The sequence below is a fragment of the Hymenobacter cavernae genome, assembly GCF_014641455.1.
In the GTDB taxonomy this organism is placed as follows: Bacteria; Bacteroidota; Bacteroidia; order Cytophagales; family Hymenobacteraceae; genus Hymenobacter; species Hymenobacter cavernae.
In genome coordinates, this window is record NZ_BMHT01000004.1 from 423,894 (window position 1) to 481,564 (window position 57,671).

The 57,671-nt window shown below is 57.7% G+C and carries 42 protein-coding genes and 1 other RNA gene (2 of these 43 cut by a window edge); 22 read left to right on the forward strand and 21 right to left on the reverse strand.

Annotated features, from left to right (window positions below; all coding sequences use genetic code 11):
• The 6 genes from IEX74_RS12780 to IEX74_RS12805 form a co-directional block, all read left to right on the forward strand.
• Positions 1-531 carry the end of a beta-N-acetylhexosaminidase gene (locus IEX74_RS12780; RefSeq protein WP_188814377.1) on the forward strand. Its footprint begins 1,341 nt before the window's first position, so the window shows 531 of its 1,872 coding nt (coding positions 1,342-1,872); its start codon lies beyond the left edge, outside the window; the stop codon is at positions 529-531.
• Between the two features lie 339 nt (positions 532-870).
• The gene (locus tag IEX74_RS12785) at positions 871-2,037 is read left to right on the forward strand and encodes a serine hydrolase domain-containing protein (protein ID WP_188814378.1); all 1,167 of its coding nucleotides are present in this window, start codon (positions 871-873) and stop codon (positions 2,035-2,037) included.
• A gap of 19 nt (positions 2,038-2,056) precedes the next feature.
• The gene (locus tag IEX74_RS12790; RefSeq protein WP_188814379.1) at positions 2,057-2,581 is read left to right on the forward strand and encodes a peptide deformylase; all 525 of its coding nucleotides are present in this window, start codon (positions 2,057-2,059) and stop codon (positions 2,579-2,581) included.
• Between the two features lie 143 nt (positions 2,582-2,724).
• Positions 2,725-3,435 (forward strand): hypothetical protein, encoded by a 711-nt coding sequence (locus tag IEX74_RS12795; RefSeq protein ID WP_188814380.1) that lies wholly within the window; start codon positions 2,725-2,727, stop codon positions 3,433-3,435.
• Between the two features lie 140 nt (positions 3,436-3,575).
• Positions 3,576-3,740: a chryseobasin-related MNIO class RiPP peptide gene (locus tag IEX74_RS12800; protein WP_188814381.1), complete on the forward strand. Its 165-nt coding sequence runs from the start codon at positions 3,576-3,578 to the stop codon at positions 3,738-3,740.
• A 23-nt stretch (positions 3,741-3,763) separates the two neighbouring features.
• A complete protein-coding gene (locus IEX74_RS12805; protein ID WP_229755264.1) occupies positions 3,764-4,900 on the forward strand; it encodes a multinuclear nonheme iron-dependent oxidase in 1,137 nt (378 codons plus the stop codon).
• A 145-nt stretch (positions 4,901-5,045) separates the two neighbouring features.
• Here the strand turns inward: IEX74_RS12805 and IEX74_RS12810 are convergent, their stop codons facing one another.
• From IEX74_RS12810 to rnpB, 3 genes are all read right to left on the reverse strand, one after another.
• On the reverse strand, positions 5,046-6,656 hold the full coding sequence (locus tag IEX74_RS12810) for a glycoside hydrolase family 30 protein (protein ID WP_229755265.1): 1,611 nt from the start codon (positions 6,654-6,656) through the stop codon (positions 5,046-5,048).
• A gap of 321 nt (positions 6,657-6,977) precedes the next feature.
• Positions 6,978-8,411 carry a carbohydrate-binding protein gene (locus IEX74_RS12815; protein WP_188814382.1) on the reverse strand — a complete coding sequence of 478 codons (1,434 nt, stop codon included), beginning with the start codon at positions 8,409-8,411 and terminating at the stop codon, positions 6,978-6,980.
• A 452-nt stretch (positions 8,412-8,863) separates the two neighbouring features.
• Positions 8,864-9,326: RNase P RNA component class A (gene rnpB / locus IEX74_RS12820), an RNA gene on the reverse strand.
• A gap of 255 nt (positions 9,327-9,581) precedes the next feature.
• On the opposite strand from rnpB, the gene IEX74_RS12825 reads away from it, so the two are divergent.
• The gene (locus IEX74_RS12825) at positions 9,582-11,702 is read left to right on the forward strand and encodes a glycoside hydrolase family 3 protein (RefSeq protein ID WP_188814383.1); all 2,121 of its coding nucleotides are present in this window, start codon (positions 9,582-9,584) and stop codon (positions 11,700-11,702) included.
• A 640-nt stretch (positions 11,703-12,342) separates the two neighbouring features.
• On the opposite strand, the gene IEX74_RS12830 is transcribed toward IEX74_RS12825, so the two are convergent.
• The 4 genes from IEX74_RS12830 to IEX74_RS12845 form a co-directional block, all read right to left on the reverse strand.
• Positions 12,343-14,211 (reverse strand): M1 family metallopeptidase, encoded by a 1,869-nt coding sequence (locus IEX74_RS12830; RefSeq protein ID WP_188814384.1) that lies wholly within the window; start codon positions 14,209-14,211, stop codon positions 12,343-12,345.
• A gap of 257 nt (positions 14,212-14,468) precedes the next feature.
• Positions 14,469-17,351: a T9SS type B sorting domain-containing protein gene (locus IEX74_RS12835; protein WP_188814385.1), complete on the reverse strand. Its 2,883-nt coding sequence runs from the start codon at positions 17,349-17,351 to the stop codon at positions 14,469-14,471.
• 384 nt (positions 17,352-17,735) lie between these two features.
• The gene (locus IEX74_RS12840; protein ID WP_188814386.1) at positions 17,736-18,833 is read right to left on the reverse strand and encodes a Smr/MutS family protein; all 1,098 of its coding nucleotides are present in this window, start codon (positions 18,831-18,833) and stop codon (positions 17,736-17,738) included.
• 130 nt (positions 18,834-18,963) lie between these two features.
• Positions 18,964-19,971: a DUF2279 domain-containing protein gene (locus IEX74_RS12845; protein WP_229755266.1), complete on the reverse strand. Its 1,008-nt coding sequence runs from the start codon at positions 19,969-19,971 to the stop codon at positions 18,964-18,966.
• A gap of 181 nt (positions 19,972-20,152) precedes the next feature.
• Between IEX74_RS12845 and IEX74_RS12850 the strand changes: the two genes are divergently transcribed.
• A complete protein-coding gene (locus IEX74_RS12850) occupies positions 20,153-22,996 on the forward strand; it encodes an alpha-amylase family glycosyl hydrolase (RefSeq protein WP_229755267.1) in 2,844 nt (947 codons plus the stop codon).
• Positions 22,997-23,097: 101 nt separating this feature from the next.
• Here the strand turns inward: IEX74_RS12850 and IEX74_RS12855 are convergent, their stop codons facing one another.
• Complete coding sequence (locus tag IEX74_RS12855; protein ID WP_188814387.1) at positions 23,098-23,625, reverse strand: GNAT family N-acetyltransferase; 528 nt, start codon at positions 23,623-23,625, stop codon at positions 23,098-23,100.
• 129 nt (positions 23,626-23,754) lie between these two features.
• Between IEX74_RS12855 and IEX74_RS12860 the strand changes: the two genes are divergently transcribed.
• Positions 23,755-24,318 carry a Crp/Fnr family transcriptional regulator gene (locus IEX74_RS12860; RefSeq protein ID WP_188814388.1) on the forward strand — a complete coding sequence of 188 codons (564 nt, stop codon included), beginning with the start codon at positions 23,755-23,757 and terminating at the stop codon, positions 24,316-24,318.
• Positions 24,319-24,329: 11 nt separating this feature from the next.
• Here the strand turns inward: IEX74_RS12860 and IEX74_RS12865 are convergent, their stop codons facing one another.
• From IEX74_RS12865 to IEX74_RS12875, 3 genes are all read right to left on the reverse strand, one after another.
• Entirely contained in the window at positions 24,330-24,656 is a 327-nt protein-coding gene (locus IEX74_RS12865; protein WP_188814389.1) for a DMT family transporter, read from the reverse strand.
• A 140-nt stretch (positions 24,657-24,796) separates the two neighbouring features.
• Positions 24,797-25,342: a GNAT family N-acetyltransferase gene (locus tag IEX74_RS12870; RefSeq protein ID WP_188814390.1), complete on the reverse strand. Its 546-nt coding sequence runs from the start codon at positions 25,340-25,342 to the stop codon at positions 24,797-24,799.
• Between the two features lie 259 nt (positions 25,343-25,601).
• Positions 25,602-26,450, reverse strand: coding sequence for an N-acetylglucosamine kinase (locus IEX74_RS12875; RefSeq protein ID WP_188814391.1), 849 nt, complete (start codon positions 26,448-26,450; stop codon positions 25,602-25,604).
• Positions 26,451-26,763: 313 nt separating this feature from the next.
• Here IEX74_RS12875 and IEX74_RS12880 point away from each other — a divergent pair, with 313 nt between their 5' ends.
• Positions 26,764-29,355: a cellulase family glycosylhydrolase gene (locus IEX74_RS12880; protein ID WP_188814392.1), complete on the forward strand. Its 2,592-nt coding sequence runs from the start codon at positions 26,764-26,766 to the stop codon at positions 29,353-29,355.
• 173 nt (positions 29,356-29,528) lie between these two features.
• Positions 29,529-31,283: a glycosyl hydrolase 53 family protein gene (locus tag IEX74_RS12885; protein ID WP_188814393.1), complete on the forward strand. Its 1,755-nt coding sequence runs from the start codon at positions 29,529-29,531 to the stop codon at positions 31,281-31,283.
• Between the two features lie 114 nt (positions 31,284-31,397).
• Here IEX74_RS12885 and IEX74_RS12890 read toward each other — a convergent pair whose 3' ends face one another.
• From IEX74_RS12890 to IEX74_RS12910, 5 genes are all read right to left on the reverse strand, one after another.
• Complete coding sequence (locus IEX74_RS12890) at positions 31,398-32,183, reverse strand: SusE domain-containing protein (RefSeq protein ID WP_188814394.1); 786 nt, start codon at positions 32,181-32,183, stop codon at positions 31,398-31,400.
• Positions 32,184-32,265: 82 nt separating this feature from the next.
• A complete protein-coding gene (locus IEX74_RS12895) occupies positions 32,266-33,837 on the reverse strand; it encodes a RagB/SusD family nutrient uptake outer membrane protein (protein WP_188814555.1) in 1,572 nt (523 codons plus the stop codon).
• A gap of 43 nt (positions 33,838-33,880) precedes the next feature.
• Positions 33,881-37,174, reverse strand: a complete 3,294-nt coding sequence (locus IEX74_RS12900; protein WP_188814395.1) for a SusC/RagA family TonB-linked outer membrane protein — start codon at positions 37,172-37,174, stop codon at positions 33,881-33,883.
• Between the two features lie 192 nt (positions 37,175-37,366).
• A complete protein-coding gene (locus IEX74_RS12905) occupies positions 37,367-38,425 on the reverse strand; it encodes a FecR family protein (protein ID WP_188814396.1) in 1,059 nt (352 codons plus the stop codon).
• Positions 38,426-38,690: 265 nt separating this feature from the next.
• Positions 38,691-39,290: an RNA polymerase sigma factor gene (locus tag IEX74_RS12910; RefSeq protein WP_188814397.1), complete on the reverse strand. Its 600-nt coding sequence runs from the start codon at positions 39,288-39,290 to the stop codon at positions 38,691-38,693.
• A 328-nt stretch (positions 39,291-39,618) separates the two neighbouring features.
• Here IEX74_RS12910 and IEX74_RS12915 point away from each other — a divergent pair, with 328 nt between their 5' ends.
• The 11 genes from IEX74_RS12915 to IEX74_RS12965 all read left to right on the forward strand — a co-directional run bounded on the left by IEX74_RS12915 (position 39,619) and on the right by IEX74_RS12965 (position 52,845).
• Positions 39,619-42,075: a glycoside hydrolase family 31 protein gene (locus IEX74_RS12915; RefSeq protein ID WP_229755268.1), complete on the forward strand. Its 2,457-nt coding sequence runs from the start codon at positions 39,619-39,621 to the stop codon at positions 42,073-42,075.
• A 50-nt stretch (positions 42,076-42,125) separates the two neighbouring features.
• Positions 42,126-42,980, forward strand: a complete 855-nt coding sequence (locus IEX74_RS12920) for an alpha/beta hydrolase (protein ID WP_188814398.1) — start codon at positions 42,126-42,128, stop codon at positions 42,978-42,980.
• Between the two features lie 314 nt (positions 42,981-43,294).
• Complete coding sequence (locus IEX74_RS12925) at positions 43,295-44,734, forward strand: anthranilate synthase component I family protein (RefSeq protein WP_188814399.1); 1,440 nt, start codon at positions 43,295-43,297, stop codon at positions 44,732-44,734.
• 227 nt (positions 44,735-44,961) lie between these two features.
• Positions 44,962-45,540 (forward strand): anthranilate synthase component II, encoded by a 579-nt coding sequence (locus tag IEX74_RS12930; RefSeq protein WP_188814400.1) that lies wholly within the window; start codon positions 44,962-44,964, stop codon positions 45,538-45,540.
• Positions 45,541-45,682: 142 nt separating this feature from the next.
• A complete protein-coding gene (trpD, locus tag IEX74_RS12935; protein WP_188814401.1) occupies positions 45,683-46,672 on the forward strand; it encodes an anthranilate phosphoribosyltransferase in 990 nt (329 codons plus the stop codon).
• Between the two features lie 79 nt (positions 46,673-46,751).
• The gene (gene trpC / locus IEX74_RS12940) at positions 46,752-47,576 is read left to right on the forward strand and encodes an indole-3-glycerol phosphate synthase TrpC (protein ID WP_188814402.1); all 825 of its coding nucleotides are present in this window, start codon (positions 46,752-46,754) and stop codon (positions 47,574-47,576) included.
• Positions 47,577-47,597: 21 nt separating this feature from the next.
• On the forward strand, positions 47,598-48,281 hold the full coding sequence (locus IEX74_RS12945) for a phosphoribosylanthranilate isomerase (RefSeq protein WP_188814403.1): 684 nt from the start codon (positions 47,598-47,600) through the stop codon (positions 48,279-48,281).
• 126 nt (positions 48,282-48,407) lie between these two features.
• The gene (gene trpB / locus IEX74_RS12950) at positions 48,408-49,607 is read left to right on the forward strand and encodes a tryptophan synthase subunit beta (protein ID WP_188814404.1); all 1,200 of its coding nucleotides are present in this window, start codon (positions 48,408-48,410) and stop codon (positions 49,605-49,607) included.
• A gap of 11 nt (positions 49,608-49,618) precedes the next feature.
• A complete protein-coding gene (gene trpA, locus IEX74_RS12955) occupies positions 49,619-50,401 on the forward strand; it encodes a tryptophan synthase subunit alpha (protein WP_188814405.1) in 783 nt (260 codons plus the stop codon).
• A gap of 203 nt (positions 50,402-50,604) precedes the next feature.
• Positions 50,605-51,618 carry a bifunctional 3-deoxy-7-phosphoheptulonate synthase/chorismate mutase gene (locus IEX74_RS12960; protein WP_188814406.1) on the forward strand — a complete coding sequence of 338 codons (1,014 nt, stop codon included), beginning with the start codon at positions 50,605-50,607 and terminating at the stop codon, positions 51,616-51,618.
• Positions 51,619-52,083: 465 nt separating this feature from the next.
• On the forward strand, positions 52,084-52,845 hold the full coding sequence (locus IEX74_RS12965; RefSeq protein WP_188814557.1) for a phenylalanine 4-monooxygenase: 762 nt from the start codon (positions 52,084-52,086) through the stop codon (positions 52,843-52,845).
• 121 nt (positions 52,846-52,966) lie between these two features.
• On the opposite strand, the gene IEX74_RS12970 is transcribed toward IEX74_RS12965, so the two are convergent.
• The 5 genes from IEX74_RS12970 to IEX74_RS12990 form a co-directional block, all read right to left on the reverse strand.
• Positions 52,967-53,437 (reverse strand): Mpo1 family 2-hydroxy fatty acid dioxygenase, encoded by a 471-nt coding sequence (locus tag IEX74_RS12970; RefSeq protein ID WP_188814407.1) that lies wholly within the window; start codon positions 53,435-53,437, stop codon positions 52,967-52,969.
• Between the two features lie 174 nt (positions 53,438-53,611).
• Entirely contained in the window at positions 53,612-54,466 is an 855-nt protein-coding gene (locus tag IEX74_RS12975) for a dienelactone hydrolase family protein (protein WP_188814408.1), read from the reverse strand.
• Between the two features lie 168 nt (positions 54,467-54,634).
• Entirely contained in the window at positions 54,635-55,996 is a 1,362-nt protein-coding gene (locus IEX74_RS12980; protein ID WP_188814409.1) for an ABC1 kinase family protein, read from the reverse strand.
• 126 nt (positions 55,997-56,122) lie between these two features.
• Complete coding sequence (locus IEX74_RS12985; protein ID WP_188814410.1) at positions 56,123-56,755, reverse strand: TetR/AcrR family transcriptional regulator; 633 nt, start codon at positions 56,753-56,755, stop codon at positions 56,123-56,125.
• 128 nt (positions 56,756-56,883) lie between these two features.
• Positions 56,884-57,671 carry the 3' portion of a cryptochrome/photolyase family protein gene (locus tag IEX74_RS12990; RefSeq protein WP_188814411.1) on the reverse strand. Its footprint extends 538 nt past the window's final position, so the window shows 788 of its 1,326 coding nt (coding positions 539-1,326); its start codon lies beyond the right edge, outside the window; the stop codon is at positions 56,884-56,886.

The following is a 57,671-nucleotide window of genomic DNA, read 5'->3' on the forward strand; positions in this document are numbered from 1 at the left end:
TTGATGATCTGCTGCTACTTGCCGCTGGATAAAATCTATAACTACAATCCGCTGCCTAAAGAGCTGACGGCGGAGGAGCAAAAGCACATCCTAGGTCCGCAGGCCAACATGTGGACCGAGTACATTACCACGCCGGAAAAAGTGGAATACATGCTGTTTCCTAGGTTGCTGGCTGTTTCGGAAGTGGCTTGGATGCCTGCCGCCCGTAAAAGCTACGCCGATTTTCTGCCGCGTATGAGCAAGCAGTTTGCCCGCCTGGATGCGCAGAAAATTAAGTACCGCGTGCCCGAACCTGTAGGCCTCGACAGCACCAGCCTGGTGAAGCAAGACGGCCGCGCCGTATTTACGCTCCGCTCGCTGGTGCCCGGCGCCCAAATCCGCTATACTCTCGACGGCAAGATGCCCGACGAAACCACAGAGCTGTATACCAAGCCTTTAGCTGTGCCACTCGACAATCGCCTCACCGTGCGCGCCATCACTATTGCCCCGAACGGCCGGAAAAGTCCGCCCGCCGAGCTGCTGGTGAAATAGAAAAGCTAGGTTCTTCAGCTATCCAGAACGTCATTTCGCGACCAGCGGGAGAAATCTCGCGTGTTTTTCTAGAACGTCATTCCGACGAGAGGAGGAATCTCGCCTGCTGATGTTGTGGTGCTATATTCCCTATAATTTAAGGTTTGCCATGGCACGCGAGATGTCTCCCGCTGGTCGACATGACGTGCTAACGATTCACGCGGCGTTCTAACAAAGCACGCGAGATGCTTAGTTGCATCGCAACTTCCGCCGTCTAACTTCGCTCTTCATTGGTGCTAGATTAGCGCTGAATACTACCATCCCGACGGCTACTTTGTCGGCACTTTTCTGTGCTTCTTCATGCTTCGCAAAACGTTCTTCCTACTCGTGCTTCCGGCGCTGAGCGCCTGCACCCGACCTGCCACTCCGCCGGCCGGCACTACCACCCGCTCGGAAGCCTACTTTCCTGCGCCCGGTAATGCCTGGAAGCATCAAGCACCTAGCATCGCAGGGTTCGACTCCGCTCGCCTGGCCGACGCGGTAGCTTTTGCCAAAACGCAGGAGACCACTCAGATGACGCCCAACTTCTCCACGCAGGAGGAGATCTTTGGCAAGCTGCTCGGGCCCATGCCGACGAGTCGGGCCACTACGAACGGACTGGTTCTGCGGCACGGCTACATTGTGGCCGAGTGGGGCGACACCCAGCACGCCGACCCGACCTACAGCGCGGCCAAAAGCTTTCTGTCGACCATCCTAGGTCTGACGATTGATCGGGGAATGATTAAAGATATTCACGACCCAGTAGCGAATTACATCAAGGACGGCGGCTACGATTCTGAGCAAAACCGCAAGGTTACCTGGGAGCATCATGCCCTCCAAACTAGCGAGTGGGAGGGGGAGTTGTGGGGTAAAAATGCCAACTTCATCGGCCATGAAGCCTTTGGCAAAGGCGAGCGGAAGCCTCGTACGCTGCAAGCGCCCGGCACCTACTACGAGTACAATGATGTGCGTATTAACCGCTTGGCTTTGTCGCTGCTGCGCATCTGGAAGCGGGCGTTGCCCGAGGTGTTGAAAACTGAAATCATGGACCCAATTGGCGCTTCTACTACCTGGCGCTGGGTGCCGTACCCGAACGCAACAGCTACTGTCGATGGCAAACAGATGCCTTCGGTAAGTGGTGGTACGCGCTGGGGCGGCGGCTTATGGATCAATGCCCGCGACGAAGCTAGGTTTGGCTACCTAATGCTGCGGCAGGGCCGCTGGGGCAAGAAGCAACTTGTTTCGGCCGATTGGGTCAAGCAGGCCACGACGCCCGGCCCCGTCGGCCCCGATTACGGCTACCTCTGGTGGCTGAACACCACCCAAAAAGCCTGGCCCGATGCGCCCGCCAACAGCTTTGCCGCCTTGGGGGCTGGCTCAAACACCATCTGGGTCGACCCCACCCACGACATCGTGATTGTGTGGCGCTGGCACAACGGCAGTCCTAACGAGCTGGCGAAACGGGTGCTGGCCGCTCTGAAATCCTAGGTCCGCGCTCCTTTGACGCATGAAAACGCTGGCCGATCTGCTGCTGCTGGGTGATCCGCGGCTCTACGAAACGTGCGCTCCGGTGCTGGAATCCGACTTGCCGCTGGTGGCAGATTGGGTAGCCGATTTGCACCAGGTCATGAATGAAATCAGGGCGGTTTATCACTTCGGACGCGGTATTGCCGCCCCGCAGCTGGGCATCATGAAGCGGCTGGTGTACGTGAACATCGACCGGCCGCTGGTACTGCTCAATCCGGAGCTGGTGGCGCTCAGTGAGGCTACTTTTGAGCTGTGGGACGATTGCATGAGTTTCCCCAACCTGCTGGTGCGCGTACGGCGGCACGCGGCCGTGACCGTGCGCTACCGCGACGAGCACTGGCAGGAACAGACGTGGACAATTGAAGAGCCTGCTTTGGCGGAGCTGCTTCAGCACGAGTGCGACCACCTCGACGGCATTCTGTGCACCATGCGGGCCATCGATGCGCAGTCGTTTCAGTGGCGCCCCACGCCAGGTTCCGCAACTTTCGGCGAGCCCGCGAGCTAGATACCGGCACTCCGGTTCTTAAGGAAGGTAGACCTAGGTTCTGCCTGTTAAACCTCAGTGTATTATCATTTTATGATTGCCTACGTTATCTGCTCTTGTTATGCTATATTTAGCTGTTGCCTTATTCTTTCCTGTTCATTCTTATGAAGTTACCATCTTTACTTTCTGTCATCCTCTGTTCGTTATGCGTTGGGGCGAGCCTGACGGCACAGGCGCAAACCACAACTCCTGCTGATTCGCTACGTGTCCCAGCCAAATCGGAGCTGAATACGCTGCCACCCGCTACCCAGCCCAGGGTACCCGTTTCGCCGTCGCTCCGGCCCGATCAATTAGTGGCAACACCGCCGCCGCTCACCCTAGGGCTCTCGGTGGGCTGGGGTGCGCCTTATGCAACGGGGGTAGAAATGGCTTATCGTTTTCAGCCTAATCTGGATGCCAACGTAGGGGTAGGCCTGGGCTCCAGTGGCGCTAAGCTCGGCGTGGGGGCTCGATTTTACGTTCCCAGTCGCACGCGCAGCCACTTGTTTGTGGGTACTCATATTGTGTATTCATACGCTGGTATAGACATGGATACAGATTATAACGGGGTGCAAGGGCGTTACCACTTACACTCTAGCACGCTGCTGCACCTGCGCGGTGGGCTGCATCGTCAGTTCCGTCGTAATGCCTTGCAAATAGCGCTGGGCTATGGCACGGTGCTCAGTCCGCATCCGGTTATTGAGCTCGTGCCTGGGTACGGACCAGGGTCGGCTACCTCGAAGCAGATCTTGGAAATTATAGGGCCGGGCGGACTGGAAGTCTCATTCAGCTTCCTCTTCGGGCTTGGGCGTAGCCCGATGGTCATGCGCCGGTAAGTCGGACCGGCAATAAAAGCTAGGGCTGCGCGCCAAAAGCGCGGCAGAAGTTGGATTACGGATGCAACCTATTGCCTTCACAACAGGCTCTTCTGCCTGAACAAAGGAACCCTTACGCATCTAAAATCAACCGTAGCATTATGAAACTACCCAAAGCATTACTCGGAGCTATTGTAGTGGGCCTGACGGTTCAGGCCACGGGTTGCACCAAAAAAGACGCGCCCGAACCTAAGGAGGAGCAAGGTCAGAAGAAGGGCGATGCTTCTAAAATGCCGGCTAACTGCCCCGCTTGCGGCATGGGCTAAAGCTAGGTTCTACTGCTCAACCTATGATGGAAGAAGCGCCTATTCCGTTTGCCGCTATTGCCTGCAACCTCGACTTCGATATTCTAGCGGCCGCTTTTCCTTTGCTGGAAGCTGGGCAGGTTGAGGCGTTGGAATGGTCGTTTGATACGCTTTTCCGGGCCGGGCAGGTGCCCGATTGGTTTTCCGAGCTGCTGAGCGCCTATAGCCAGCAAGGTCGGCTGATCGGGCACGGCGTGTTCTTTTCCCTGCTCTCGGGTAAGTGGACGCCCCAGCAACAGCAGTGGCTACAGCACCTGCAACAGCTATCGGCGCAATTCCGCTTCGATCATATCACCGAGCATTTCGGCTTTTTCACGGGCGAGAATTTTCACTACGGGGCTCCGCTGCCCATTCCGTACACCCAGGCCAGCTTGCGCATAGGGCAAGACCGGCTCAGTCGGATCTACGAAGCCTGCCAGTGCCCGGTGGGGCTGGAAAACCTAGCTTTTGCCTACACACCCGACGAAGTGAAACGGCATGGCGAGTTCCTGAACAAGCTGCTGGAGCCGGTAAACGGGTTCGTGATTCTGGATCTGCACAACCTCTACTGCCAGCTCCACAACTTTGCGGTTTCCTACGAAGAGCTGATCGAGTTATACCCGTTGGAGCGGGTGCGGGAAATTCATATTTCGGGCGGCAGTTGGGAAGAATCGGAGCAGGCACCGCAGGGCAAAGTGCGCCGCGACACGCACGACGAGGCCGTGCCGGAAGCCGTTTTTGAGCTGCTGGCACGCACGCTACCTAGGTGCCCTAATCTGAAATACGTGGTGCTCGAACAGCTCGGCAATGGCTTGAAAACCGAGAGCAGTCGCACCCAGTTTCGCCACGACTTCCTACGAATGGAAGCGCTGGTACAAAAGCATCGAGCCAGTTTGTTGGGCCACCCCGAGCATCTCTTCCGGCCCCCACAGCCTTTGCAGCTCGGCGAAGTGATAGAAGACCAAAGCCTGCACGAGCAGCAGCGGCAGCTTTCGCGCATTTTAGAAACGGCTGCTTCGGTCGAGGAGGCGCAGCGGCGGCTCCATGCTTCCGTCCTCGTCGGCACCGACTGGCAAATGGAACAGTGGGAGCCGCACATGCTGGAAACGGCCATCCATCTCGCTCAGAAGTGGAAACAGTAGCCCATCATCGTCACCCTGCCGACGTATTGTGCGACGATACTAGAAGTGGGGCGAAGCTAGGCTGTGTCTCGCAAACTTAGAAGACGCCATGCTTCAACTGGCGTAGCATGTGTCTTCTGATTCGAAATGAATTCTTAAGCACTTTCTACTGCACCACCAGCGTCATAATAGAATGGGGCTGGCTGGTGGCTTTGGCGGCCTGGCCTTTGATCCAGAGCTGGAAGGGCTGCTCCTGGGTCGTGCTGTTCATCACGACCACGGCCACTTTGCCATCGGGGTTGAGGAAAGCGGTGGTTTGCAGCACGTCGCGGCTGGCGGTGGAGGCAATGCGCTTGGCACCCGGCCGGATGAACTTGGAAAAGTGGCCGATGTAATAGTAGCTGTTGGTATACAGTAGCTTACCGTTCTTCGTATCGCCGATGATGGGGGCGAAGCAGAAGTTGCCGACGTGATTAGGGCCGCCGGTTTCGTCGAGCAGGATGTTCCAGTCGGTCCAGCCCACGGTGCCGGCGTTGAAGTCGTTGATCATCGAGTTGCCGTACCGCTCACCCAGGCGCCAGTCGCTTACCTGCTCCAGCTTGAAGTTCTCGATGCAGCCTTCCGTGAAGATCAGGTTTTTGGTGGGGTAAGTTTCGTGCACGCGGCGCAGGTTCTCGAACTGCATGGCGCTGCCGGTCCAGGTTTCGTACCAGTGATAGCCCAGGCCCCAGAAGTATTTGCTGGCCTCCGGGTCGTCGAACAACGTGCTGGCGCGCTGGTACAGCAGGTCGCGGTTGTGGTCCCAGCCGATGAGCTTTTTGCCGCTCATGCCCGCTTTATGGAGCGTCGGACCTAGGTAGCCTTTCACGAAGTCGCGCTCTTCTTCGGCCGTAAACAGACACGACTCCCAGGTCTGCTTCGCCATCGGCTCGTTCTGCACCGACAAGCCCCAGACCGGAATGCCCTGCTGCTCATAGGCTTTGATGAACCTGATGTAGTAATCGGCCCAGCTCTGTCGGAACTCCGGCTTGAGCTTGCCGCCTTGTAGCATCGAGTTGTTATCCTTCATCCAGGCCGGCGGGCTCCACGGACTCACGTACATCGTCAGCTTGCCGCCCGCCGCCGCCATAGCTTGCTTGATGAAGGGAATGCGATACTGCTCGTCGGGCCTGACGCTGAAGGTTTTAAGCTCCTTGTCGTTGTCGGCTACGTAGGTGTAGCTGCCGCTGGAAAAGTCGGTGCTGTTGATGCTGGTACGACCCAGCGTGTAGCCGATGCCGGCGCTGGGGCTATAGTAGGCCTGCAAAAACTCCTGCTGCCGGGCTTTCGGCAGCTTGAAGAAGGTTTCGGCGGCGGCATCCGTGAGGGCACCCCCAATACCTAGCATCGTCTGGAAAGTATGAGCCGGGTCGACGAAAACGGTGGGCTCCGTTTCCAGGGGTTGTCCTGCCGCCTGAAACGTCAGCTTGGCGCCAGTGGCCAGGCGCTGATCGGTGCCTTGCGCGGTAGTGTAGACCTGGGCCGTTTTGCCCACGGCCGAATACGGCTTGAGCGTAGCAGTTGATGTGGCAGCTTTCTGGGCCAGGGTGGCGGTGCCCGACAGGAAGGCAAGCAGAACGGCAAGCAGAACGGCAAGCAGGGGTTTTTGCATGTGGAATAATAAAAACGAGTGCAGCAGCTTCGCAGAAGCAAAAGCTAGGTTGTGAGCGGGAGCAGCAGAATTGCCTGGAAAACCTAGGGTGAAGTACAGCGGTAGTGCCAGCCTTAGCGTGCCCATTTAGGCCCAGGAAAAACGCGTAAAAACAGCCGAAAACAGGCTGGTTGTGACGAATATATCCGGCCGCCGCGCGTAAATGCAAGCCGGCAAAACCTGTTTAAAGGCCAGAAAACCGTTGTGCAAACTATGCCAATACACTTAGGCCACACGCAGCGCAGGGCCTGGCAGACGCTGGTGCCTAGAAGCCGGCCGGCCGGAAGTAGGCGCGGAACACGGATAAAAAACAATCAAAAAAGTAGCCCAAACAGCTTTTTTCGCCACCAGCCAAAGCCAAACAGGCTGCCTTGCGCGGGCAGCCTGTTTGGTTTAGCGGAAACCTAGCTATTTTATAAAGCGGCGCGTGAGCTGCTGCTCTTTCGTTTGGATGAGCAGCACGTACATGCCAGAAGGCAAAGCCGCCACATCAGCGGTGCCATTTTCCAGGGAGCCGCTGCCAACGATGCGCCCTTGTGCGTCCAGAATCTGGTACTGGCTGTCCGCCAAAGCTAGGTCGGGAGAGGCGACGTGCAGCTGGTCGGTTACCGGATTCGGGTAGAGCTGAAGCTGAGCGTTATCAGTCTTTGAAGTGCTGCTGGCCAGCACCGCACGGGCGCCACTCGGCGAGGTGATGCGGATCCAGTTGAGGTTCCAGCCGCCCGTTTGGGCAAACACGCCGAAGTTGTAGGTGCCGGCATTGACGTAAACCGTGCGCGAAACGGTGGTCCAATTCTGCCAGCCGCCCGTGGCCGGCACGGCCGTGTTGCCGAGCTGAATAGAGCCCGAATTCAGGTCCGACGACAGCGTGCCGCCGCTGGGGCTGGCCACGCGGTATTCCAGCGTGTAGTTGCCCGACACCGGGAAGTTGATGTTGCTGTACGCCATCCAGTCGCCCTGGTCGATGTAGCCCACGTTTTGCCCGCCGCCGGTGTCGGAGGTGGCTTCCGGCTGCACCCCGTTCATGGCGCTATAGCCCTCAGCCTGAATAAGATTCGCCGTCGAAGTAGGGGGTGGCGTGGTGCCGGTTTTCTGGTAAACGCGCACATAATCAACGTACATGGTAGCGGGCAGCTTGCTTTCGTCGACCGTCTGCCCCGGCCAGTTGCCCGCCACGGCCAGGTTCAGCAGCAGAAAGAAAGGCCGCTGAAACTCCTCGGTGCTGCCGGTGCCGTTCGTGATGTTGATTTCGTGGTACTTCACCCCATCCACAAACCAGCGAATGTAGGTGGGCTCCCACTCAATGCCGTACACGTGGTAGTCCTGGGGCGTCGTCACGAGGTTGCCGCCGTATTCGGCGTGGCCGTTGCTGTCCCAATGGACGGTGCCGTACACTTTGTTTTCGGCGTTGATGTGCTCCATCACGTCGATTTCGCCGCAGGCCGGCCAGCTGACGGTGTTGATGTTGCTGCCCAGCATCCAGAACGCCGGCCACAAGCCCTGCCCCAGCGGCAACTTCATGCGCGCTTCGATCTTGCCGAACTTGAATTCCTTCAGGCCCTGCGTTTTCATGCGCGACGAGGTGTAGGGCATGCCGCCGACGGTTTCCTTGCGGGCCGTAATCTGAAGGATGCCGTCCACGACGCTGGCATTGGCGCGCTGGTAATACTGCTTTTCGTTGTTGCCCCAGCCTCCGCCGCCGGTTTCGAATACCCAGCTGGAGCTGATGCCCGTATTGAACTCATCGGCCCAGACCTGCTGGTAGGTTTGGGCCAGGGCGGAAGAGGAGCCGAGCAGGCACAAGGCGGCCGCTCCCAGCAGGGAAGTAACTGTACGTTTCATAAGTGAGTGGGATTTGGTGGAAAGAAGAGCCGCAAGCAGAATACCTAGCTCTGGGAGCCAGGTGGGCAAATAGGCGGCGGGAGATTCGGCGGCGCCGGAAAGGCGTCCGAATGAGGTCCGTAGAGGAGGGCAGGTAGTCAAATATACCCGTGCCGATAACCCGGATGCAAGCCTTGGATAAACCGGTATAAGGCCATTTGAAGCCCAGGTTCAACGATTTATACGCTTACGGCACACGCTATTTCGAGCATTTTGAGAAACAAAGGCTAGGTTCAACTACTAACCTCCGCTTCGCAGCCACCTAAAGAACAAGTGCAATATTGTCCAATTGACAAAGTTTTGTACAAAGCTATACCGGGGCAAAATGACCCACTAACGGATAGATTGCCGTTCTGCGTAGCACGCGTAAACCAAAAGCGTCCGGGCAACCTAGGTTGCCCGGACGCTTTGAAGAGGGTGACGAGTCTGTAAGCCGGGTTCTGTCCGCAACCTAGGTTGCGTCTCCACCATTTATCTAGGCCAGTCCTCGCGGAAAGGCTCCATCAACCTACCCACGGACGCCGGACGAGCCGCCCGGTGCAGACCCGAAAGTCTGCGTGCCCGCTTATTTGGTCTTTCAACCCCTGAGGTTTACCCAGCCGGCGTAGTCACCTAGCCGCTGGTGCGCTCTTACCGCACCTTTTCACCCTTACCGAGTGGGGAAATGGTGAGAGTGTGAAATGGTGAGTAGCACTGAATGACAAACTCACTATCTCGCTCCTCGCCATTTCACCACCTCGGCGGTAATTTTCTGTGGCACTGGCTGTCTGCGCCTTGCGGCGCATCCTTCCCGTTAGGAAGCAGGGTGCTCTGTGTTGCCCGGACTTTCCTCGCCGCCAGGTTTGAAGCCGGCGCCGCGGTGGAGCGACTCATCACGGGGCAAAGGTAGTGGTTAATATTGGTTGCTGGTTGCTCTGGATTGCCTGTTCATTTACTTCATTGGTCGAAGCGACCCTTCTAAGTCGGGAACCTGCGCTAAAGAGCAAAAACATGATTCCCTAAATAGAGCTTCCTGCGTTGAAGCCAAAACCATAGAAACCAGCTTGAAAATACTACCTTGATAAACCTAGGTAGAACGCAAAAAATGCGGCACGAAGGTGCCGTAGCAACGCACAAACTCAAGAGCTGGTTATGCGAGATACTATCAACAACCCGGTTGTTTTTCTGTCGTCAGCAAGCCGCGCCGGGACGCTGAAGAAATACCGAACATTCTTCTGGGCCGGGCTTTCAGCGCTGGGTTTGCTCGGGCTCATCCGGCCGGTTCAGGGGCAGACGAAAACCGCCGCCCAGCAGCCCAACCTAGGTAGCCGGTCAGCCAAGATCATTCAGGTAGGCAGCCTGAAGTTCAAGGACTTAAACAAAAACGGCAAGCTCGACCCGTACGAAGACTGGCGCCTATCGGCAGAAGCGCGGAGCAAGGATTTGCTGGCGCGCATGTCGACGGAGCAGAAGGTGGGCTTTATGCTGATCAGCACCACGCGGCTGCAAAATGACTGGGCCTTTGAAGCGCCCAAAAACAAGGAGCCGATTACCAGTGGCTTCAACGAAGATGATCTGGTGGCTACCACGAATATATTCACGCGCAAGCCGCTGCCGGTGCCCTTGATGAACGCCGCCGGCACCACCAAAGCCGTGACCCAGTACCACTTACGTCATTTCATCCTGCGGGCCAGCACGAGTCCACGCATCATGGCGGAGTGGGCCAATAAGCTCCAGGCGCTGTGCGAGCAGCAGCCGCTGGGCATTCCGGCCATCGTGGCGTCCAACCCGCGCAACCACGTCACGACGACGGCCGCCATCGGCACCAGCGTGGGACAAACGGCCTTCTCGACCTGGCCCGGCGAGCTAGGTTTGTCGGCCATGCGCGACCTGAAGCTGACCCGCGAGTTTGCCGACATTGCCCGGCAGGAGTGGGCCGCCACCGGCCTGCGCAAAGGCTACATGTACATGGCCGACCTCGCCACCGAACCGCGTTGGCAGCGCGTAGACGGCACCTTTGGCGAAAATGCCGAGTGGGCCGCCCAGATGATAAGCCAGGTAATCCTGGGTTTTCAGGGCCCAAAGCTAGGTCCCGCTTCCGTGGCCATGACCACCAAGCACTTCCCCGGTGGCGGCGCCGGCAAAGATGGCCAGGATCCGCACTTTGAATGGGGCAAGACAGAAGTATTTCCCGGCAACATGCTGGCTAATAACCTCATTCCGTTCAAAGCGGCCATCAAAGCGGGTACTTCCGCCATCATGCCCTACTACTCGATGCCAGTGGGTACCAAGTACGAAGAGGTAGCCTACGCCTATAACCGGGGCGTTATTCACGATTTGCTGCGCACCGAGCTAGGTTTCAACGGCATTATCAACTCCGATACCGGCCCGATTGAGATGATGCCGTGGGGCGCCGAAAGCTGGTCGATAACCCAGCGCTACCACCGCGCCCTGCAAGCGGGCGTCAACCTGTTTGCCGGCACCGCCGACCCAACGGAGCTCCTGAAAACCGTGCAGACCAATCCCACCGACATGGCCCTGATCGACGACTCGATCCGGAGGCTCCTGCTGGAAAAGTTTACCCTAGGTTTGTTCGAAAACCCCTACGTGGACGAAGACGCCGCCGAGAAAATCGTGAACAACCCGCAGTTCGTGGCCCGCGCCAATGTGGCCCTGCGCAAGTCGGTGGTGCTCCTGCGCAATGACGCTAAGTCGTTGCCGCTGAAGGCAAAAACCAAGGTGTACTTTGAGTCTTACCAGAAGAGATATGGCACGCCCGACGCCGGCCCCGGCGAAGTGTACGCCGCTAAAGACCAGTCGTCGGACCTGGAGTTTGTGAAAACGCCGGAGGAAGCCGACGTTATTCTGCTGTGGCTGAAACCGAGTGGCAAGCCCTTGTTTAACTCCGATGGCTCGCCGCTGTATCTGTCGCTATCCAGGAATGCCGTGGATATCAGCTACATCAATGCCCTGACGGCGAAGAAGCCCACCATCCTGGTCGTGAACTACACCAGTCCATGGGTGATAAACGAAATCTACAACAACGATACGAAAAGCCGTTTTCAAGGCGTGCTAGCTACCTTCGGCACCACGCCGGAAGCGCTGCTCGATGTGGTCAGCGGCAAGTTCAACCCCACCGGCAAAATGCCTTTCACCACGCCCGTTTCGGAGGAAGCCGCTAAAAATCAGAAGGAAGACGTGCCAGGGTATCAGGAAGGAGCGGGGTATCCGCTGTTCAAGTACGATGAAGGGCTGAACTATTCGGTGAAGTAGGCTAGCCTAAGTAGCAAGTGCAACCTAGGTCGTTTAGCCCCAGGGGCAACACTAATCGTTGAACCGTTGGTGTCGCTCCGCTGGGGCTTGCTACGAATGATATAGTTAATCTACAGTTTCGCCCGAACACCAGTAACAGCTAGGTTCAAATTAGAGACTTAGCATATAGGAAGCTTGCTATAACTGCCGCACAGATGATAGTAATAAGCAAGTGTATTCAATGATAAACTTGCAGCCCGAACATAGCTGGTACACTCATCGATTCAGACGCAAGAAAGAAGTAAGCGCATATGAACGGAAAAGTTAGACTTACTGCCAGAGACAGAGAATAAGCTAGCATTATGTAGCGTGGCCGTTTTTTATAATTGTTGGATTCGATGAGTGAACTAGCTAAAAATGCCGGGAGAATAACTGAGAAGAGCATGTACACAAAGGGAGCCCCAAATACATAGATGGTGCCTGAGGCTCGCCACATAAAAAGTGGCCATATTATTCCTAGCAAGGCTAGAAGAACACCAATAAGGACAATTGGTAGATTGACTTGCGCGGATTTGCTGATGAGTGTAAAAATTGCTAAGCACCAGGAAAGTAGACTTAGTATGAATACAATTAGCAATACTAAGCCCATTCTATAAACCGTCTATTTTCCCTCCCAAACATTGTCCTTCGGATAGCTATCCGGTACGTAGGTGCTACCTAGCGTCACCTTCTTCACCAACTTATCCGCCGGGAAAGTCATATTCACAGACTTTTCGCCTTTCTCCCAAACCTCAATGGTGCGGTGAATTTTCTGGGTCGAGTTATCCGCGAAGGTCACTGTGAGGTCCACCGGCACGGGCTTGGTGCCTTTCGATTCTACCACGACGGCGTAGCTGTTGCCCTGCTTCGTGACACTGGCAATACCTAGGTCGGGGTAGCCTAGGTCGAAGAACCAGCGCTGCCAGAACCAGTTGAGGTTGCGGCCGGCTCCGGCGTTCATGCTGTTGAAGAAGTCGAAGGGCATGGGGTGCTTGCCGTTCCAGTTGCGGATGTAGGTGTGCAGGGCTTTGGTGAACAGCTCGTCGCCTAGTAAGTCCTTCACGTAGAGGTACCCTAGGCCCGGCTTAGGATAGGAGTTGAGGAAGAACGGCGTGCCGTTTTGCTGCGTGGTGAGGGTGGTGATGGGTAGGTCGGCTTCGGTGTTGGCGGCGCGGGCGTAGGGCGTAATGCCGTACTCATCCGTGTACTTGGGTTCGATAAGCGGGGAGATGATCCACTCGCCGATGGTGGCCCAGCCCTCGTCCATCCAGCCGTACTTGGTTTCGTTGATGCCCATGTAGAACGGGAACATCGTGTGGAAAATCTCGTGGTCGGTGAGGGTGATGACGTCCTCGCGCTTGTCGAGCGGGTTGTCGTTCACCATCATCGGGTATTCCATCTGGTCGAGGCCATCAAACACCGTTTCGTGCGAATAAGGAAAGGGCCACTTCGGGAAGGTGTAGCTCATGGCCTCCACCGTGCGGCGGGCAAACGCCGTAACCTCCTGAAAATCTTTGTGCTTCGGGTTGTACACCGCATCCACGCGGGTGCGGCGCTTGGTGGCAGGGTCGACCACGAGGCTGCTGGCCTGCCACACGTAGTGGTCGGCGGTGGCGAATACGAAGTCCGTTACGTTTTGGGCTTCGAAGTGCCAGGCATTCTGCGGCTTATCGGCCGTCACGTCGCGCCGACCTAGGTCGGCGGCGTCGATGATGGTGGTGATGCCGTCCTGCTGGCTGGCATCCTGGAGGCGCTTGGCGTATTTTTTATTGAGCACCTGATCGGCGTTGGTCAGGTCGCCGGTAGCCCACACCACGAAGTTCTTGGGCACCGTAATGTCGGCTTTGAAGTTGCAGAAGTCGTTGTAGAACTCCGCCGAGCCGGTGTACGGAATGCGGTTCCAACCGTCGATATCGTCGTAGACGGCGATGCGCGGGAAGAAGTACGCCACGAAATCGGCGCCGGGCTCAATCTCGCCGGTGCGCATGTGCGAGCCTTGATTGAGCGTATAGCTGTAGGTGATAGATACTTGCGTCTTCTGCTTCGGCGTAATCGGTTTCACCACCGGCACCGACATATTCGTAGCGTCGATGCGCAACTTGCTCACATCCAGCGCCTGCCCGTTGATGCTGAGCTGCTGAATCTGGACGCCATCCGTTTCATCTTCCGGCTTGATAGAGCCAGCGCGCGGGGCGCCTTTCTGGTAATAATTGGGGTAAAGCTTAAAGAAGATTTGTCGGAGCGTGTCCGGGCTATTGTTCTGATAATCAATATTTACCGAACCTAGGATGCGCCGGGAGCCAGGATCGAAGTTGACCTTGATGGCGTAGTCGGCTGTGTTCTGCCAGTAGCTGGGGCCGGGCTGACCGTTCGGCGTGCGCGTGCCTTTGACGTACGTCGCCTCCAGGTTGCGCGGAATGGGGAGAGGCTGTTGAGCCAGCGCGGCTGTGCTGCCAACAAGTAGGATAGCGAGAAGGAAGTTGCGAAGCATAGTTCGCGAAGGTAGCAAGGATTATACCCACCCCAATCCGCACCCTTTCTTGTGACGCGCCCAATCGAAACCTAGGTTGCAGGTCACCCGGAGCCTAGCTTTATTCCTGCTTCAGCGTAAGCAGCCAGTAAGCAAAAAGGCCGTCATGCACAAAGCGCTGTGCATGACGGCCTATGGTGATATAAAAAGATTACAGGTCAGTAATCAGGTGGCAGCGATACGCACCGACCTAGCTTGCGGAGTGTGCAGGAGCCGTATTAGTAGACAATGGTCACGTGGCCTTTGAACTGCCGCTGATTGGAGTAGTCGATCAGGTAGTAATAAACCCCCGCTGGCAGTCCGCTGCCGTCCCACTGAAAGTTCCGACTTGGGGAGCTGTACACCTGCCTACCCCAGCGGTTGAAGACTTTGATAATAAGAAAGCGCTGCGAGCAGTAGTCTGGTGGCAGCGTCGGCAACTCAAAGACATCGTTCAGACCATCGTGGTTGGGCGTGAAGATGTTGGCCGGCAGGAACACCGTCGGTTCCGGGTTGGCTACCGTAAAGCGCACCGTGCGCTGTTGAGGCTGCGGGTTGCAGGTCGTTTCCTGCACGGCAAACACGACGTCGTAGCTGGTCTGCACCGCGTCGCGGCAGTTCACCTCCCAGCGGAACGTGCCCACCGCTCGTCCGGCTTCCTGGCGCGCCTCGAAGCGCATACCCACCGCGGCCAGGTCGAAGCCGACACCGCGCGCTGTCAGCGTGAGCAGATCCGCGTTGGCGTCCAAGCCCGTCACGGTAGCTTCGAGCGTGCTGCCCGGCGTTTGCTGCAATGCGGCCGGCGCCGCGGTAAACAACGAGGAAGTAAGGGTAGGAGGCGTATTTAGGTCGTCAATTTGAATGGGGATGACCACGGTGGCTGCGCCAGGTGTGCCGCACGGTATATCCGTGGCCGTAAACTCGAATTCGTAGCGCGACGTAGTCGCCGTAGGGCAGGGCACGCGCCAGGTGAAGCGGCCCTGCTGCTGGGTACCCGCGGTATTCTGGGTGAGTTGAGCACCCACCGTAGAAGCCACGAAGCCACGGCCAGCCATTGTCAGGCGTATCGGGTCCCGGTTGGGGTCCGTGGCCGACAGGTCGAAGGTGAGCAGCTGGCCCGACTGCACATGCAGGGGCAGCGTAGCGCCGACCGTGGTCGTTAGCACCGGTGCATCATTACTGAGATCAACGCGGATAGGGATCAACAGGCTAGCTTTCTGCGTGCTGCAAGCGGTGGAGGAAGCCGTAAACTCGAACTCGTAAAGCAGCTTGCTGGCTGGTAGGCACGGAACCACCCAGCGGAAGGTGCCCTTGTAATCCGATCCAATGTTTTGGCGACTAACCTGTGCCCCTAACGTTTGGGGTGAAAAGCCGCGGCCCTGTAAAGTAAGCGTCACGGCATCCTGATCGGCGTCCGTGCCCAGCAGGTCAAACGTCACGACCTGGCCAGGGCGCACGACGAGCGGCAGCGTGGCACTGGTCGTACTCGTCAGGACGGGTGGCGCATTCCGGTCGTCAATTTCCACGGGTACCACCAAGCGCGTGGCTTGCGCAACGCCACAAGGTGTGGCTGCGGCCTGAAACTCAAATTCATAGAGCCGTTTATCGGTGGTAGGGCAAGGCACACGCCAGCTAAACTGTCCACGTGTCTGTTGGTTTACCTGCGTTTGCGTCAGCTTGGCGCCAACGGTTGCCGCCTCGAAACCTAGGCCTTTCAGGGTTAGGGTCAAGGCATCCTGATCGGGATCCTGCCCCACCACGTCGAAGGTGAGTAGCTGCCCAGGCCGCACGCGCAGCGGCGTGGGAGCGGTGGTGCTCAGCGTAGGCGGTGAATTAGGAGCAGGCGCAGCCGTGAAGGCCAGCTGGATGGTGTCGCGGCGGGGCAGGCTACAGCCATTGTCGGCCACAATCACGTCCAGCAGGTAGGTCTTGCCTTTGGTATCCAGGCAGCTAGGGAAGCACAGCTGCGAGGTGAGCGTGTCGGGGCTGCCGGGCGCGCGTACGGTTCCTTGTGGCCGGGTGAACGTGGGCAGGGTACCCGTGAAGTTGACGGGGTGCAGCGACAAGGTGAGCTGGGAGGCCGGGTCCGGGTCGGTAAAGCGCAGGCGCAGGCAGTGATCTGAGTCGGGCTTGATGTCCCACACTGGCTGGCTGGCCGGGTAGTCGCTGGCTTGACCGGGTAAGCGCAGGCTGAGAGCTGGCGTCTGGTTGGGGGCACAGCTGAGTACTTTCAACTGAAAGTCGCGCCGCACCTCGCCAAGCTTAACGCCCTTGCGGTATTCGGAACACTTGATGGCAAACACAAACAAGCCGAGTTGCGACGGGCGCACGGTCAGGCGGCCGCTGCGGCCGTCGATGTTCAGCGCCGGGGAGCCCGGAATCTGATGGGTAAGATCAAAGCCGGGCAGCCACTTGACCAAGGAGTAGGGTGCCGGAGCCGGTGCTGGCGAGTTATTGCCAGGTGAGGCATTGCCGTTCAGGGGTTCCGCCATTTCATAGACCAGCGAGTCACCGTCGGCATCCGAGCCGCCGAAGTCATAGTAAAACAGCTCGCCACGGCAGGCATAGTCACTTAGAGGCGGGAAGATCTGGGGGGTGGAGTTGATCAGCGGCTGGCCGTTGCGTACTACGGGCGGAAATTCCAAGTAGAAGGTTTGGCCAGCATCTTCGGGCTTGTCAATGTTACTGATCGTGCGGTTGCGGCAGCAGCGCTCCACGGCCGCATAGTAGCCCGTTGGGTTGTTGTAGATCTGAGCTGTTAAGTCGATCATGCTGCGATACACCAGGTGGCGAGTACGCAGTGAAGGTGATTCACAAACCGGGTTGGTGTAGGCTACAAACGTGTTGGAAGCCAGCGAAAGCACCAACGAGTTCATGGGGCGGTTGGTACCTTTCTCGAAAATACTCACGCGCAAACTCGAATCAAGAGCATCCGGGCTGCCGTTGACATCGTCAAAGTACAAGTTCAACGTCAGCTGGTAGATGCTGCCGGTGCGATGCTGCAAGTCCAACTCGCCGCCCACAATATGCGTGGCGCTAGCGGAGCGGGCCAGCAGCAACAGGCTCAGAATGCACCCGAAAAGTAGCTGGTTGACACGTGTGTCAAGTAAACGTTTAAACATAAAGTACAACGTCTCACTCCGCGTGCCGGACCTAGGTTGCTACATCAGGAGCAGCTGGTTTGCGTGGCATACTCCTGCATAAACAAATCCGCTGCGTTGACAAACGACGAACTTGAGCAACTGGCATAAGGTGCGCAGTTCCCGGAGTGAGAAGCTTTAGAAAAGTGGTAGGATAGAACTAAACAGGCGTCCTTACAGCAAAGCACAAACCATTTTGCTGCCGGAAGAAGATCGTCCATTCTTTCACTTGTAAAATACCACTCTTCTATATAGCCCGATCTGTTTTAGGCTCGAGCACCTCCCTCTGAATGTGCAGATTGGGGCTGCTGAGCTAGAGCCGTAGCAGCAATTTGCTGCTACGGCTGAGAAGCCTAGGGCGAAGCCTTACTTCAGTCTTACCAGCGTTGCGCCGTAGCCGAACTTCTCCTTGCGGGCGTCCTCGAAGAACTTGATGTCCTTATTGCGACTCAGGAGCTTGTGAATCTCCTTGCGCAAGGTGCCGCTGCCGGAACCGTGAATGAACACGATTTCGTGCATGTTGGTGGCCAGGGCGCGGCTCAGAGCATCTTCGAAGGCATCGATCTGGAGCTTGAGCATGGTAGTGTTGCTCAGCGGCGGCTCGGCTTTCAGCGCTTCTGGGTTAAGGGCTTCTAGGTGCAGGTCGAACTGGTGGGGTGGCGCCACAATAGCTTTGGCGGGCTCTGGCGTGGGCGCCACGGCAGCAGGCTTGGCGGGGGCGTCGCCCGAGAGCTGCTGCTTGAGTTGGTCGGCTAGCTTCTCGGGGGCTAGGCTGACGGGTGCGGCAGGCTTTTCATCGAGCTGGAAAAGATAGGCTTCCTTCTGAAGCACAGGTGCTTGCTGGCGGCTGGTGTAGAAGGTGGTGGCCTTAAACTGCTGGCGTTTGGTAAGTAGCTCGAAAGCCGTATTGCCGTTTACGCGATGGGCCAGAAGCTGAATGACCACAGCAGGCCACTGCTCAAAATCCTTGAGGTGCCAGTGCGCCAATGGGCGGCTAGTAGCTTTCGGCCCAATTTTATCCGACGACAAGCCGCGGTATTGCCCGTTTCGGTCTTCGCCGTAGGTGAATAGCAAGTCGTTCTCGGTGTTGTTCACGACGTGCATCGCCAGCAGCTCCGGCGACTGGTGCACCAAAGCTAGGTACAGGCCTTTCTGCACGCGCACCGGCTCCGGCGCGGGTGCTTTGGGGCTGCCTTTTGCGGGAGCTGCGGTCGGCTTGGCCGGAGCACCAGGCGTATTCTGACGGGTGCCCGCAGCGGCAGCGTTGCGCTCGGCGGCAATAGCCGTGGTTGTCTGGCCGAAGGCTTTCTGCTCCTCGGCGGCTACCACCACCACTTCGCGGCGCATTACCGGAATCGTAAAATCATTATCAATGGCTACTTCTACCAGGTCGTTGTCGAGCAGGCGGGTGATGATGCCTTCTTCGCGGCCGGTGAGCAGGCGTACTCGGTCTCCTACGTTCATATAAATTCTTGTTGCTGAGTGTAAATGTAACGCCCGTGAGCTAGGAAAAGTCTCAACGGGTGGTGCAGTGGTGCGTTTGCCAATCTACCAACATGGATGATAAGACTCACAAGTTCACAAACTCACCATTTTACCAGTACAGCCCGTGCAGCACCAGTCCACCGCGGTTGTTGAACTCCAGGGCCGGCGCGGGTAGGTGAAAAATGCTGGCTACGTAAAACACCCGGCGCAGGAACTTACTACGGGTCGGGATGCGGAGCAGGTTTACGTCGAAGGTGAGATAATATTGACGATAAGCGCGCAAACCTAGGCTAGCATTGCTGTCGGCATCGTTGTACACCATCTGTTGGGCGCCGTAGCCGACGGCCGGTTGCAGCCACTTGGGCCAACGGCTTTGCGCTGGCAGCCAGGAACCTAGGTCGGCGCAGAGCCAATAGGTTTGCCCGTTATAATCCTTTAAGTACTGCTCCCCCAGCGACTTACCGAGCACGTTGGGGCGCAGCTTGGCGTAGCGCGTAGTATGAAACGAGTACTTCGGCATCAGGCGCACCTCGCGCCAGGCAAGCTGCTGCCCGATGAGCGCCGCCGAACCCAGGAAGTTGGCCGCGAGGTCGGTGGCGGAGGCGCCGTACGCCGGGTCGCGACCGTCGAGCAGCTCGATGGGGCTTTGCAGCAGAAAACCCACGAAGCCGCCGTACCAGATGGCTTGCTTATCGGTGAGGCCCGCCCAGCGCAGCATGTCTACGGCGCCGCGGCTTTCGTGAAAGGCACCCCAGAAGTGGCCGGCTTTATCGAGCTGCTTCCACTCAGATAAGTCATTGAACCAGTGTAGATTAGTGCGCGGGCCCGTGTACCAGGCGTTGCCCAGCAGCACGAGGCCGCCCGTGTATGTCGCGGCCAGACCGCCCGCCAGCAGCGGCAGCCGTCGACCTAGGTGCGCGGAATCGTGAGCCGCCTGCGGGCGCAGCAGCATGGTTTGGGTGGTGAGGCGCGGGCGGCTGGAGTCAGCAACGCTCGCAGAAGCCTGATAGGCAGGTTGCGCCTGGGTGTGTGCTGCTATAAACCAAGAAAAACCAGCCAGAAGAACGACCAACCGCAGCCACGAAGCAGAGTGAAAAGAAATGATGCTACGCAACATGACTGTAGTTTTTGGAGTCAGGCTAGGGAAGAAAGGAGGTTGTTCGACTTATTACTAGCAATCTCACGCAGCCTAGCCGAAAGCCGCCCCAAAGCTACAAAGGTGGCCTCCAACTCGACTGTCTAGGGTGCAAATCCGTATCTGTTCTTTTATTTTCCACCCATTCACCTTCTGCTATTCTATGAATACAAATCGACTCCTGTCGGGTTTACTGTGGTTGTTGCTGCTGGTTGGCTGGACCACGGCCCGCGCCCAGGTCGTGACGACGCAGCCGTATTTCTTCCGCGACAACACGCCCGTTACCATCACCTACGACGCCACCAAGGGCAACGCCGCGCTAGCCAACTTCACCGGCCCGGTGTACATCTGGACGGGCGTCGTGACGAACCTGAGCACCAGCAACACCAACTGGCGCTACGTGAAAAGCCCGAGCTTCAACCAGCCCGACCCGGCTGCGCTGATGACGCGCAGCGCCACTAATCCCAACCTGTACACTATCACCTTCACCCCGCGCACCTTCTACAACGTGCCCGCCGCCGAGCAGATTCTAAGGCTAGGTATGCTGTTCAAGGATGCGGCCGGCAATACCGTGGGCCGCGGCGATGGCGGCTCCGACATTTTTGTGGATGTGTTTCAGGGCGGTTATGCGGCCCGTTTCACGAACCCTGCCAGCGGCAGCATCCAGTTTGTAACGGCCGGCACGACCGTCGGAGCGACGGCAAATGCGTCGGAGTCGTCGTTGATGGAACTTATTGTGAACAAGATGTTTGGGACTTCGGGCTACGGCATCACTACGATTAGCTACAGCACCAAGCTAACCCAGCCCGGTCGGAATGTATTCCGGCTTTATGCCAACAGCGGCACCAATCGGGTCAATGATTCGGTGGTCTTCATCGTGCCGCCAGCTGTGAACACCGCCGCGCTGCCGGCCGGCACCAAAGACGGCGTGACCTACCTTTCCAGCACCTCTGTGCGCCTCAAGCTCACGGCCCCTGGCAAGCAGTTCGTGTACGTGCTCGGCGAGTTTAACAACTGGCAACCTGGCCAGGCCTACTACATGAACCGCACGCCCGACGGCAACGATTGGTGGGTGGACATTACCGGCCTGACGCCCGGCCGCGAGTACGCCTACCAGTTTCTGGTGGATGGGCAGCTGCGCATTGCCGACCCCTACACCGAGAAAATCCTGAGCCCCACGGACGACCAGTACATCCCGGCCACCACGTATCCGAACCTAAAACCCTACCCAACCGGCCAGACGACTGGCAACGTGTCGGTGCTGCAAACGAACCAACCTAGCTTCAACTGGCAGGTAACTAACTTTCAGCGGCCCAAGCGCAATGATCTGGTTATCTACGAATTGCTGCTCCGCGACTTTGTGCCGCAGCACGATTATAAGACCTTGCGCGACACGCTCAGCTACCTCCAGAGGCTAGGTATCAATGCCATTGAGCTGCTGCCGTTCAACGAGTTCGAGGGCAACGAAAGCTGGGGGTACAACCCCTCGTTCTACTTCGCGCCCGACAAATACTACGGTACCAAAGACGACCTGAAGCGCTTCATCGACGAGTGCCACCGCCGCGGCATTGCCGTGATTATGGACATGGTGCTGAATCATTCCTGCGGCCAAAGCCCGCTGGTGCAGCTCTATTTTGATAATGCTACCGGCAAGCCCGCCGCGAATAACCCGTGGTACAACGTCGACGCCAAGCACCCGTACAACGTCTGTTACGACTTCAACCACGAAAGCGCCTTCACGAAGACGTTCACTAAGAACGTCATGTCGTATTGGCTTCAAGAGTACAAGATTGACGGCTACCGTTTCGACCTGGCCGGTGGTTTCAGCCAGGTAGTGAAGACCGACGATGCCAGCTACGCCGCCTACGATCAGTCGCGCATCAACATCTGGAAGGAGTACTACGACCACCTGCGCAGCGTCGACGCGTCGGCCTACCCCATCCTGGAAATCTTCTCGGATAACGCCGAAACCCTAGCCCTCACCGACTACGGCCTGATGACCTGGGGCAACATGAATTACAACTACAACCAGGCCACCATGGGCTACGCCGACGGCTGGGATTTCAGTGGGGGCTACTACAGAGCCCGCGGCTTGCGCCAGCCCAACCTGATAACCTACATGGAGAGCCACGATGAGGAGCGCCTGACCTTCAAGAACCTAGCTTACGGCAACGGTTCCGGCTCCTATAGCGTGAAAGAACGAAATACCGCCCTGGTCCGCGATGAAATGGCGGCCGCGTTCTTCTTCACCGTGCCCGGCCCTAAGATGGTGTGGCAATTCGGGGAGCTAGGGTATGATTTCAGCATCAACAGCTGCCCCGATGGCTCCATCAGCAACGACTGCCGCACGGCCAACAAGCCAATTCGTTGGGACTACCAGCAGGAGCCAGCCCGTAAGCAGCTCTATGAAGTGTACCGCAGCCTGATGTGGTTAAAAATCAACGAGCCGGTATTTGAAAACACGTCGGCTACGTACACGCAACAACTCGTGAATGCCGGCAAAACCATTCACCTGTCCGACCCTAGCTTGAGCGTGACGGTTATCGGTAACTTCGACGTGGTGCCTACTAGTGTCAATCCGGGTTTCCAGCAGGCAGGCACCTGGTACAACTACCTGACCGGCGCTACCCGCACCGTTACGGACCCTAACGCGCCCATCACCTTGCAACCCGGCGAGTACGCCGTGTATACCTCGCGCCGCATCACGCGCCCTGGGGTGCTGGCTACCAAGTCGGCGCAGCGAAATGCTTTCCGCCTGAGTGCCGCCCCGAACCCCGCCGATGCCACGGCCACGCTGCGCTACGAGCTAGCTACCGCCGCACCTGTCAGCGTGACGGTGACGAACCTGCTGGGCGCTACCGTGCGTACGTTGCCCGCCACCAGCCGCCAAAACAGCGGTGCGCACGAACTCTCACTTCCCACCGCCGACCTAGCTAACGGGGTGTACCTGGTGCGTTTGAGCGCGGGGGCTACTCAGCAAACAACCCGGGTATTAGTTCGTCACTAAGTTTCAAAACAACGTTAACTGGGGGCTGCCGCGCTGGCTGTTTTTCCATCGCGCGGCAGCCACTATGTTTTGGTACACAGGTATATACTCACCTTTCGGCCCTAATTACTGATCAAGCATAGCTTCATCATGATGTCGGTTTGCTCGTCGTCGCCTAGGGTGAAAATGTGCTTGTCGAACTCCACAAAGCCGTTTTTCTTGTAGAACCGGATGGCGCGCGGATTTTCTTCCCAAACCCCTAGCCACACATAATCGGCCTGGGCCTGCGTGGCGAGTTGCAGCGCTTTTTCGTACAGCATTTGCCCTACCTTCTTGCCGTGGTATTCCTTTACGACGTATATACGCTCGATTTCAAGCGCTTTTTCGTCTTTTAGCTCCGTCTGTGACGCCCCAGTGTTTACTTTCAGGTAGCCGATGACGGTGTCATCAAGCTCCGCGAGGTAAAAGGCTGAGTTAGGATCCTGAAGCTCAGCAGTCATCTTTTCGAGGGAAAACCCTTCTTCCAAGTAGTTTTTCATATTCTCCTCGGAATTGCTGGCGGAGAACGTCTCGAAAAATGTCTGTCGGCCAATTCGTTGTAGGCGATTGATGTCTTGCAGAGTTGCTTTTTTGAAGATGATATCTTCCATATGCTCTTTGGTGTCGTGTGAACGTATTGCTGCTCTTATCGTGTCGCTCATGCTCCTGTCTTCCTGAATGCAGGGCGGGTGGGCACACGTGATGTATTCCTGAACTATCCTGCTGCTGTACTGCTGCGCATGACCCTTCCCGACATTCTACAAACCACGTATCCGCTGCCGAAAGCCTCGCTGGATAAGCTACTAGCCTTAGCGGAGTATGTAGAATTGCCCCAGGGGACTTGCTTGTTTCGGGATGATCAACTTGCTCACCACATCTATGTGTTGCAGCACGGCTTGGCGCGAGCCTACGCCCGGCGAGCGGACCGAGAGGTTACCTTCTGGTTTTCCGGCGAAGGGGCAGTCCTCGTCTCAATTCGCGGGTATACCGAGCAGACTGTGAGCTACGAAACCATCGAATTATTGGAAGATAGCGGCCTGTCTCGCATCCACATGCAGGCGCTTCAAGACCTTTACCGAACGGATGTGCACCTAGCTAACTGGGGCCGGGTGATGGTGGAGCGCGTGTGGCTGCAAACCGAACAACAACTCATCGCCCGGCAGTTTCGCACCGCCGAGGAGCGCTACGCAGATCTGCTACACCAGAGCCCGCACTTGTTGCAGCGCGTGGCGCTGGGGCACATTGCCTCCTACCTAGGTATCACGCAAGTCACGCTGAGCCGCGTGCGGGCCAAACTGAAGTAAGAGCCGGCGCCCTAGGGCGACACAGCTTTTAGACCTAGCACCGACCCGATGAGGGTGATGAGGAAAAACAGGCGCGGTCCGGTCAGCGGGTCACCGAACGCCAGGACGCCCACCGCCACAGTACCAACGGCCCCGATGCCGGTCCAGACCGCGTAGGCAGTACCCACCGGTAGCTGCGCCAGACTAAGATTGAGCAAGTAAAAGCTAAGGCCCGCACAACAGGCAAAAGCCGCGTACCAACCAACAGAATCGGAACTCGTGGCTAGCTTGGCTTTACCTAGGCAGAACGCGAATGCGACTTCAGCCAACCCAGCCAATACAAGAAGTAACCAATGCATGACAATAAAGAAACGTGTGACAGCAAAGGTCCAAGGCAAACCGCACGTTTCTTTTTACCAATGTTAAAAACGGTATTTCGTCGCTACACCCATTGCTGTTAGCGTTGTTCTACCCGTGCATTAGTTTGTCGTGCGCGTCACTACCTAGCTTTTTGTTCAGTCCAGGCCTGCTTGATCACTTCAAACACCAAGTTCAGCTTAGGTTGCTCGCCGTAATATGCCATTTCCTGTTCCGCAACCTTTACGGCACCTAGGCGCCGAATGGCGATTTGTGACCGTACGTTGTCGGCTCCGATGTGGAATCGCACCGTGTCCACAAACTCAAATAGGTAGTTCAGCATCAGGGTTTTTACCGCGTGGTTGATGCCCTTGCCCCAGTACTGCGTGCTGTAGAAGGTATATCCAATCAGGATGCTGTTATCGGCGGGGTTGTAGTCGTAGATGCGTGTGCTGCCCATCGTAGCGCCCGTCGCCTTATCTACAATTTTAAACGCCCCCTGGCTCTGAATAGCGCCTTCGAAAAAGGTAGCAAACACCGCTTCTTGCCACCGGTTTTTGGTCGGGTGTTGTTCCCATATCTTGGGGTCGGCTGCCACGGCGTACAGTTCAGTAAAGTCAGATTCCTGTAGCGGAAGCAATAGAATAGTATCGGTTTCTAAAACGGGCTGATGAGCAAACGGCAGCATAGTAAGTGAGATTAAGATGTCGTTTTGTGCAGTGGCAACAGGTTGTACGCCTTAATTACAAAGCGTAAAGCTAGGATGAGCAAGAAAGGTAGGTCAGAGGCTAGTCGTACATTTTCTCATTCTGAATAGAACTATTACTCAAGCTTCCCAATCCCGTAAAAAAGGCCGACTTCCCGCAGGAAGTCGGCCTTCTTTAATGAATATCAGCACATCAGCAGATCAACTGATTAGCACATCAACTAATCAGCACATCAACCACTTACTTCGTCAGAACCGTGTGATAATCAACCAAATCATCAATGGGGGCCTGGATGATTTTGCCGACCTTCATGCCGTGACTGTTGGCTACTGCCGTGAGCTCATCGCGGAAGTTGTAGGCCACGGAGCCTACGCAGTTGAAGGTGTAATCCTGGTAGTTGGGATAGTGCACCACGAGGTTCTGAAAGAAAGCTTCGAATCCGTCGCGCACAACTTCGCGGCAGTAGCTGATATTCCGATTTTCGTAGGTGAACTTCGCAAAGCTCGCCAGGAAGCGGTTGGGCAGCGGCTGATTGTAGAGCCGGTCAAAGATTTCCTCTTTTTCGAGCTTGTAGGTGTCGCGGAAGATTTCCTGCAAGCCATCGGGCAGGTAGCCGCGCAAATAGTCGCGCAGCAGGCGCTTGCCGATAAAGGAGCCGCTGCCCTCGTCGCCAAGGAAATAGGCCAGCGAGTCGATGTTGTAAACGACGTCTTTGCCGTCATAGATGCAGGAGTTGGTGCCCGTGCCAAGGATGGCAGCAAAACCTTGCTCTAGCCCCAGCAACGCCCGGGCGGCAGCTAGCAGATCGTGACCTACATACACGTTGGCGGCGGTAAATACCTTGCGCATAGCGCTGGCCACGGTTTCCACCTTTTCGGGCGTTGAGCAGCCGGCTCCGTAGTAGTAAAGCTCCGTGATGCCTGAGCGGTCGAGCGTAGCAGGCAGACTACCTTCCATGGAGGCCACAATGCCGGGCGTATCAATAAAGTACGGATTGTACCCTTCGCTGCTGAAGTAAGAGCGGGTACCGGCATTATCGATAAGGCACCAGCTGGTTTTGGTTGAGCCGCCGTCGGCAATGATGATCATAGGAGAAGCGAGAAACTGGGTGGCAAACTAAGAATGATTCCGGTCGCGCTGCCGGACTACCCCATACGAGAACGGGAGCAACGAAGCACGGAAAAGATTTCGGTAGATAAAAACATCGTCCTGTTTCGTCCCCTTTTTTTCGGAAAGGCTAGGGGTGAAGCCCCGTTGACCGACTACTAAGTAACGCTGACTTTGTAGTCCGCGCCTGCCTGGTTCCATGCGCGGACTACAAAGTTCGCGCTACTGAAAACTCAGACCTAGGTTATTGACGCTTAGCCCGATAGGACGGCATCTTGTTTTACTTTATCACTGCATGAAAAGACATTTTACCGCCTTTCTGCTGGCCGTGCTCTGCGGCGCGCTGGCGTATTCTGCGGCCGCCCAACGTCAAAATCAACCCAAGCAGGGCGACGTGTACGTAGACAAACAAGGCGTGCTGCGATGGCAGCAGGGCAAGCAGGAAGTAGCCTTGTTTGGCGTGAATTATACAACGCCTTTTGCCTACGCCTACCGGGCGCACCAGCAGCTAGGTGTTTCGCACGAGCAGGCCATTGCCCAGGATGTGTACCACTTGTCGAGGCTCGGGCTGGATGCGTTTCGGGTGCACGTCTGGGATGTTGAAATCACCGATACCCTAGGTAATCTGCAGGAAAACGAGCATTTGCGTCTGCTGGATTACTTGGTGGCCCAACTCAAGCAGCGCGGCATCAAAGCCATTCTGACGCCGATTGCTTACTGGGGCAACGCGTACCCGGAGCCAACCAACACGGGCAAAGGCTTTTCCAGCATCTACTCCAAGCAGCAGGCCTACACTAATCCTAGGGCCATCAAGGCGCAGGAAAACTACCTCACCCAGTTCCTGAACCACCGCAACCTCTACACCAAGCTGCTCAACCGCGAGGACCCCGACATCATCGCGTTTGAGGTGTGCAACGAGCCTAGCTACCACAAGCCCGAGGAGCAGGTAACGGCTTTTGCCAACCGCATGGCGCAGGCCATTCGGGCCACCGGCTGCCGTAAGCCGGTGTTCTACAACATCGCCGAAAACCCGAGCGTGCATGAGGCCATCCTGAACGCCAACGTCGACGGACTCACATACCAATGGTACCCGCAAGGGCTGGTGAGCGGCCACACGCTGCGTGGCAACTTCCTGCCCTTCGTGGATCAGTATCCCATTCCGTATCAGCAGGATGCGCGCTTTCAGCGGCGGGTGAAGATGGTGTACGAGTTTGAGTCGGCGGATATTTTGCAGCCGGTGATGTACCCGTTTATGGCGCGCAGCTTCCGAACGGCGGGCATGCAGTGGGCCACCCAGTTTGCCTACGACCCGATGGCGCTGGCCTACGCCAACACCGAGTACCAGACGCACTACCTGAACCTAGCCTACACGCCCGCCAAAGCCTTGAGCCTGCTCATTGCTTCCAGGGTGTTTCACCAAGTGAAACGCGGCCAGACCTTCCCGCGCTACCCCGCCGATTCGGTGTTCGATGCGTTCCGCGTCAGCTACCGCCAAGGGCTGAGCGAGATGAACACGGCTGAGGAGTTTCTCTATACTAGTTCCACCCAAACCGTGCCGCGTAAAGTAGTTAGCTTGCAGCACGTTGCGGGCGTGGGCTCGTCGTCGGTGGTAAATTATCAAGGCACCGGCGCCTACTTCTTGGATAAGCTGGCTTCCGGCGTGTGGCGCCTGGAAGTGATGCCTGATGCCGTGCTGCTGCGTGACCCATTCGAGCGGGCTTCGCTGCAAAAAACCGTTACCCAAATCGTCTGGAACGACCAGCCTCTGCGCGTGCAGCTGCCCGACCTAGGTTCCGCCTTCGTCGTGCAAGGCTTGAACGAAGGCAATACCTTCCGGGCCACTGCCGCCGATGGCCAGGTGGTGCTGCGCCCCGGTGCGTACCTGCTGGCCAGCTCATCGAAAAACACCGCCGCCTGGACGGCGCAAACCGCCGTGGGCAACCGGAAGCTAGGGGAGTTTGTGGCGCCGCCACCCACCAAAATGCCGCCGCAAGTGGTGCATACGTCCTTCGCGCAGGCTACCGCCCGTCAGCCGCTGCAAATCACGGCGCAAGTCACCGGCGCTGAGGCTGCCGATAGCGTGTTGCTAGTGGCGCGCTCGTACTACGGCGCTACCCGTACGCTGCCCATGAGCCGGCCCACGCTGCTCACTGCCACGGCTACCATCCCCGCCGACCTGCTGCGCCCCGGCTTGCTCCAGTATTGGATTGTGGTGCGCAAGCCCCAGCAAACCCTGACGTTCCCCGGTGGCTTCGCCGGTACGCCCCGCGACTGGGATTATTTCCACGCGGAGCACTGGGAAGTAGCTGTCGTAGAAGGCGCTACGCCCTTAACGCTGTTCAACGCCCAAACCGATAAAGAGCAGGTGGAAGTAGCCCGGCTGGCCCGCAGCAGCTACAACGACTACACCACCGCTACGCCCACCGGCGCGCTGGCTTTGCGGCTGCTGGTGCCCACGCCGCCGACCGGCGAACCGGCCAATGAACCCGGCCCTGCCATTGCACTGCGCGCCTACCTAGGTCAGAAGCTTCAGGAGCGCTCCACTGATTTGATATGGTTGAGGTATCTGGTCATAAAAGCCCGCGCCACGCGACCGGGAGCAAAGGTGAAGGTGGTGCTGGTAACCAAAGATGCGGCTGCCTACTCGGCCATCGTGCCTGTCACGATCATGTTGCAAGACATTTGGATTCCGCTGGACAGCTTCCGGCCAGACGCGTTGCTGCTGATTCCGCGGCCGTATCCTAGCTTTTTGCCGCTTACTTTTCAGACAACCGCCGCCTCCAAGCCATTGTCGCTAACTGACACCGAGGTGCTACAACTAATCGTAGAAACCGGCTCTGGTGGCACGGCGCCTACTCTGCAAATAGAATCCATTGAACTAAAGTAAGCTATACAAAGGGTCATGTCGACCAGCGGGAGACATCTCGCGTGCAGTAGTAACTCCAATCGGCAGGGTTTACCATGGCACGCAAGATGTCCCCCGTTGGTCGACATGACGTTCTTTTTCAGTTACTTCTACTCTAAGCGCCAACTCCTTCTTTACCCAAATCCCACCGCACTATGAAAACACGATTACGCTCCGCATTACTGCTGCTCAGCCTGCTATGGGTCAGCATACCAAGCGCTTCCGCCCAGGCGCCGACCTTCGCGAAAGGCGCGGATGTAAGCTGGCTGACGCAGATGGAAGCCGCCGGCTATAAGTTCTACACCAAGGATGGCGTGCCGCAGGATGCCATGCAGATTCTGAAAGGCTACGGCCTCGATGCCATCCGGCTGCGCGTGTGGGTGAACCCCGCCGACGGCTGGAACGGTCAGGCCGATGTGGTGGCCAAGGCAGTGCGGGCCCGCAACCTAGGTTACCGGCTCATGATCGACTTTCACTACAGCGACTCCTGGGCCGACCCCGGCAAGCAAACCAAGCCCGCCGCCTGGCAGAGCTACAATTTTACCCAGCTGAAGCAGGCCGTGTACGACCACACCTTTGCCGTTCTCACCGCCTTGAAAGCGCAGGGCATCACGCCGGAGTGGGTGCAGGTCGGCAACGAAACCAACAACGGCATGCTCTGGGAAGACGGCAAAGCCTCGGTGAATATGAAGAACTTCGCCGACTTGGTAAGCAGCGGCTACGATGCCGTGAAGGCCGTGAGCAGCCAATCGAAAGTGATTGTGCATCTGTCGAATGGCTACGATAACGGCCTGTTTCGCTGGATGTTCGATGGCCTGACCGCCAACAACGCCCGCTACGATGTCATTGGCATGTCGCTTTACCCGACTACCGCCAACTGGCCCACGCTCACCGCGCAATGCCTCACCAACATAAACGACATGGTGGCCCGTTACGGCAAAGAGGTGATGATCTGCGAGATAGGGATGCCTTACACCGCGCCCCAAGCCACTCAGGAGATGATAGCGGATTTGCTGAAGAAGGTGCGTTCTGTCCCTAATAACAAAGGGTTGGGCGTATTCTACTGGGAACCGCAAGCCTACAACTGGCAAGGCTATACCCTAGGTGCCTGGAGCTTGAACGGCCGGCCTACCACGGCGCTGGAGGCTTTTCTGGAGCAGCCCACGGCGCCACCTAGCCCCTTGCAGGCCCGCAACCCTGGCTTCGAGTACGACGGCGCGGCCACCCAGACGCCCACCGGCTGGAGCACCCGCAGCACCGCCGACCAAGATGCCGACAAAACCGAGTTCAACGGCCACACCGGCGACTACCGCCTCACGCATTACAAAGCCACCGCTTACCAGGTAGCTACTTATCAGGTGCTTACCAATCTGCCCAACGGCCGCTACACCCTGAAAGCGTGGGTGCAGAACGGGGGAGGACAGACGCTGTGCCAGCTCTACGCCAGGGATTTTGGCAGCACCGACAAAACCGCGGCTTTGCCCGTCACTGCCACCTGGGCGCAGGTGCAGCTCACCAATATCAACGTGACGAACGGGCAGTGCGAAATCGGGCTGCTCTCGCAAGGCAACGCCGGCAACTATTGCAGCATCGACGACGTGGAGCTGGTGGCCGAGTCCGTAACGGCGGCGTCTTCGGCAGCTAGCCTCACTGCCACAACTGTTTTCCCGAACCCCTTCAGCGAGGACCTGGCTATCAGCTACACGCTAAGCAAGTCGGAAACGGTTCGGATTGACCTTTATACAACTACAGGCCAACTGGTGCAAACCATGCTAGCCCCGCAGCAGCAGGCGGCGGGCGCGCACACCTGGCAAAACAAGTCGATGCTGAACAACCTAGGTTCCGGCCTCTACCTGCTCCGCCTCACGCACGATGGCCAGACGCTTGTGCAGCGCGTCGTGCGCCGGTAGCCCGCCCGCGCCGGTCCGACAACCTAGGTTGTCGGACCGGCGCGCAACAAGCTGGCCTAAAACAAAAAAGCCGCAGAAGATTCTGCGGCTTTTTTGTGGGTAAGAAGCTAGGCTTTATTGCGTCAGCGTGTACGTTTTCTTGTTTAGATCCAGGATAACCGTGTAGGTGCCGGCGCTGGGAATGCTGATGTTGCCGCCATCCAGCGTGAGCGGCGCGCTGCCGGTCGCGTCGCGGCCAGCATTCGAGCCGTAGTTCACGGTCCAGCCTTTGTTCAGGCGAAACTTGAAGTTGTCGGCTTTGAAGGCGCGCGTGATGGTGTAGGCTTGCAGGTCGCAGTCGTAGGTCAGCTGCACGTCCGTGTCCCAGTCGACGGCGGCGGGCCCGATGATGGTCCAGACGTCGGCGCTCGGTGGGCGGCACACAAACGACGTAGCCGTGAGCGGCACCGTGGGCGAGTATACGGCCGTGTTGGCAGCGTAAAGCGCTTTCAGGCGAACTTCAATCGGGGTAGCCGTTTCCGGGGTCACACCTAGGTTGTTCAGGGCCGTGTTCAGCACGCCAACCGTTACGTTGGTGGCAGGGCCCACACCGGCATCCACCGCAACGGGGGAGGCGAAGTTGGTGCCCTGCTTGGCAAGCTCAAGTGAATACGTGACGGTCGGATTGTACGGATGCTCCACATCGCCCCAGCTGAACGAGCTGATGGGCGTCCAGTTGAAGGCAACCGCGGTGTTCTTGCTGGTGCCGGGTTTCAGCACCACGGTGTTCGTGGAGGCGGTAAGGGTAGGCGTGCTGTCTGGCTTGAGAGTTGCCTTCACTTCATCTTTCTCACAAGATGCCAGCGCGAGGGCAATAACTGCAAACAGGCCCGCTACTGCTTGGGTAAGCTGGGTTTTCATGTGGGTATCTGCTAAGAGGTGGGAGGAAAGCCGCGCTGCTGTCCCGCCAAACCTAGGTTGGCGGGACAGCAGGCAGACTCAGTTAATAACCAGGGTTTTGCTTCAGCTTGGGGTTGGCGATGATGTCGGTAGAGGGAATCGGAAACAGGTTGTAGTCGTCCGAAACCGCCCGCCCATTGCGGGCACCGCCTTTATAAGGCCACAAGTAAGCGGCGGTGGTAAACCGGCCGAAGCGGATAAGGTCGGTGCGGCGCGTGCCTTCCCAGTACAGCTCCCGGGCGCGCTCCGCCAGAATGAAGTCCAGCGTCAGGCTGGCGGCGGTGATGTTGCCGGTAGCGTCGCCATAGGCCCGCTGCCGCAGCGCATTCACGTATTGCAGGGCCGTAGCCGCGCTGCCGCCGGCACCGCCGCGCAGCACGGCCTCAGCGTACATCAGGTACACATCACCCAGACGGAGCATCGGGTAATCGGTGTCGGGCGTCAGCTTGGTGGGGTCGGAGCCGGGCTTACCGGCCGAGGTGATATTGCGGTACTTGGTAATGGCGTAGCCATCGGTGAAGAGCGAGATGTCGTTGATTTCCAGACTCTGACCGTCGGTGAAGAACAGCGCCCGCTTATCGGTGCTGCCTGAAGGGTCGCTGAACTGGCTCACCAGCGCCTTGGTCGTGCGCTGGCCGCCCCAGCCGCCATCAATGCCGAAAGCTGCCGGGTCCATTTTGCCGCCTACTTCGCCGTGCACCAGGAACGTCATGCCGCCGTAGGTACGCGAGTTTACGCCGTCGAAATTCACCGTGAAAATCATCTCCGGCGAGGTGTTGTTGTCGGCCAGGAACAGGTTCAGGTACTGCGGCGAAAGCGAGTAGGCTGCCTCGATGACCTTATTGCAGTACGTAATAGCTTCCGTGTATTTGGCCTGGCCGGTGTACACCTGCGCGTTCAAATAAAGCTTGGCCAGCAGCGCCCAGGCAGCAGCTTTGTCGGCGCGGCCGTACTCGTTCTGCTTGGCATTGACCAGCTCGCCGTTGTCGCCAGAAATTGCCAGCAGCTCCGATTCCACGTAGGCAAACAGTTCAGGTCGCATGATCTGCTCGGGCTGGATGGCGCCAACCTCGTCCTCCTCCGTTACGAACGGCACGTTGCCGTACATGTCCAGGGCGTGGTAGTAGCTCAGCGCCCGCAGGAAGCGCGCCTCGGCCCGGTACTTTTTGGCGTTGTCCAGGTCGCTGCCGGTGATGTTGCGGCTAGCTAGCTTGGCGTCGGTGGTCTGCCGGATAAACTCGTTGCAGATGCCGATCTGGTAGTACAGACGGTTGTACATGGCCGTCACGAACTGGTTGCTCGACGTCCACGACAAGTTGTGCAGGTCGGGCAGGCCGGCATCGTTCCAGCCAATCACGGCCTCGTCGGTGGTCAGCTCCTGAAGCTGCCAATACTGGCGCAGGTAGGTCGAGAAGCCTTCATCGATACCGGTAATATCGGGCTGACCAGCAGGCCCTTGCTGACCGCTCAGGGCCAAGCCAGAGTAGAGCTTGGCCAGCACGTTCTTGTAGTTGGCCGGGTTGCTGTACACTTGCTCAGCCGTCACGTCGTACTTGGGCTGAATATCCAGGTCTTTCGAGCAGGAAGCGAGCAGGGCAGAGGCTAGGACCAGCATAGCCGTGCCGCGGCGAAATATCTTTTTCACGGGTGCGGGTGGTTTAGAAGCTGAGGTTAACACCGAGTGTCACGGTGCGCGGACGCGGGTAGAAGTTGTTGTTGATGCCGAAGGTGGCCACGTTGGTGGTGGCGTCGCGGCTTACCACTTCCGGGTCGGCGCCTTTGTATTTGGAAACTACGAACAGGTTCTGCCCGGCCAGTGTCAGGCGCAGGTTCGAGGCGTCCGACCAGAGCCGGCCCACGTTGTAACCTAGGGTCAGGTTTTCCATGCGCAGGAACGAGGCGTTCTTTACGTAGTAATCCGAGAAGTACTGGTAGCCGCCGAACTGCGTGTTGTACACATCTTTGGTGGCGTTCACCAGGTAGCCGTTGTTCACGAGGCCAGCAGTGGTACCTAGGTTCGCATTCACGTTGTCGTAGATGTAGTTATCCAGGTTAGCGCGCAGCGTGAAAGCCAGGCTCCAGTCGTTGTAGCTCAGGTTGGAGCTGAAGCCCATGAACGTCCGGGGCAAGCCTGACTTGTAGCGGTACCGGTCGCTCGGGCTGATTACACCGTCGCCGTTCAGGTCGGCGTACACGCCTTCCAGCGGCTTGCCGTCGGGGCCGTACACTTGCTTATACACGTAGTAGGAGTAGGCCGGATAGCCGACCGACTGCACCTGGATGTTGTTGCCGGTGCCGCCGCCGATAGCGCCCGTCTGGAGTTCTACCTGCGTAGAGCCCTTTGAGACAGCCAGCTCGGTAATCTCATTCTTGTTGTAGGTGAAGTTGAAGTTTACGTCCCAGTTAAACTTCTCACCCCGAATGGGCGTGCCGTTGATGGCAAACTCCACGCCCCGGTTTTCCAGGCTGCCGATGTTGGCGTTGAGCTGGTTGGTCAGGTTTGAGCCCGCCGCCGGGGAAGTGAAGAGCAGCAGATCTTTGGTTTTGCGCAGGTACACATCCACCGAGCCCGACAGACGGTTATCCAGGAAGCCGTAGTCCAAGCCGGCGTTGTAGGTGCCCGTCGATTCCCAGGTGCGCTGGATGTAGCCTTCGGCGCGCCACGTCGGATAGAAGGTGTTGCCCAGCTGGTACTGCGCCGAGCTTTGCCCAATGAGGTAGCGCGACAGGTAGCCGAAGTAATCCAAACCTAGGTCTTGCTGACCTGTGACGCCGTAACCGGCCCGGAACTTTAGTTCGCTCAGTGCTTTAGAGTCTTGCAGGAAGTTCTCCTGCTTCACGCGCCACGCCACTGAAACGGCCGGGAAGTAGCCCCAACGGTCTTTCTCCGGGAAGCGCGAAGAGCCGTCAGCGCGCATCGTGGCCGTCAGCAGGTAGCGCTCCTTGAAGTTGTAGTTCAGGCGGCCGTAGTACGACTCCAGCGCCAGCGGATTGTACACAGGAAATGGCGCCGCGGCATCAATAATGGTAGTGCCAGAGGCATCATAGCCGGCGTAATTGGGCGAGCGGGTCAGGAACTTCTGGTAGGAGTGGCCCGCCAGCACTTCCAGGTGGCTGCTGATGGAGGGTATATCCTTGGTGTAGTTCAGGTAAACCTCCGCAATGCCGTTGGTCTTGGTCTGCCCGTACCGGGTGTTGCGGCCCGGCCGCTGAAAGTCGACGGCCGCTGTTGGCGTTACGAACGTGGTGCCGTTGCCCTCGGCCACATCATAACCTAGGTTCACATTGGCGCGCAGGTCGGGCAGGAAGTGGAATTTGTAGTCGAACTGGATGTTGCCGATGCTGCGCTTTACGGTGCTTCGGTCGCGGCGCTGCTCCAGCAAACCTAGAGGGTTGCGCGTGCCGATGGTGACGGGGTTGCCGTTCGATTGCAGAATCTCGGTATAGCCGCCGTACGTTTCGGTGCCGCTGTACACGGGCAGCGTGGGATTAAACGACAGCGCATTGCCAATGGCATCGTTGGTAGCAAACTGATTATCAGCCCACGAGCCTTTCACGTTCACGTCGATGCGCAGGTGATTGTCGAACAGCATGGGCGTGAGGCCCACCGAAGCCGAGTTGCGCTTTAGGTCCGACGTTTTCAGGATGCCCTGCTGGTTCAGGTTGCCGTACGAAACCCGGAACGGAATCTTCTTGAAGTTGCCGGTCAGGCTGATGTTGTTGTCAAACGTGTACGCCGTGCGGAAAATCTGGTCCTGCCAGTCGGTATTGGCGGTGCCCAGCAAGGCTTTCTGCGCCTCCGTGCCTCGTTGGTTTACCAGGTCGCGATATTCATCGCCGGAGAGGGTCTGGATGCTTCTGGCGCGCTCCGAAACCGACGCCTGCGAGCTGACACTCACCGTCAGCTTATCGCCCTGCACCCCTTTCTTGGTCGTGATAAGAATAACACCGTTGGAAGCCCGCGAACCATAAATGGCCGTAGCGGAAGCATCCTTCAGAACCGTAAAGGTCTCAATGTCATTGGGGTTTACCAGGCTCAGGGCGTTCGGCGAACCCGACAGCGCGCTGTTATCAACCGGCACACCGTCGATTACAACCAGCGGGTCGTTGCTGCCCGTTAGCGAAGCGCCGCCCCGAATACGGATAACGCCACCCGAGCCGGGCGCGCCGCCGCTGGAAATAATCTGCACGCCGGCCACTTTGCCCTGCACCAGCTGCTCGGGGTTCGTCACCTGGCCGCGCACGAAGTCTTTCGACGTAACGGTAGCTACCGAGCCGGTCACGTCCTGCCGGCGCTGGGTGCCGTAACCTACGACTACTGCCTCATTCAGCAGCGTCGTGTTTTCGGCCAGCGTAGCATTAGCCACGGTAGTCGTTTGGCCGCTGGTTACCGTCACCGGAATGCGGTTCGTGTTGTAGCCGACAAACGACGTGATGAGCGTGTAGGAGCCGGGCGGCACGTTCTGAATAGTGTAAGCGCCCTCGGCGTCGGTGGAGGCACCTAGGGTAGTGCCCTCCAAGACAACCGTTACACCGGGTAAGCCGGCACCTTTGGCATCGACTACCCGCCCCCTGATGGTGCCGTCGGCGGCTACGGGGTTGAGGATGATGCCGTCTTTCACCAGCTCGTAGCGAATCTGCAACGGCACCAGCATGTCGTGCAGCACGTCGGACAGGGGCTTGTCCACGGCATTCACCGACACGCGCCGGCCAGCACCGATCAGCTCCCGGCTGTAGAGGAAGTGCGTAGATGCTTGATTTTCAAGCTTGCCAAGAATTGACTTAATCGTCTCGCCTTTGGCTTGAAGTGTAATAGGCTGCTCCAGCACTTGCTGTGCGGTGGATGGGTGAGTAGCTGCAATACTCGTAAATAGACTGAGGCTGAGAGCCTGGGTAAGCAACACGCGCTTAAGATCCCAGGGGAAGCGTGAGGATGGTAGCGAAGAGGACATAAACGTGGGATTAGGTGAGGGTGAGGTGCTCTGCCACAAAGGCGCTTCGGGCGCTCAGCTACGCCTCGCAAACGTTTGCACTGAGTGCGCCGAAGGGTGTGCTGTTAGAGCAGAGGAAGAAGAAACCGGTGGTGTGCTTTTATCATAAGCAAATGGAGGTGAGAAGGTTGTGGGAAAAGACGAATAAAGAACCTAGCTTTTGCAGCCCCGGCTGTGCATGATAATCTGCGTGTCGGAGCGCTCGTAGGAGGCACCTAGGGTCTTGCAGAGAATAGCTAGCTTATCAAATAAGGATTCCTGCTTCAAAACCAGGCTTACTGTGCAGTCAGCTAGGGCCTGCTCATCATACACGATGTCGACGCCATAGGCTTTTTCCAGTGCCGTGAGTACCTCCGCCACGGGGCGGTCGTCGAAGGTGAAAGGCTGCGCTACCAGCACGGCCGGCTGGGCTACCAGCTCTTTCTTCAGATCCTGTTTGCCAGGTAAGTACACAGCCTGTTGGTTGGGCCGCACCACCACGCTAGCTAAGCTAGGTGGCAGAGTTTCGTCGCCTTTTGTGCCGGGCAGGCGGGGCGTGACGCGCACTTTGCCGCGTCGCACTTTCACCAGCACCTGCGGCTGCCCGGCATAGGCCCGCACCGTGAAGCTGGTGCCGAGCACGGTGGTCACGAGCTTGTCGGTGTACACCAGAAATGGATGAGCCGGGTCGTGGTACACGTCGAAGAACGCCTCTCCGGTCAGGTGCACCCGACGGTTTGGCTCTTCAAACCGCTTCGGGTACTGTAAGCAGCTGCCCGGCGACAATTGCACCACGCTGCCATCCGCCAGGCGAATAGTGGCTGCCTGCTGCGTGTTGTTCGTGTAAATCAGCTTGTTATTAGCACCAGTTGGTGCCAAGATGGTAGTGGCCGTTTGTGGCGCGTCTTCGGGGGAAGGGGCCTTGGATTGCCACAAGCCACTGCCAACTGCTCCTATGCCTACCGCCAGCACTGCCGCCGCGGCCCAGCGCGCCGGCGCTGCCCGCCACCACGACCTAGGTTGGTGGCGTTGTTCCGGTTGGTCGGCGCGCACCGTTTGCTCGGCAATACGCTCCCACAGCGTGGTTTGCAACAGCTGCCGCTCCTGCAAAAGCAACGGCGCGGGCTGCTGTCCCAACTCCTCATACCAATTCTCCACGAACTGCCGCTCTTCGGACGTGCATTCGTCGTGTTGGTATCGCCGCAAAAGGTCCTGGAGCTGTGCTTGATTCATAGAGGGGCTAACGAAGGAATCCCTCCGTACCCCTATTAGTCGAACAACCTTTGCGCAACCCTAGCCTCCCCTGAAAAAAGTTTGTAAAAATATGGCGGAGGTCGGATGCCGTAGGAACGCGCCACAGCGCGTTCTCGTCCGGGCGACATGCACACAGAACAGGGGAATCGGCATCGTTCAACGACGAACGCGCCGTGGCGCGTTCCTACAACCGCATTGCACGCGAGAATTCTCCCGATGGTCGAAATGACGGTCTTTTTGCGGCCTAAATCCTACCTAAAAGCAAGAAAACCACTAGCGGCAAAAAGTCTTTCAGGCTCACGCGCAGCAGCTTCATGGCCCTGGTCAGGTGGTACTCCACCGTTTTGGGCGACAGATTGAGCCGTCCGGCAATTTCCGGTACCGTTTGGTGCTCAAAACGACTCAGCCGAAACACCTGCTGAGTGTGCTCCGGCAGGCGCGTCACGCTGGCAACCAGCGCCCCCGATAGATCCTCGGCAGCTACCACTTCTTCGGTGGTGTGGTCGGCTTCCGAAAGCTGCGGGCGGGTGTAGGTCAGGTACCCTGCGTGGGTCATCTTCGACTTAATGGAATCGATGATCTGGTACTTGATGGCCGAGTGCAGATAAGGCTTTAGCTTGCTTATGGTGTGCGCCTCGCGCTTGTGCCACAGGGCCGTAAACAGCTCCTGCACCAGTTCCTCGGCGGCCTCCCGCGAGTTCAGCTTGCGTTGCGCTACCTCAAACAGCTGATACCAGTAGCGCGCGTAGATTTCCTCAAACGCCTTGGCATCTCCCTGACTGAGCGCTTGTACCAGCGCGTCGTCGCTCCAGGCGGCGTAAAGCGTTCGATGAGCAGCAGGCATAAACCGGGTAGATGACGTGAGCGGAAAGAGGGTACGAATTTAAAATAAATAAAGATTTTGTAATACGAATTCGATTCCGATTTTCATTTTTTTAAAAGCAGCAACCAATAAACGGGGTACGATGCTAAAATCGTAACGGTTGGGCTTTTGTTTGATTTTTCTCAGGTGGCCTAGGGTAACAGCCAGGTTGCTCGACTACTACACTGTCAGCGCCTCGCAAACGGCAGCTACTGCCCTCCTCATTGTCAGCGGAACGTGAAGCTGTAGGCTTCTTTCCAGGCCTCTTGCCGACCGTTGAATCTGCCCTTCCACGCAACCCCTTACGGCCTTGAATTCGACAAGAACTACGCTTTTTACAGTGGCGCTAGCCGCTATGCTAGGTGGTCTTTCCCAGATTGCCCAAGCTCAATTTCCGACGCTCCAAACCCTGGGCAACGTGCAGCGCGCCGAGCCTGCCGGCAACACTCTGCGGCTCACCTTTGCCAATGCTACCGGCGAAGTCACGGCCTACTCGCCCTCCATTCTGCGGGTGCGCCTGAGCCCAAAGCCGCTGGCCCCCGATTTTTCCTACGCCGTGGTGGCGCAACCTAGCTCAGGTGCCCTGCAAGTGCGCGACGAAGCCAACTCGCTCACCATCAGCACCGATTCGGTGCGGCTCGTGATTCAGAAAAGCCCGGCCCGCTTCAGCTTCTACACCGCCGATGGCAAGCTGCTGAACCAGGATGAGCCCGGCCTAGGCACCTCGTGGGTCGGCGAGGAAATCACGACCTACAAGAAGCTGCAACCCGGTGAGCGATTCCTGGGGCTAGGGGAGAAGACCGGCCCGCTCGACCGCCGCGGTCAGGCTTACATCAACCAGAACACCGACAACTACGGCTACGGCACCGGCGCCGACCCCTTGTACTCGACCATCCCATTCTACATCGGACTGCACGACGGGCTGGGGTACGGCATTTTCTTCGACAATACATTCGTCAGCCAGTTCAACTTTGGCGCTTCTAATGACCGGTTTTCGTCGTTCGGGGCGCGTGGTGGCGAGATGAACTACTACTTCATTGGCCGCCGCAAGCCGGCCGGTATCATTCAGGATTACACCTACCTGACCGGCCGCATGCCCATGCCGGCGCTCTGGAGCCTAGGTTTCCAGCAGAGCCGCTACACCTACTACCCCGATACCGAAGTGCGGCGCATCGTGCAGACCTTCCGCGAGAAGAAGATTCCGCTCGACGTGCTCTACCTCGACATTCACTATATGGATGCTTATAAGGTGTTTACGTGGCATCCGCAGCGCTTTCCGCAGCCCGCCAAGATGCTGAAGGACCTGAAGAGCATGGGCGTGCACACCACCGTCATCGTCGACCCCGGCATTAAGACGGAGAAAGGCTACGCGCCCTACGAGGATGCTTTGAAGAAGAACTTATTCGTGAAGTACCCCGACGGCACCAACTACCGCGGCGAGGTGTGGCCAGGTTGGTGCTACTTCCCCGATTTCACGTTGCCTGCCGCCCGGCAATGGTGGGGCCAGCAGTTCAAAGGCTACGTGGATGCCGGTCTGGATGGCTTCTGGAATGACATGAACGAGATGGCAACATGGGGCAACCAACTGCCTAGCAATATCTTGTTCAACTACGAAGGCCACGGCGCTACTACCAACGCGGCCCGCAACGTGTACGGCATGCAGATGGCACGCAGCACCTACGAAGGCACGCGCAAGCTGATGAACGGCCGCCGGCCGCTCATCCTTACCCGCGCCGGCTACGCCGGTTTGCAGCGCTACACCGCCATCTGGACCGGCGACAACGTGAGCACCGACGATCATATGCTGGCGGGCGTGCGGCTGGTTAATAGCCTAGGTCTGAGCGGAATGCCGAACGCGGGCATGGATGTGGGCGGCTTCACCGCCACGCCGCCGCCCACCGCCGAGCTGTACACGCGCTGGATTTCGCTCGGCACTTTCACGCCCTTCTTCCGCGCCCACTCCGCCGTCGACACTAAGTCAGCGGAACCCTGGAGCTTTGGGGAAGCCAACACGGAAATCAACCGCAACTACATTCAGCTGCGCTACAACCTGCTGCCCTACCTGTACTCCGCGTTCTACGAGGCCACGCAGAATGGCATGCCGGTGCAGCGCTCCTTGGCTATTGATTACCCGAACGATTCGCTGGTGTACCAGTCTGACTTTCAGAACCAATATCAGTTTGGACAAGGCTTGCTGGTGGCGCCGGTGAGCAGCACCCTAGGTGCCGCCAAGGTGTACTTGCCCGCGGGCCGCTGGTACGATTTCTACAACGACCAGCCTGGTACCGGCGGAAAAGCTAGCTACGTGCCCACGCCGCTCGATCGACTGCCGGTGTTTGTGCGCGGCGGTAGCATTATTCCAATGCAAAGTCCCGTGCAGTACACCGCGCAAGCTCCACTGGATACGCTTTACTTGCATATCTATAAAGGCGACGCACCGTCGAGCTTTGTATATTACGAAGACGACGGCACCACCTACGCGCACGAAAAAGGTGAATCTTTCCGGCGCACCATTACGTTAAACCCCACCGCGCGCTCCTTGGAGTTGGGGAAAGTGGAAGGCGGGTTTAAGTCGAAGTTCAAGAACGTGGAAGTCGTTTTCCACGGGTTTGATGAGCTGCGTACGGTGCAGGCGGCAGGTAAAAACCTAGCTCCGACCACACGAGTATTTCACTTGCAAAAGCCCGCCAGCCTCACCGGCGAAACTACCCGCAACTCTAGTATAACAGTGCGCAACGCATCGGAAGCGGTGCGAATCACATGGTAAACATTTTCCTCCGCGGACCTCTGCGGGAAATAATCATAGGAGTTCTTGTTTTGTTAAGTTTTGAAACTCAGGCGCAGGAGTCGCTTCCGAAGCCGCACACGCTTACCCCGAACGTCACCATCCTGACCGATTCGTTCACCATTCCGCAACTCAACCGCGAGCGGCGAATATGGCTGTATCTGCCCAACGACTACGCCACCAGCCAGCGCCGCTACCCCGTGCTGTATTTGCAGGATGGCCAAAACGTGTTCGATGAAGCTACCTCTTTCTCCGGCGAGTGGGGCGTCGACGAAACCCTGAGCCATCTGCAAGCCACTGGTCAGGACCAGGGCTGCATCGTGGTGGCCGTCGACAACGACGGCAAGCGCCGCCTCGATGAATATTCGCCGTGGCGCAACGAAAAGCTAGGTGGCGGCGAAGGCAGCGCCTACGTGGAGTTCGTGGTGAAAACGCTGAAGCCTTACCTCGATTCGCATTATCGGACGTTGCCTGGGCGCGAGCATACTGGCATTGCCGGCTCTTCGATGGGCGCCCTAATCTCACTGTACGCGGCCCTGAAGTACCCGGATGTTTTCAGCAAAGTGGGCGTGTTTTCGCCAGCCTTTTGGTTTGCCGAGCAGCCGTTATTCACGTTTGTGCGCACCGCGAAAATCCAGCTGCCAATGCGGTTTTACTTCGTAGCGGGCGCGCAAGAAGGGGAGAAAATGGTGCCGCTGATGTCAGCCATGCGCGATTCGCTCCGTAGCCTAGGTGTAGCGGAGAAAGACATCAGCTACCAGGTGCGCGCCGATGGCAAGCACAGCGAATGGTTTTGGCGCCGTGAGTTCCCGGCCGCTTACCAGTGGCTTTATGCCCCTAAAAGACATTGGTGGCAGCCCCATTTGATCAGGCAGGCGCAAAAATAATTTGCGAGGAACCTAGGTGCTTCTATCTTTGCGCCATCAACGCCCAACAAAACCCGGCAATGACTTTTCAACTGACTCAAAATGCATGGTGGTGGCCTCTCCGAAACTCCGGACGGGAAATCCTGTGCGTGCGCTAAAGTCAGTTCTTAACTTTCGCATCGACCTCCAAGGAAGCCCGGCCAACCAGCCGGGCTTTTTTTATGTTTCAACCTAGTTAAAAAGTTAAATGTGAACGTCATGCTTCGGCCAGCTCAGCATGACAGACAACCTAGGTTTTCCTCCTAACTCCTGGCTTCCAGCTCCTAGCTCCACCCATGAAATACGCCCTCAAAACTCGCCACGTCCGTCTGCTCGCCGATACGGTGACGCCCGTGGGGCTTTACCTGCGCCTGCGCGACCAGTATTCCAACTGCCTGCTGCTGGAAAGCTCCGACTACCACGGCCAGCAGAACGCCTTCAGCTACCTGGCTTTCGAGCCGTTGGCGCGCTTTGAGGTGAGCCGCGGCGAGCTGCGCCAAACCTTCCCCGACGGCACCAGCAGCACCGAAACGCTGGCCCAGCCGCGCCTGGCGCTGGAGCGGCTGCGGGAGTTTGCCGGCAGCTTCGAGACGGAGCCGTTGGAGTTTGACTTCATCACGGGCGGGCTGTTCGGCTACATCGGCTACGAGGGCGTGCAGTATTTCGAAGACCTGACCCTGAACCCAGCCAAGGAAGCCGCCGGGCAGATCCCGGATATTATCTACGGTACGTATCGTTACGTCATTGCTATCAACCACTTCCGCAACGAGTTGTATGTGTTTGAGCACTCACCCGTCGCCGAGCCCGTTGACCACGAAGGCCTCACGCGCCTTGTGAATCTAATTCGCAACCCTAGCATTCCGGAGTTTGGCTTTGCGCCGGTGGGCGAGGAAAGCACCAACCAAACTGACGAAGAGTTTCTGAAGGTGTTGGCTGCTGGCCAAGACCATTGCCGCCGCGGCGACGTATTCCAGATTGTGCTGTCGCGCCGCTTTCAGCAGGGTTTTGTGGGCGACGAGTTCAACGTGTACCGGGCGCTGCGCTCCATCAACCCCTCGCCGTACCTGTTTTATTTCGACTACGACAACTTCAAGATTTTCGGCTCCTCGCCCGAAACGCAGCTGCTCATCAAAGGCCGCGAAGCTAGCCTGTTCCCGATTGCCGGTACCTTCCGCCGCACCGGCCGCGACGCTGAAGACGCTGCCCTGGCCCAGAAGCTAGCCGCCGACCCCAAAGAAAACGCCGAGCACGTGATGCTGGTGGACCTAGCTCGCAACGACCTGGCCCGCCACGGCGACAACGTGAAGGTGAAGGTGTTTCGCGAAATTCAGTTCTACTCACACGTTATTCACCTCGTAAGCGAGGTAAACTCGACCCTGGCGCCCGGCGCTGCCTCCCTGCAAGTGGTGGCTGATACCTTCCCAGCGGGCACGCTCTCCGGTGCGCCCAAGCACAGCGCCATGCAGCTCATCGACAGGCTGGAGCCAACGGGCCGGGGCTACTACGGTGGTTGCCTGGGTCACCTAGGTTTCAACGGCGACTTCAACCACGCCATCATGATTCGCTCCTTTTTGAGCACCGGCAACCAGCTTTATTACCAAGCCGGTGCCGGCGTGGTGGCCGCTTCGGATATCAATTCTGAGCTGAACGAAGTGCACCACAAGCTGGCCGCGCTGCGCAAAGCGCTGGTAGCTGCGGAGTCAGTGGGAGAGAAGCTGACGGCAGGGGTACAGTAAACAACAGGCAGAACGTCATGCAGAGGCGAAGCCGAAGCATCGCGCGCGCTTCGTGGCTGAGGTGGAACGATGTAGAGACGCAATATTTTGCGTCTCGTCGTTGAACAACCTAGGTCGCGGCGTGCAGAACAAACAACATCAGCAACGACGAGACGCAAAATGTTGCGTCTCTACTCAGCTCAACGAAGCAGTAGATGCAGATCCGCCTGACAAACGAACCAAAGACCATGAAAATCCTCGTTCTCGATAACTACGATTCCTTCACCTACAACCTCGTGCAGCTATTGCGCGAGCTAGGCTACGGCGACAGCACCGACGTGGTGCGCAACGACAAAATCGACCTCGACAAAGTAGACGAGTACGACGCTATTCTGCTTTCGCCCGGCCCAGGGGTGCCGTCGGAAGCAGGTTTGATGCCGGAAGTGATTCGCCGCTACGCCCCGACCAAGCGAATGCTGGGTGTGTGCCTGGGTCACCAGGGTATTGCCGAAAGCTTTGGTGGACAGCTATATAACTTGCCCGCGGTGTTGCACGGAATTGCTACCGATGCCGACATCATCACTGGCGAAGACCGGCTGTTTCATGGCTTGCCCACGCAGTTCAAAGTAGGCCGCTACCACTCCTGGGTTGTGACGCCCGACACCATGCCCGAAGAGCTGGAAATAACAGCCCGCGACGCCAACGGCCAGGTGCTGGCCCTGCGCCACCGCAAGTACGACGTGCGCGGCGTGCAGTTTCACCCCGAATCTATTTTGACCGAGCACGGCCACCAGATGCTGAAGAACTGGCTGGAAGGCAACGATTAATTTGTAGCGCGAAGCCTGCGCTTCGCGTGTCGTTGAACGAAATCGCTGCCAAGAACCTAGGTGCCAGTCGTTCAACGATACGCGAAGCGGGAGCTTCGCGCTACATCGTGCTACACTTTAGTTATTACAACCAATCAGTACCTTGAAACAGATCCTAGCCACCCTTTTTGATCAGCAAACGCTTACCCGTGACGAAGCCCGTGAGGCCATGTTCCGGATCGGCAACGGTGGTGCCAACGCCGCCGAAACCGCCGCCTTCATGTCGGTGTACCGGATGCGGCCCATCACCGTGCCCGAGCTGGCCGGCTTTCGCGACGCGCTGCTGGAGCTGTGCCGCGACCCAGAGCTAGGTACGCACGAAGTAGTCGACATCGTCGGCACGGGTGGTGATGGCAAGAACACGCTCAACATCTCGACCCTGGCCTGCTTTGTGGTGGCGGGCGCGGGCTATAAGGTAGCCAAGCACGGCAACATCGGCGTGTCGTCGGTGACGGGCTCGGCGAATATTCTGGCTCACTTCGGCTACGATTTCGAGGCGCCTTCCGACAAGCTGCGCGAACAGCTGGACCGCGCCAATATTTGCTTTCTGCACGCGGCGGCGTTTCACCCGGCCATGCGTTTCGCGGCCCCGATTCGGCGGGAGCTAGGAGTGCGCACCTTCTTCAATATCCTAGGTCCGTTGGTGAATCCGGCGCGGCCTAATGCTCAGTTGGCCGGCGTGTTCAACGTGGAGCTGCTGCGCCTCTACAACTACCTTTTCCAGCAAACCGGCACGCGCTACGCCATTGTGCACGCCCTCGATGGCTACGATGAAATATCGCTCACGGGCGCGGCCAAGCTCGCCACCCCGGCCGGTGAGCGGGTCGTGACGGCCGAAAACCTAGGTTTAACCACCCACGCACCCAGCGACTTAGCCGGCGGCAGCACGGTGGCCGAATCAGCCACCATGTTCCTGAATGTGCTGAATGGCCAGGGTACTGCCGCTCAGCGCGACGTCGTGACGGCCAACGCCGCCCTGGCTTTACAGTGTTCCAACCCGGCTTTCTCGTTCGCGGAAGCCCTGGCCGCCGCCCGCGAATCCTTGGACAGCGGCCGCGCCCGCGAGTCGTTCCGACAATTGTTGAACGTCTAACGGAACGCCCTCTGCGCACCTCTGCGTTTCCTTCGCGCACCTCCGCGGGAACCCTTATTAAGAACTCCTCACTACATATATGAGCACTGCCCCCACCATTCTCGACCAGATCATCACCCACAAGCGCCGCGAAGTTGCCGAGCGCCAGAGTCTGGTTCCCAACAAGTTGCTGGAACGCAGCCTGTACTTCGGCAGCACGCCGCTGAGCCTGCGCAAGTACTTGCTGCGCGAAGACCTGAGCGGCATCATCGCCGAATTCAAGCGCAAGTCGCCTTCCAAAGGGTGGATCAACCCGCACGCGCCGGTCGAGCGCACCACCATCGGCTACATGCAGGCGGGCGCGTCGGGTCTGTCGGTCCTCACGGATGCCGAGTTTTTTGGGGGCAAAAACGAAGATTTAACCATTGCGCGGCGCTTCAATTTCTGCCCGATTCTGCGCAAAGATTTCGTGATTGATGAGTACCAGATTCTGGAGGCCAAGAGCATCGGGGCCGATGCCGTGCTGCTAATTGCCGCCGTGCTCAGCGCCGACGAGGTGAAAAACCTAGGTCAGTTTGCCCGCAGCCTGGGTCTGGAAGTGCTGCTGGAAGTGCACAACGCCGAAGAGCTCGACCGCACCCTGCACCCCGACGCGGTGAGCCTGGTAGGCGTAAACAACCGCAACCTCCACGATTTCAGCGTTAGTCTGGAAACGTCGGTGGAACTAGCTGAGCGTATCCCGAACGAGTTTGTGAAAGTGACGGAAAGCGGCCTCAACTCGGCTGCCGACCTCGTGCGCTTGCGCGGTGCCGGCTACCGCGGCTTCCTGATGGGCGAGGCCTTTATGCGCCACAGCCGACCCGAAAAAGCTTGCGCGGCGCTCGTGCAGGAACTCAGCACAGCCGCCGAGGTGTCCGTAGCCTAGGTTCACTAAACTTCTCTCCCGATGGCCATTGTTGAGTCCACTACTCCTGAGAACGAAGCCCATAACAAGCTCCGCATTAAAGTGTGCGGCATGAAGTTCGCCGAGAATATTGCTAATGTAGCTACGCTGGAGCCTGATTTCTTGGGCTTTATCTTTGTTTCTGGCTCGGCGCGCTATGCGGCCGATACGCTCGATCCGCGTCAACTGCTCGCCTTGCCGCTGGGCATCAAGCGGGTAGGAGTGTTTGTAGATGAAACCACCGCCAACATCCTGCGCATAGCCGGGCAGTACGGCCTCGACCTGGTGCAGCTGCACGGCGAAGAAACACCAGAACAATGTGCTGACTTACAGACAGCTGGCTTGCCGGTGATGAAGGTGTTTTCAGTAGGGGAGACGTTCGACTTCGCCACGCTTATGCCTTATGTGTCGCATTGCACCTACTTCCTGTTCGACACCAAAGGGGAAATGCGCGGCGGCAACGGCACTACCTTCGATTGGAATTTGCTCAAAGCGTATCCGCTCTCAGTGCCTTACTTCCTGGCCGGCGGCCTCGACCTCAGCCACGTTCCGGTGCTACAGGAGCTACAGCTGCCCGGCCTGTTTGCCGTGGACCTGAACAGCCGCTTTGAAGCCGCGCCGGGGCAAAAAGACGTGGAGAAACTGCGCGTAATGCTGGAGGCACTGCGCTATAATCCAATGAATTAAGAACTGTCATTCTGCGCATCAAGCAGAGACGAAGAGTCAGGGTTAAGACCTAGGTTGGTTAATCCAGATTCCTCGCTGCTCTCAGAATGATAATCACAAACCTAGCTTCTCAATACCGAATTCCCCATGACCTATCAACCGAATGCCCGTGGCTACTACGGTGAGTTTGGCGGCGCCTACATTCCCGAAATGCTCTACCCAAACGTGGAAGAGCTACAGGCGAATTACCTCCAGATCTTAGCCGATCCTGATTTTCAGCGCGAGTACCAGAAGCTGCTGCGCGACTACGTCGGGCGGCCCACGCCGCTGTTTGAAGCCAAGCGTCTTTCCGCCAAGTACGGCACGCGTATCTTCCTGAAGCGCGAGGACTTATGCCACACCGGCGCCCATAAGGTGAACAACACGGTCGGCCAGATTCTGATGGCCCGGCGCCTGGGCAAGACGCGCATCATTGCCGAAACCGGCGCCGGTCAGCACGGCGTGGCCACGGCTACCGTTTGCGCGCTGATGGGCATGGAGTGCATCGTGTACATGGGCAAGATCGACATGGAGCGGCAGCGCCCCAACGTGGAGCGGATGCGCCTGCTCGGGGCCGAGGTTCGCGCCGCCGTGAGCGGCAGCCAAACCCTGAAAGACGCCACCAACGAAGCCATCCGTGACTGGATCAGCAACCCCGTGGATACGCACTATATCATCGGCTCGGTGGTGGGTCCGCACCCGTACCCCGACCTGGTGGCGCGCCTGCAATCGGTGATTAGCGAGGAGATGCGCAAGCAGCTAAACGAAGAGCTAGGTCGCGAACTGCCTGACTACGTGGTGGCTTGCGTGGGCGGCGGCTCCAACGCGGCCGGCGCGTTCTACCACTTCCTCGACGAGCCTTCCGTGAAGCTGATTGCGGTGGAAGCGGCCGGGCACGGCATCAACTCGGGCCACTCGGCGGCCACTTCGGTGCTGGGTAAGCCGGGTATCATTCACGGCTCGCGCACGCTGCTCATGCAAGACGAGCACGGCCAGATTACGGAGCCGTATTCGCTGTCGGCGGGGCTGGATTATCCGGGTATCGGGCCGCTGCACGCCTTCCTGGGTACGTCGGGCCGGGCTAGGTTTATCAGCATTGAAGACGAGCAAGCCCTGTATTCGGTGGCCGAGCTGAGCCGTCTGGAAGGCATTATTCCGGCCCTGGAAACGGCGCACGCGCTGGCGGCGCTGCCGCAGCTAGGTGCTGGCCCCGAGGATATTGTGGTCGTGAACCTCTCCGGTCGCGGCGACAAGGACTTGGCCACCTACCTCCAATTTGCCGACAAACTGAACTCCTACGAATTTTAAGCTGCTGCTCCGTGGAAAATCGCATTGCCAAAGCTTTTGCCAAAAAACAGCGCAATCTGCTCAACGTTTACCTCACGGCCGGCTACCCCACGCTCGACGCCACCGTGCCCCTCATCGAGGCGCTGGTTAGCTCCGGCGCCGACCTCATCGAAATCGGCATGCCGTTCTCCGATCCGCTGGCCGATGGCCCGGTTATTCAGGCCAGCAGCACGGCGGCTTTGCTCAATGGCATGAATCTGTGGGTGCTGTTTGCGCAGCTCAAAGACATCCGGCAGCGCGTGCCCGAAACGCCGATCCTGCTCATGGGCTACCTCAACCCGGTGATGCAGTTCGGCATGGAAAACTTCTGCCGTGAAGCTGCTGCCGCCGGCGTCGATGGCTTGATTCTGCCGGATTTGCCTTTGGTCGAGTATGAGGAGGAATATCAGGACCTGTTCCGGCGCTACAATCTGCGGCCGGTGTTCCTCATCACGCCCCAGACTTCTACCGAGCGCATCCGCCGCATCGATGCCTTGACCGAATCGTTTCTGTACCTCGTATCCGGCCCTGGCACCACGGGCGGCGGCACAGCGCAGGACCCCACCAAGCAAGAAGCTTATTTTGAGCGCATTGCGGCCATGAACCTGCGCAACCCGCGCCTGATCGGTTTTGGCATCGGCGACAAAGCTTCTTTCGAGCGGGCTTGCCGCTATGCCGAAGGAGCCATCATCGGCTCGGCGTTCATCAAAGCGCTGGAAAGCAAAGAAGATGCACCCGCCGCCGCGCGGGAGTTTGTCGAATCGGTTCTTAATTAATCCCCCGTCTGTCATCCTGAGCTTGCATTCCGCGCATCAAGCGGCGTGACCTCCCTCTGAGAAGCGACAAACCTTCTTTTTCGACGAAAAGCCTCTGACCAACCCCAAAGCTAGCTAAGAGCTTTTCGTGTTTAGTTGGGCTTTTGGGTAAAAAGAGGAGGGTCCTTCCTTCGTCAGGATGACAGAGCTGATAATTACCACCCATGCTCATTCAGCTAGAAAAATCCATCAGCGAGGCCGCCAAAGCGGATATCATCGCCTACATCAAAAGCATCAAGTACAAAGTCACGGAGGTGACGACCCAACGGGCGCACTACCTGGTGGGCATCGGCAAAGGCGAGTTCGACCTGCGCCCCCTGGGGCAACTGCCCGGTATCCACGACATTCACCGCGTTTCCGACGACTACAAGCTGGTAAGCCGCAAGTGGCGCGTGCGCCCCACCATTCTGGACCTAGGTGACGGCGTGCGCATTGGCGAAGGAACGCTGAGCCTCGCGGCAGGTCCGTGCAGCATCGAGAGCGAGGAGCAGATGGAAAAAATCATGCAGCACCTCGTGAACAACGACGTGCGCCTGATGCGCGGCGGCGTGTTCAAACCTAGGTCGTCGCCGTACTCATTCCGGGGGCTAGGTATGGAGGGCCTGAAGCTGTTTCACCAAATGGCTCGGGAGCGAGGCATTAAAATCGTGACAGAGGTGATGCAGGTGTCGCAGGTGGAAGAGATGCACGATTACGTGGACGTGTTCCAGGTTGGTGCGCGCAACACCCAGAATTTCAACCTGCTCGACGCCCTGGGTGGTGTCGACAAGCCGGTGCTCATCAAGCGCGGCATCTCGGGCACGATTGAAGAGCTGTTGTCGTCGGCCGAATACGTTTTTTCGGGCGGCAATGAGAAGCTGATTCTGTGCGAGCGAGGCATCCGGACCTTCGAAACGGCCAGCCGTAACACGCTCGACCTGAACGCTATACCGATCTTGAAGGAGAAAACGCACCTGCCCGTAATGGTCGACCCGTCGCATGGCATCGGCATCCGCGACTACGTGTCGCCGATGGCGCTGGCGGGCGTGATGGCCGGCGCCGATGGCATCCTCTACGAAGCCCACGAGAAGCCCGAAGAAGCTGCTTCCGACGGTCAACAGACGCTCAACTTTGCCGAATCGGCCCGCCTGATTCGTAATCTGCGCAAAGTGTACGCCTTGCGGCAGGAACTGGAGTAATGGCATGAGGCTGGTTGTGGGTAGCAAGTGTGCTGCCTGCAACCAGCCTAGGCCCTCTGATCGTATAAAGAAGGCATGGCTGAGGACGCAAAGAATAGATTACTTATGATCTAAGTTCCTTTGTGAAATACCCTGTCAAATAGGGGTGTGTTGTTGTGATATTGTTAACTATATGGCTTTTTAGGTATAATTTGTATAGTATATCAATGACGTTGTTACTATATTATTAATAAATGGCCTGAAAATTTTAAGTATAGAGCGTATAACTTATTTGTAAATTCTTATACCTTTGCTCGCACTATGCGACACCAAGCTGTGCAATGCCTGAACTATTTGATTACCAATCGCTTTAAGCGAACTGGAATCGGGCTTTATTGTCAGTGCGGAAGCTAGAAGCAAATGCTACTAATCCTCTGAAACCTAAAGCCCGACTCCGACAGGAACCGGGCTTCTTTATTTTTCTCTATACCCTTTACGACCATGTTCCAGCAACCTTATGACCGGTACACCGCCCAAGACCAACGCGTCTGGAAGGTACTGTTCGACCGTCAAACCGCTGTGCTTCACAAACGCGCGGCCTCTGCGTTTGTTGAAGGGCTAGCTCGTATTGGACTTAACCGCCACGCTATTCCCGTATTTTCGGAGGTAAGTCAGCGGCTGCGCTGCGCCACCGGCTGGGAGCTGAAAGCCGTGCCCGGCCGGGTAGAGGATGCCACGTTCTTCGCCCTGCTGGCCGAGCGTAAGTTCCCGACTACGATGTGGTTACGCAGCATGGAGCAGTTCGACTTTGTGAAGGAGCCCGACCTGTTTCATGACGTATTCGGCCATGTGCCGCTGCTCATGGATGCTACCTTTGCCAACTTCCTGCACTTGCTGGGCCGCACGGCTTTGCAGCATCTGCACGATGCGGAGGCGTTGCGGCGGCTGCGAGCGTTCTATGGCTTTACGGTGCAATTCGGGCTGGTAATGGAAGACGGCAAGCCGCGCATCTACGGCGCCGGCCTGCTGTCGTCGTCGCTCGAAACGCACCACTGCGTGCACGAAGACACGCCGCGTCAGCCCTTTGACCTGGCGATGGTGCTGGATACGGCTTACACCGAAGAGCGCCTGCAAGAGCAGTATTTCGTGCTGAACTCGTGGGAGCAGCTGACAGAGGCTGTCGCCGAACTAGCGGCTTTGCTCGCCAATGTGCATGTGAATGCCTGGGAGTTGAAGGCTGCCTGCTAGGTTAAGATATTATAAAACAGTTCATTAGTGCGCCTGTTGGGCTGACGAAGATTTCACATACCGGGCGGTATGATCTTCGTCAATCCAACAGGCGCTTTTGTGTAAGAACCTAGGTCTGGATTTAATACCGCCAGCCGAGCCGCTCGTACACGAAATGAAGCAGCCACACTGGCCCAATCAGCAGGAACTGTAAGTCTTTCAGGAAGCTAGGTTTCTTGCCTTCGATCTTGTGGCCCCAGAACTGCCCGACCCAGGCCAGCACAAAAATCAGCAGGCACACGCCCCAGAGCGGGAGCGGAGCGCTGGCTTCTACCACGCGCAAACCCGCGGCCATCATGGCCCAGATGAACACCATGCCCAGCGCGAGCCGTACCGAAAGCCGTAGGTAATACAGCACCGCCAAAGCCATTACCAAGGTGGCCCAGTTGACCCACGGACCTGCCGCTCGCATAAAGTCGGGCACCGGAATTGACCATAGCAGACCTAGGATGCTGAACATGATCAGCGGCACGCAAATCCAGTGTACGCGCTTATTGGTGGGGTTTTGGTGGCTTTCGCCGTATTCGGCGAGGAGAATGGGTAGGGTGCTCATCGTCAGGTGGGTAGGAGTGTGTAGCTAAAATTAAAGCTTTTTTAGCTTTCCTGTTTTGTGAAAATTAGGCATGAAAAAAGCCCCGCTGAAGAATCAGCGGGGCTTTGAGTAGCAGCGGTTTATTAGTAGTTGTAGCGCGGACTTTGTAGTCCGCGCTACATGCGCCAGGAGAACCTAGGCTTTCAGCTTGAAGCTTTTGCGCAGATAGTCGACCGTAGCGGTGTGGGCTTCGGCGGCAAACTTCTGGTTGAACTTCGGATTGGAAGGATTGGCAAAAGCATGGTCGGCGTCGTAGCTCTTGATGGTCACTTGCTTCTTGGCCGCGGCCATGTCTTTCTGGAACTGGCTGACTACCTCGGGGTTAATCCACTTATCCTGCGAGCCGAAGATGCCGAGTACGTCGGTGTTGAGCGTTTTAAGCTTGGCGACATCCTGCTCGGGCATGCCGTAGTACATCACGCAGCCCACATCTTTGGAGCCGGCCAGCAGGGCCGTTTGCAGCGACCAGCCCCCGCCGAAGCACCAGCCTACCGAGGCAATCTGCGCCTTCGGGCCGGCGTACATAATAGCCCCTTTGATGATGTTCTGGGCGCGGTCAGTTTTCACGCCTTGCATCAGCTTGCCGGCTTCCTCGGGCGTGCTGGCTACTTGGCCATCATAGAGGTCCAAGGCAATGATATTCACTCCTTTCAGCTCGTTGGCGAACGTGCTGCTTTCCTTCTTGATGTAGTCGTTCAGGCCCCACCACTCGTGAATAACGAACAGGTATTTATTGGAAGGCGTGCTGCTTTTAATTTCAAAGCCGTGGGCGTTTTTGCCGTCCGGGGTTTTGAATTCAATAGCCTGCCCTTCACCTTCGTAGGTATAAGGCAGCGGTGCATCGTGGCCGCCGGAGAAATCCTCGTTGGAAGCTAGCATGGCAAATGCTTCAGTAGCATTCGTCGGCCGGGCGCAGCAGCTCATCGATTGGGCCGAAGCCACAGATACCACGCTCAGGAGCGCGGCACAGAGAGTCCAGAATTTTTTCATGGAACTAGTGAAAGAGGGGAAAAGTGGGACATAATTGGCAACCTAGGTGAAGTGTCATTCCGAACGAAGTGAGGAATCTGAGTTATTGACCTAGGCCTTAACTCAGATTCCTCACTTTGTTCGGAATGACAAGCGGCTGCCAGTGTAGCCCTAAACCGGAAAATGCGCCTACAGTTTAGCTTCTGCTAAAAATGGCATTTCCGTGCGCACCTCCGCCTTCAGTTCCGACAACAGCGCGTACAGCCCCACATAGGTGCGGTTGACGTAGATGAAGTGGCGCGAGCCGCGCGGCTCGCGCTGCTGGCGTAGCTCTGGCTGCTGCATCAGGTCGTCGCCGAGGGCATAGAGCGATTGGATATAGGCCTCATTACCAAAGTCAAAGCTAGGTTGCTGGAAAGGCTGCGCCACTAGCTCCAACGATGCTTTGATGGTGCGCAGGTATAAGTCACGCTGAGCGGCCGGGTCATCTGGTCGTAGTACTTCCAGCGCGGTAAGTAGCGTAGCCAAGCGAACTTCATCTGTTAGCACACCGGGCTCTAAGAGGGCAAAAAACTGCTCATAGAACTCCGCTGGGATATCCTTTACGCAGCCGAAATCCAGCACACCTAGAGTGCCGCCGTTGTCGGCGCGGAGCAGGAAGTTGCCGGGGTGCGGATCGGCGTGCACCTGGCGCAGCGTGTGAATCTGGAAAGCGTAGAAGTCCCAGAGCGCTTGGCCTAGCTGGTTGCGCACGGCCTGGGAAGGATTGGTTGCTAAGAACTCCTTCAGGTGCTGGCCCGGCAGCCAATCCATTGTCAGGATGCGAGTTGAAGAATACTCGGGGTAGTAGCGCGCAAATTCGAGGTGCGGCAGCTCGGCGCTGCGGTCGGCGATTTCGGTGCCGCGGCGCAGCTCCAGCTTGTAGTCGGTTTCTTCCAGCAGGCGCGTTTCCACTTCCTCCAAATACGGGCGCACCTGCGACTCGGATAAGCCTAGCACGCGCAATGCAATCGGCTTTACCAGGCGAATATCCGAGCGGATGCTGTCGGCCACGCCAGGATATTGCACTTTCACCGCCAGCGCCTTACCATCTTTGCGGGCAAAATGCACTTGCCCAATGCTGGCAGCCTGCCGTGCGTTGATGTCGAACTCATCGAACAGCTCGTAGGGCGAGCGACCTAGGGTGTCGCGGAAAACCTTGATAACCAACGGCCCTGAGAGCGGTGGCGTTTGGTACTGGGCTTGGGCAAATTGGTCGGCGTAGGCGCTGGGGAGAATGTTCTTCTCCATGGCCATCATCTGAGCCACCTTCAGCACCGAGCCTTTCATTTCGCTCAGAGCGCCGTATAGCTCCGCAGCGTTGGCGGCGTGTAGGTTCTCCGTTGTGCTTTCCGCACCCACCGAGCGACGAGCGTAGTGCTTGACGTAGTTGGCCCCGACTTTCAAGCCGGTTTTAGCGAAGCGTGCGGCCCGCGCTACCTTGGTGGTAGGAAGAGAGACTAAAGGTTTAGAGGATTCCGGCGTAGGAATAATCTCTTGAGAATCAGACATGCTAGAATTAGTTAACAGCGCGCTGTAGCGCGAAACCTGCGCTTCGCGCCTCGTTGGACAGTAATCGTGCGCTAACCTAGGCCGAGTCGTTCAACGATACGCGAAGCGCAGGTTTCGCGCTACACGCTAGCGGCGATGCAATAAAAACCGAGCTAGGTCCAGCGCCGAATCGAGGGAGTTGCGACCTACCAAGTCGAAGCTCAGGGTCACCGCTTTTTCTATGGCGGCATCGGTGCGCTCGAAGTTCAGGCTATCGTCTTTGGCGAAGAAACCTAGCACAAACAGTATTTGCTGCCAGAACGCTCGCGGATATTGCTCTTGCACCAACGGCCGACTCGCCACCTCCTCCGTGCGCCGACCTTCGCGCAGCAGATCTTCGGCAAACACCTCAAAATCCTGACGGAAATCATCGAGCACGCGCGGCGTGAAGCCGGGCACTTTCGGCATCGAGCGGCGCAGAGACTGCAAGGCGTAGCTGCGGTTCTGCTTTAGAATTTCGAGCAAAGTGAAGTAGAAAGCCAGCAGCCGCTCGCGCGAGCCGTACTCATTCCACACGGGTTCCAGCGCGGCTCGTTCCCGCGCCTGCCGCCCGAAGTCGGCCCAAATGTCGCGGTCGATGGCGTCGAAAGTGGCGTAGTAGCGGTAGAACTCAGCCTCCGGAATACCTAGCTTTTGGGTAAGTTTGAAGACTGAAGCCGGCGGCGCGCTTTTGCGCAGCACGTAGTCGAGATAGGCCTGTTTGATGCGTTCTTTCTCCATATTTCTACAACCAACGGACGAGCCGGAAGGTTGCCCTAGCGAGCTGAGTTTGTGCGCAAAACAGCCACGTAGCGCGGACTTTGTAGTCCGCGCCTAGTTTGTTCATTGCGCGGGCTACAAAGTCCGCGCTACATTCCTGCTTCCTGATAAGCGGCTCGCAACGCGTCGACGGCGCGTTGGCGCGCAAAGGGATGATCGACGATGGGAGCCGGGTAGGCGGTGGTGCCTAGCTCCGGCACCCATTGCTTGATGTAAGCTAGGTCGGCATCAAATTTCTCCTGTTGACTTTGCGGGCTGTACACCCGAAACCACGGCGCGGCCACCACGCCGGTGCCAGCCATCCATTGCCAGTTACCCACGTTCTGCGACATGTCGTAATCGAGCAGCTTGTCGGCAAAATACCGGTCGCCCCAGCGCCAGTCGATGAGCAGATGCTTCACTAAGAAGCCCGCCGCCGCAATCCGAACGCGGTTGGGCATGTAGCCTGTCTGGTTCAGCTCGCGCATACCGGCATCTACCAGCGGATAGCCGGTGCGCCCGTCGCACCACGCCTGAAACTCCTCCTCGTTGTTGCGGTACGGCACATTGCGCAGGCGCGGATTGTAGCTCTCCGTCGCCGTATTCGGATAATGCCAGAGCAGCATCATGAAGAAGTCGCGCCACACAAGCTCGGCCAAGAGCTTAGGGTTCAACTCTTTCGCTTGACGCATAAGCTGGCGCACGCTCAGTGTGCCGAAGCGCAGGTGCACCGAGCGGCGCGTGCTGCTATTCACCAAGCCCGGCCGGTCGCGGGTTTGGTGGTAGTTGCGCACTAAGTCGTCAGTGGGCAGCTCGGCGGCGGGCACGAACTGTTCGTAGTGCTCGAAGTTCATGCTTTCCAGCGTCGGCCGGGTGGGCGCATCAGGCAGGAAAGCTA

Bases quoted from the DNA above. Each gene is read 5' to 3' on its own strand.
- IEX74_RS12785 (WP_188814378.1), top strand. From the start codon at position 871: ATGCTTCGCAAAACGTTCTTCCTACTCGTGCTTCCGGCGCTGAGCGCC.
- IEX74_RS12790 (WP_188814379.1), top strand. From the start codon at position 2,057: ATGAAAACGCTGGCCGATCTGCTGCTGCTGGGTGATCCGCGGCTCTAC.
- IEX74_RS12795 (WP_188814380.1), top strand. From the start codon at position 2,725: ATGAAGTTACCATCTTTACTTTCTGTCATCCTCTGTTCGTTATGCGTT.
- IEX74_RS12800 (WP_188814381.1), top strand. From the start codon at position 3,576: ATGAAACTACCCAAAGCATTACTCGGAGCTATTGTAGTGGGCCTGACG.
- IEX74_RS12805 (WP_229755264.1), top strand. From the start codon at position 3,764: ATGATGGAAGAAGCGCCTATTCCGTTTGCCGCTATTGCCTGCAACCTC.
- IEX74_RS12810 (WP_229755265.1), bottom strand. From the start codon at position 6,656: ATGGGCACGCTAAGGCTGGCACTACCGCTGTACTTCACCCTAGGTTTT.
- IEX74_RS12815 (WP_188814382.1), bottom strand. From the start codon at position 8,411: ATGAAACGTACAGTTACTTCCCTGCTGGGAGCGGCCGCCTTGTGCCTG.
- IEX74_RS12825 (WP_188814383.1), top strand. From the start codon at position 9,582: ATGCGAGATACTATCAACAACCCGGTTGTTTTTCTGTCGTCAGCAAGC.
- IEX74_RS12830 (WP_188814384.1), bottom strand. From the start codon at position 14,211: ATGCTTCGCAACTTCCTTCTCGCTATCCTACTTGTTGGCAGCACAGCC.
- IEX74_RS12835 (WP_188814385.1), bottom strand. From the start codon at position 17,351: ATGTTTAAACGTTTACTTGACACACGTGTCAACCAGCTACTTTTCGGG.
- IEX74_RS12840 (WP_188814386.1), bottom strand. From the start codon at position 18,833: ATGAACGTAGGAGACCGAGTACGCCTGCTCACCGGCCGCGAAGAAGGC.
- IEX74_RS12845 (WP_229755266.1), bottom strand. From the start codon at position 19,971: ATGTTGCGTAGCATCATTTCTTTTCACTCTGCTTCGTGGCTGCGGTTG.
- IEX74_RS12850 (WP_229755267.1), top strand. From the start codon at position 20,153: ATGAATACAAATCGACTCCTGTCGGGTTTACTGTGGTTGTTGCTGCTG.
- IEX74_RS12855 (WP_188814387.1), bottom strand. From the start codon at position 23,625: ATGGAAGATATCATCTTCAAAAAAGCAACTCTGCAAGACATCAATCGC.
- IEX74_RS12860 (WP_188814388.1), top strand. From the start codon at position 23,755: ATGACCCTTCCCGACATTCTACAAACCACGTATCCGCTGCCGAAAGCC.
- IEX74_RS12865 (WP_188814389.1), bottom strand. From the start codon at position 24,656: ATGCATTGGTTACTTCTTGTATTGGCTGGGTTGGCTGAAGTCGCATTC.
- IEX74_RS12870 (WP_188814390.1), bottom strand. From the start codon at position 25,342: ATGCTGCCGTTTGCTCATCAGCCCGTTTTAGAAACCGATACTATTCTA.
- IEX74_RS12875 (WP_188814391.1), bottom strand. From the start codon at position 26,450: ATGATCATCATTGCCGACGGCGGCTCAACCAAAACCAGCTGGTGCCTT.
- IEX74_RS12880 (WP_188814392.1), top strand. From the start codon at position 26,764: ATGAAAAGACATTTTACCGCCTTTCTGCTGGCCGTGCTCTGCGGCGCG.
- IEX74_RS12885 (WP_188814393.1), top strand. From the start codon at position 29,529: ATGAAAACACGATTACGCTCCGCATTACTGCTGCTCAGCCTGCTATGG.
- IEX74_RS12890 (WP_188814394.1), bottom strand. From the start codon at position 32,183: ATGAAAACCCAGCTTACCCAAGCAGTAGCGGGCCTGTTTGCAGTTATT.
- IEX74_RS12895 (WP_188814555.1), bottom strand. From the start codon at position 33,837: ATGCTGGTCCTAGCCTCTGCCCTGCTCGCTTCCTGCTCGAAAGACCTG.
- IEX74_RS12900 (WP_188814395.1), bottom strand. From the start codon at position 37,174: ATGTCCTCTTCGCTACCATCCTCACGCTTCCCCTGGGATCTTAAGCGC.
- IEX74_RS12905 (WP_188814396.1), bottom strand. From the start codon at position 38,425: ATGAATCAAGCACAGCTCCAGGACCTTTTGCGGCGATACCAACACGAC.
- IEX74_RS12910 (WP_188814397.1), bottom strand. From the start codon at position 39,290: ATGCCTGCTGCTCATCGAACGCTTTACGCCGCCTGGAGCGACGACGCG.
- IEX74_RS12925 (WP_188814399.1), top strand. From the start codon at position 43,295: ATGAAATACGCCCTCAAAACTCGCCACGTCCGTCTGCTCGCCGATACG.
- IEX74_RS12930 (WP_188814400.1), top strand. From the start codon at position 44,962: ATGAAAATCCTCGTTCTCGATAACTACGATTCCTTCACCTACAACCTC.
- trpC (WP_188814402.1), top strand. From the start codon at position 46,752: ATGAGCACTGCCCCCACCATTCTCGACCAGATCATCACCCACAAGCGC.
- IEX74_RS12945 (WP_188814403.1), top strand. From the start codon at position 47,598: ATGGCCATTGTTGAGTCCACTACTCCTGAGAACGAAGCCCATAACAAG.
- trpB (WP_188814404.1), top strand. From the start codon at position 48,408: ATGACCTATCAACCGAATGCCCGTGGCTACTACGGTGAGTTTGGCGGC.
- IEX74_RS12960 (WP_188814406.1), top strand. From the start codon at position 50,605: ATGCTCATTCAGCTAGAAAAATCCATCAGCGAGGCCGCCAAAGCGGAT.
- IEX74_RS12970 (WP_188814407.1), bottom strand. From the start codon at position 53,437: ATGAGCACCCTACCCATTCTCCTCGCCGAATACGGCGAAAGCCACCAA.
- IEX74_RS12975 (WP_188814408.1), bottom strand. From the start codon at position 54,466: ATGAAAAAATTCTGGACTCTCTGTGCCGCGCTCCTGAGCGTGGTATCT.
- IEX74_RS12980 (WP_188814409.1), bottom strand. From the start codon at position 55,996: ATGTCTGATTCTCAAGAGATTATTCCTACGCCGGAATCCTCTAAACCT.
- IEX74_RS12985 (WP_188814410.1), bottom strand. From the start codon at position 56,755: ATGGAGAAAGAACGCATCAAACAGGCCTATCTCGACTACGTGCTGCGC.